The organism is Lentilactobacillus buchneri (genome assembly GCF_018314255.1).
In the GTDB taxonomy this organism is placed as follows: Bacteria; Bacillota; Bacilli; order Lactobacillales; family Lactobacillaceae; genus Lentilactobacillus; species Lentilactobacillus buchneri.
Genome location: NZ_CP073066.1, coordinates 692,056 through 749,726, shown reverse-complemented (window position 1 = coordinate 749,726; position 57,671 = coordinate 692,056). Strand labels below are relative to the sequence as shown.

Genomic DNA, 57,671 nt, shown 5'->3' with positions numbered 1-57,671 from the left:
CGCTTTCCGGCAACTGCTGCAAACGGCTGGATGGATTAACGATCGATAACCCATTAGTTTGGGCATGAATCAATTTCCCAGTGGTTTCGTAGGGATGACCCAGTAAGCGTGTCGCCTCTTGAATATTGCCGTCGCGGACCAAATGGCGAATTCGCGTCGAACTGATTTTTAGTTGGTCACTGGCCAATTCGTTGACGGTGACCGTTTTGACCTTACCGCCACTGATTTTGGCCAGTGAATCGATGGTCGTTGTCCCACCACGGCCAAATGTGTAGTCAAAGCCGGCGACAACGACTTTGGCATTTAACCCAATCACGTATTGGTCTACAAAGTGCTTTGGTGATAAGGCCGCGAATTGTTTGGTGAAGTCGATGACGTACAGAATATCCGCGTGGGTGGCCCGCACCAGTTCAATTTTCTGTTTCAGGGTGGTTAGATATCTGAAACTGGCGGTTTGACTATGATTAAACACTCTGGAGGCATGTCGATTGAAGGTCATGACCGCTAGTTGATAACCCTTTTGGCTGGCAATTTTTCGCGCAGTTGCGATGACTTTCTGGTGACCTTTGTGTACGCCGTCAAAAAAGCCTAGCGCCAAGACAATTGGGGTGGGGGAGCTGGACATATTTGATTGAGAATGTTGATTCAAGTAAACGACTTTCATCGCTGGCACTCCTTACTACCTACTTTTCTATGTAGTGCAAAGGCCGGAAACAAAAGCGCTTGTTTCCGGCCTTTGATCTTCTTTCACAACGATTATCAGTTGGTTTGAAGCTGATGGTTCTCGGCTTCTTTCAAGAAGTAGCTCAATGGTTTCAAATCTTGTGCCTGGTACTTCTTGACGTATTCGGCAACTTTGTCCTTATCCTGCCATGAAGTGTCCAGGAACATGTGCTGAGTTGTCAATGGCATCTCGTGGGTTAATTTAACGTCAATGACCACTGGTTTATCAGTGTTTTCAGCATCTTTGAGGGCTTTTTGCATATCTTCCTTGGTGTGAACGGTGTAACTGACGGCGCCCATTCCCTTGGTGACTTCAGCCCAATTAGTGTCAGGCAAATCAACACCGGATAATGGCTGATGAGTATCGTCAGTCTGCTCCGCTTCGATAAAGCCAAGCGTTTCGTTGGTGAAGATGATGTTGACGATGTGCAGGCCATATTTGACTTGGGTCATGACTTCTTCCATCAGCATTGCAAAGCCGCCATCACCGCTGAGGCTGTAGACGTCACGGTCTGGATACTCAAGCTTGGCAGCGATTGATGCTGGCAGGGCAAAGCCCATGGTTGCGTAAATGCCTGAGGTTGCCCATTTCTGGTCGTCGTGCATGTTGATCAGCCGGTCGAAGTTGATGTCAACGTTGCCGACATCAACAGCGAAGACTGCTTTGTTGGAGGCAGTTTGATTCAAGACATCGAAGATTGGTTCTGGACGGACCGGCATTTGATCGGAATCTTTGAAGCTGTCCAACCAGCTGTTCCAGTTTTCTTTATCGGCAAGGCAAGCCTGATAGAATGCTGAAGGCTGACGGGTTTCGCCGGCTTCAAGAATGGCATCCAAGGCAACTTTTGAATCGGCCAACATTGAAACATCGTTGTGCCGACGCTCACCGAGTTTTTCACTTTGAATATCAATTTGAATGACTTTAGCGTGTTTGTTGAACAAGAAGATGCTGAATGGGACGTTGTTGCCGACCCACAGAATCAAGTCGGTGCTGAATCCGGCCTCTGAACCGGCCTTTGGCGCAACCCGGCCGGTTGATCCAAGATAGGCTGGATAGTCGTCTGGGAGAATTCCTTTGGCTAAGAATGATGAAACCAATGGCATCTTGAATTTTTCGGAAGCTTCCTTCAATTCGTCGGCAGCATCCTTGGCACCAATCCCGAAGTAAATCATTGGTGATTTAGCTTCTTTAATTAATTTAACGGCTTCTTCAACGTCTTCTGGACGAGGGCTTGGATAGACAGGTGTTTGATGCGACTTGACGTTTGGTTGATACGTATCGTTAATTTGAGCCCAGCCAAGGTCCTTTGGAATCGTTAAGACTGCAACACCGTGTTTCATGTAGGCTTGACGGATGGCTTCGTCAGTCATTCGCGGCAATGCATCTGCAGTCATGGCAGTGCGGTTCCAAACAGCAACATCATCAAAAATCGGCTCTTCATCCATTGCTTGGAAGAAGTCCATGTTCATGCTGCCGGTTGGTACTTGCGCAACTAAAGCAACAACGGGAACGCCGTCACTTTTTGCGTCATACAGGCCGTTGAGCAGATGAACAGCGCCTGGACCAGCTGATCCGAAACAAACGCCGACTTTGCCAGTCAACTTGGCAGTTGCGGCAGCAGCGATTGCGCCAGCTTCTTCATGACGAACCTGTACATAATTAATCTGTTTCTTTTGGTTGTGAATCGCATTCATGGTCGAGTCAAATGAGCCACCTGGCAGGCCGTAGATGTTCTTAACACCCCATTGTTCGAGCACCTTAAGAACAGCATCTGAACCACTAATTGTTTCAACCATAAATAAATAACCCCCTTAAAAATTTTTGATTCATATTTTTTCCTCACTTACTCGAGTATAGTGCGTCCTTAATCAAATGTAAACGCTTTAAATTGAACTTTATAATTATTTCATTTTAGAGAATAAATGCGGATAGAACGCGATTCTTATTTGAAAGAAAGCGGATACAGAACTATAATCGAAAATGTGAGGAGATGCACAATATGGATGCAATTAGATATTATTCACGAACGGGGAATACTGAAAAACTTGCGAACATGTTAGGCAATCAATTGAAGATCGAGGCGAAATCGATTGATACACCGCTGACCGGAACGGTTGACCGACTGTATTTAGGTGGGGGAATTTATAACCTGAACGTCGATGAACGCTTGAAACAATTTGCCCGCAATCTGGATCCAAAGCAGGTCAAAGAGGTCTTTTTGTTTGGCACATCTGGCAGTCTATTCACAGTGGGCAAGCAATTGACCAAGATTTTGGATCAAAAGCACATCAAAGTTGCCAAGGATCATTTGTACCTTCATGGCTTGATGCCGAAGATGGGCAATATTAATCAGCATCAGCAGGCTGAGATCAAGGGATTTGCCAAAGAAACGGTTACTGAATAAGGCTATGGACTGGCAACTTCGAATCCTTCCGCGGACAGTTGCCCGCCAGTTACCAGGACTACCTCAGACTGGCGGTGACGGTTGGTAGGCCAAAGCGATATTAATTGTTGTCAGCCTACTCAATGGATTAGTTGGAATTGGCAAATTTATCCAACGTAAGCTCAAAAATTAAATCAAATGAATCAATAAAGGCGATTCCCACAGCTAGTTAGCTGTTGAGAACCGCCTTTCTCATTTGGATGTCAAAATGTCGTTAATAATACAAATCAATTTATTCACCCGGTACGTAGTCCTGGTCAATCACCATGACCGGTTTGATAACCGAGCCGTCATTTGAAGCTTGGTTGGCTTCGTTGACTTGATCAAAGGTGTAGAATTTTTCCAGCTTATCAAATGGGAATTCGCCTGCCTGCCAGAAATCGATTAAAGTCTGAATCCCGATTTGTGGAATCGCATCGCCCATCAGCACGCCGTCAACGTGTTTTTGCAGCGCAGTGATTTCATTCCATGGCATGAATTCCAATGTCTTGGCAGTAACGGCGATTGGAGCCAGATGACCGCCGGATGCCAAAGCAGTGATGGCTTGGTGCATAATAGCTGAAATTCCAGTGGTATCAATTGCAAAGTCAACACCTTCACCATTGGTGATTTCATGCACTTTATCAACCCAGTCTTCGTTCAGACTGTTGATTGTATCGGTAGCGCCAAGTTCTTTAGCCATTTCCAAACGTGAATCGTGGATATCGACACAGATGATCTTTGAGCAGCCCTTAATCTTGGCAGCCATCAAAGCAGCGGAACCCACAGCACCGGTTCCGACAATCGCAATCGTTGTGCCTTCTTTAGGGTTTAAGCCGTTAAATACGGTCCCAGATCCGGTTACAAAGCCACAGCCGAGAGGGCCCACTTTACGTAAGTCAATATCTTTATCGATCACCGTAATGTTTCGTTCTTGAACCAATGTTTCGGTGGTAAATGAGGATTGGTTAAAGAAATTATGAATTGGTGAACCATCTTCACGGGTAAAGGCGACTGATCCATCGGGACGAACGCCCGCAAAATTCAGCTTCCCCCAGTTAATACATGAAGATGGGTGACCGGTTAAGCAGTGACGACAAGTCCCATCGTAATCGTATGAGAGAATGACGTGGTCGCCTTCTTTAACGGTGGTAACTGACGAACCAACTTTTTCGACAATTCCGGCACCTTCATGACCCACAACCCCAGGGTATGCGTAGTCGCCGGCAGACCCATTACGAACCGCTTCATCAGAGTGACAAATCCCACTTGCAACAATATGCACCAATACTTCATGTGCTTTTGGCTGATCGTCGACTTCAAGTGTTTCCAACTTGAACGGTGCATTTAATTCTTCGATCACCGCACCAGTAATTTGTCGTGACATAACAAAAACTCCTTTCGAAAATAACTCGACCGTCTCTAATCAATTCGTGTAAGCCCTTCCATACGCGAAGAATACTACGAATTTTATGCGCGTACAAGGAAGATAACTTATTATTTTATGCACAAGCCAAGTTGATAATCAAAGAATCATACATTGTGACTTTAATCACCCTGTTGGGAAGGAGTCATCATGCGAACGACGGCATTAACATTGTTATTAGCGGCAGTCTTTGTGGCAGCCTTCTCAATCTCAGTCGCTTTTCCTTTGCCGTTATCCGAGAGCTGAATGGCAATCAGGGAAATCGTGTGATTGGCTTTGTCTTGAACTTGGCCAACAAAAATATTGCTGATTTGTTTGGGATATTTTTTGACGATGTCATTTTGGACATTGGTCAATGAGGCATTGTCGGCTGAATTGGTGTTGGTTTGAATTGTGTCATTAGTGTCTGATTGCTTCATATAATCTTGAAATTCTTTGGGTGTGATGTAATTTCCTTTGGTGAGCTGTGTCAACGATAACTGGTAATCACCGAGATGATACTGCTTCAGTGACTGCTGTAGTTGCTCGACTTGGCTGGCAGACAAGCGTTGGCCGATGACCGAGATTTGAATATTTTTGCCGTCAACGTTTTGTTTGGCAATGTATTGATTGCTGAGCTTCTCGTTGATAAATTGTGATAATTGCGTGTCGACAAATGAATTGTGGACGATCGTGTAAGCTGAGATTGAGCTGGGAATGACAATGATAATCGAAATGATGACGATCAGAACTTGTTGGCGCAATGATACATTCAGCCGTTCACCGCTACGGATGCGGAAAAAGATGGTCCCGGCTGCCGTTGCCAGGGCGATGAAAAAGGCGTTAATCAAAAATAAGTAGCCCGCTCCCAAAATAAATGAAGCGTTGAGATGACTAATCCCATACCCAACCGTACATAGCGGCGGCATTAAGGCCGTGGCAATGGCAACCCCGGGGACGACGTTGCCACCATCTTTTTTAGCAGAACTGATGACGCCGGCAAAACCGCCAAAAAAAGCAATTAAAACGTCCCAGAGAGTGGGTTCGGTTCGGGCGAGCAGTTGGGCACTGGCGGTATTTAATGGCAAAATGAAAAAGTAAATGGTTGCACCGATGATCCCGATGGTTACCTGGATCAAAAAGAGTCTCGCCGCTTTTGATAATAGCTTTGGATTGCTATTTCCCAAGCCGTAGCCGATCCCGACAATTGGCGCCATTAATGGCGAGATCAGCATCGCTCCGATGACGACGGGCGCGGAATCAACGTTGAGGCCGATACAGGCAATGATGATGGCACAGAAAAGGATTGCTTGCGTTGACCAGGTAAAATTCAAATCTTTTTGGACATTCATATTTAAAGTTTTTGTGGAAATTTGCTGCATAATCATCACCCATTTCTATTAGTATTCCTTTTTTAGAATAGCATAAGCAAACGCTTCTCTCATGGATTTTGTCGCCGGTTGTTAACTTCGATCCCCGGATGGTTGAAGACATGGGGCTGATTTTTTCGTATACTATAGTATGTGACTAATTCGAAAAGAGGACTGAACAGGTTGACGCCCGAAAAACTATTAAAAACTAAATTTGGCTATGACAGCTTTCGCCCTGGACAGCAGACCGTCATTAACGACATTTTGGCCCATCAAAACGTCTTGACCATCATGCCGACCGGCGGCGGGAAATCGCTGTGTTATCAGATTCCGGCAATGTTAGAAGATGGCCTGACCCTCGTGGTTTCGCCACTGATTGCCTTGATGAAAGACCAAGTAGACGCGCTGAACGAAACGGGCATTCCGGCAACGTTTATTAACAGTAGCCTGGATTTTGACGAAATCGACGAGCGCTTTCAGCAGGCTCGAGACGGTGAGGTTAAGCTGCTGTATGTTTCTCCTGAACGCTTGGATTCCGGGGCGTTTAACCGCTTGGCCAACCTGCCGATTGATTTGGTAGCGGTCGACGAAGCCCACTGTATTTCTCAATGGGGGCACGACTTTCGGCCAAGTTATTTGGCATTGACCGAACGGCTTCATGACTTGCCAACCAAGCCGACGATCGTTGCGCTGACGGCGACGGCAACACCGCAAGTTGCCGACGACATTAAGCAGCGTCTGCACATTAAAGAAGAAGTCAAGACGGGTTTTGCCCGAGACAACTTGGCTTTTAAAGTGATTCAGAACCAAGACAGCGACAAATATATGCTGGATTATTTGAAATTAAACGCCGCTGAATCCGGCATCATCTATGCCAGCACCAGAAAAGAAGTTGAGCGGGTCACGAAGCTTTTGTCCAAGCACAAATTCTCGGTGACTATGTATCACGGCGGCATGACCAAGGAGCAACGCCGAAAAAATCAGGACGATTTTCTTTATGATCGCGCCTTGGTGATGGTCGCTACCAACGCCTTTGGAATGGGGATTGACAAGAGCAACGTTCGGTTCGTAATTCATGATTCGGTTCCTGGTAGTTTGGAAGAATATTACCAGGAAGCTGGTCGGGCTGGTCGAGACGGATTGCCCAGTGAAGCGATTTTGCTGTTCAAATTAAAAGACGTTCAGACTCAGCATTTCTTTATTGATCAATCTGAACGTGACGAGCAAAGTAAGCATCAAGCCTACAAAAAACTTCAGATTATGACGCAGTATGCCAATACTCAGCAATGCCTGCAGCAGTTTATTTTGAACTATTTTGGTGAGAAGGACGGCCAACCCTGCGGCCGCTGCAGCAACTGTCTTGATACCCGCGAATCCCAGGATATTACCGTGGACACCCAGAAGGTTTTATCGTGTGTTCTTCGGATGAAGGAACGGTTCGGTAAAAGCCTAGTGGCTCAAGTACTGACCGGCTCCAAAGTGCAAAAGGTGAAAGCTTTTCATTTCAATCAGCTCTCCACGTACGGCATTATGAAGGGTGATTCGCAGAAAAATGTGGTTTCATTAATCGACTACCTGACCGCCGGGGGTTACCTGGTGGCTTCCGGTGGCCAATTCCCCGTGTTAAAGGTGACTGCCAAAGGTGCCGCCGTGCTCCAAGGTGAGACGAAGGTCACTCGAAAAATCTCGGTTAAGGCCACTAAGAGTGTCGCTGAAAATGACGATTTATTTGAAGCCTTGAGACAACTCCGCCGTGAATTGGCTGAGAAGCAGGGAGTACCACCATTTGTCATCTTCTCTGATAAGACGCTTCATGAAATGAGTGCCGTGATGCCGACGACTGACTCACAGATGCTGGATGTTAAGGGTGTTGGCGAGAGCAAGCTGGAGAAATACGGTGAGCAGTTTATGGACGTGATTTTGAATTATCAAGCTGAACCGAAAGTTGGGACCGAAGTTTGATGGTACCCGCAGATGATTGATATCAGCTAAATCATTAAATTTTATAAGAAATGGGCCTTCACCTGAATTTTGAAATTCGGATGAAGGCCCATTTTTAATTAGTCAATTAGCACCTGTTTTACCCAAGGACCCCACTTTCTATGAGCACATAAACCCCAATCGCGATGAAAATTATCGGGATCAGGATTTGCTTTGAGTGCTCCAATTTATCCTTGATGATCGGCAGGTTAGCGATTTGATAGCCGATATAACACCAAAGGCCTGTCATCAGCGAGAAGACCAAAACGGTGATTCCCAACTCGGCCACGGTATATTCCGTGAAGAGGGGAATATAGACGGTTAGGTTCCCGGCACCGTTGGAGATTGTTATTAATGAAACGGCTAAAATCTCTGGCTTGAATAGTTTTCGCAACCCAGATTTGTGCCGTTCAACTTTCAGCTCTTGGTTGAGCTTGGTTTTAACGTGAGCTGTCTCATGAGTTTCGATCAATTGATGTCGATACTGAAGCCATTTGCGGATCCCTAAAACAATTGGGACCACTCCGAGCCAGCCGACTTGTTCTGTTGGCAGAAAACTGAGCCCATATGCCGCCAACACGCTGACCAGCACTAAAATTTCAAATCCAATGAATTGGCCGATAACGATATCTCGGCGCCTCAAAGAAGCATCAACTTGTGAAAACCAGACTGCCAGGACAAAGGTATCGTCGATGTTGGTCCCAATAAATGAGAGGATGCTGGTCATAATCGTTGTGAGCATGGGTTCACCTCCGAATGACTGCTGTTAGTATCAGTATAACTGATTCATTGAGGTGAAAGTGATAATGGGTGTTTTTAATGACCCCAGTGACACGTTGAATGCAATTGTTTTGAACTCTCCGATCCTCAACAAAAAAAGTCGTCAGAGCCAAAATTTTTCCTGCATAGTGTTATAAATGATACTGAAAGCTAGAGGAGGGGTATTATGGCTGATAACACGACAAGCAGGGGAAAGAATTATTCAATTATTGCGGTGTTGGGGATGTTCTCATTTCTAACGGCCTTGTCCGGCTCCAGTACGAACCTGGCGATCCCTAAAATTGCGATTGACATGGACATTTCCAGTAGTATGGCGACGTGGATCGTTCAAATCGGTTTGATTACGACAGCCATTCTGTTGGTGATGTTTGGCCACATCGGCGACATCTTATCAAAAAATGTGGTCTTTTTAGCTGGGGGGATTGGCTTCTTGATCGGGTCGGCGATTACCGGCTTTGCGCCGAACTTTCCGATTATTTTATTTGGCCGGGTGATTCAAGCGATTGGATCGGCGATGATTATGGCCAACTCAATGGGGATTGTCACTCAGTATTTTCCTGATAAACGGCGGGCAGAAGCTTTAGCCGTCATTTCGATGTTCATTTCGGTTGGCTCAATTTCCGGGCCCGGGATTGGCGGCCTGATTATTTCAGCTTCCAGCTGGCGGTGGATCTATTGGATTAACGTTCCTTTGGGGATTGTCATTCTATGGCTTGGTTTCAAGTTTTTGCCGATTCCCAAAGAATCTTGGGCGCATGTTCGCCGGGTCACTCAGGGCGCCAACTGGACCGGGCAGAATTTATTTACCCTTGGAATCATTATCTTCTTCTTGAGCGGTTCATTCTTTCAAGCCGGCCGTTCCAAACTATTGACGGGGATTATCTTCTTCGCCGTTGGCGGGGTTATTGCACTGTATGCGTTTATTCAAGATGATAAGGCCAACCTGCCGTGGATTGCGCCGGAAGTCATTCATAACCGGGGCTTCATGACGTCGATTACAGCATTGGCGCTGGTTATGCTGGTTAATTCAGTTTCAAACATTTTACTGCCATTTTATTTTCAAAGTTATAACGGCATGAGTGCCTTTTACAGCGGGCTGATTATCATGTTGCAGTCGGTGACGATGCTTTGCACGACGCCATTTGCCGGCTATCTTGCCGACCGGATCAACCGGGAGTTAATGACCGTTGTCGGGTTGTTGATTTTGATGATTTCTCAAGTCGGTTACGCATTCTTCCCGAATAACTTGGATATGTGGAAAATTATCCCACCGATCATCTTAAACGGGATTGGCATGGCTATCTTCCTGTCGCCCAACAACGCTTTAACGATGGGATTGGTTGACAAATCACTCTCCGGGATTGCCGGATCATTGAATTCGTTTGCCCGAACCTTGGGGATGACAATTGGGATTAGCTTTGGGTCATCTTTGCTGTTCTTCCAGCTGCCAGGGGTTAAACGAGTCACGGCCAGTGTCGGCTTACCATTTATTCATGCATTTGCCAACGTCTTTTGGACAGCAACCGTCATTTCCGCGGTGGCATTAGTGATCGTTTTGGTTCGTTACCTCGGATCGCGCAGAAAACCGGCAGCTGCTAAGGAATCTGCTTAGAAGGGGAGGCTGTCACATGGCACGTTCAAAGATCAAACCACTGAGTTTTTTGAGCGTCTTTTTACTGGGTGTTGACGGAATTGTCGGCTCAGGGATCTTTTTGATGCCCAGCCGGGTGTACGCCAAAGTCGGTGACTTAAGCGCCGGATTGATGATGCTGGCAGGCATCTCGGTGCTCATGATTGCGCTGTGTTTCGCCAACCTGGCCAGCAAAATTCCTGGGGATGGTGGTGCTTGGCTGTACACTTACACGGCCTTTGGTCGCTTTGCCGGATTTGAAATTGGTATTTTTACGTGGCTATTGGGTGTTATTACCATGGCCACTGAAATCTCAGCATTTGTAACCAGCCTGCGCAGTGTGTTTCCCAGCCTCAACCAGCATGGCAATTATCTGATGGCGGCACTGGGAATTTTGGCAGTCTTGACGATTCTTAACTTGTTTGGACCCAGTTTGATGGATTGGGTCGATAATATCTCGACGGTCGCCAAGATTGGTGTTTTGGTCCTTTTTGTCGGGATGGGGCTGTTCTTTATTCATCCGGCAAATTACGCCAATGTGAGTGCTGGGATGTCAAACGGTTCGTCATTATTCGGTCGAATTAATACCGGCTTTGGAATGGTCTTTTATATGTTCACTGGTTTTTCATTTTTGCCGATCGCTGCTTCCAAGATGGATCATCCCGAAAAGACACTTCCTAAAGCGCTGATCAGCGTGCTGTTGACGTCGGCAACTTTGTACATGATTGTCCAGTTGACGGCGATTGGCGTGTCTGGCAGTAGTTTAGCCAACGACAACGTGCCGATTGCCGCATCTTTTTACCGCTTGGCCGGCACAGTTGGGTATGATTTGGCACTGGTCGGAATGCTGATTTCCATTCTGGGTGTTGCCTTGTCGGTCTCATTTTCGACGCCGACGATTGCCAGTTCACTGGCGTCGGAACACCAATTGCTGCCGCGAGTGCTGGGCAGGCAGAATAAACGCGGTGTGCCAATCGTGTCCTTGTTGCTGTCCTGCGGGCTTTGTGCATTGATGCTATTTTCAGGAAATTATTTGTTCTTAGCCTCAGCTATCGTATTTACGTCATTTGTGCAGTATGTCCCAACCATTTTAGCGGCGATTAAATTGCGCAACCACACCAAACTGCCGCTGGGGTTCCGACTGCGAGGTGGCAACTTGATTCCGATTATCGCCTTGTTGGTTACTGCTTATTTGATTTTCAGTTTCTCACTGGAGTTGATCATTGCCGGTGTCCTGGTCTTTTTACTGAGTGCCGTGTGGTACTTTTATGATGACCGAGATCGCCAGGCAAAGGGGTTGCGAAGGGATATTGCGGAAGTGGATAAAGTATTTTAGTGTGGAAAAATCAGCGTTTAGCTTCCAGAATATAAAGGGGAGTAGCCAAGCATCCAGGTCTTGGATGCTTGGCTACTCCCCCTTATATGGCCGGAAGCTGCTGATTTTTCCACGATTCGGCAAGGGTAATCTCCAGAAACCAAAAAGGGCCCCTGAGCAAAACATCAAATTTTGCCAAGCACCCTTAATTTCTCATTCAATCCGCCGAACGGTCCCATTGGCTTCATTCCGCCACCCCGGGGCATTCAAGGTTGAAATCCCCACGCCACCAGTATCTGATTGCCCGTGGTCGTGTAAGAATAGATGGTCCCCAAGGTAAATGGCAACGTGCGAGTTGACCTGACCACGTGAATTGGTGAAGAAGAACAGATCACCGCGTTTCATATTTTGAAATTTAACCGGACGCCCCATTGTGACCAAGGTGTATGTCGTGACGCTATCCAGATTGCCAAGGGTGACGCCAGCCTTACTGAAGCAGTAGCGGACAAATGATGAACAATCGAACTTGTGATTTTTGATGTCACTCAAGTTGCGACCGCCACCGTAATCGTATTTGGATTTGCCGACAAGTTTGAGTCCGGCATCGATCGCGGCCTCAATTTTGGGGTTGTTGCCTTTCAGTTTGTTGAGGTTCCGAAACACCACGCTTTGTGCGCTCACCCAGTAAGTATGTCCATTTTGGGCGAAAGAAATATAACCTTCAGCGCGCCGGTGATTCAGATCGGCCCGTTTTTGACCAACAATTCTCCGAGTCAGATGATTGGATGTGACGGTTCCTAGATATTTTGATCCTTTAGTGCCGGCTGGCGCCGAGTATAGTTTGGCGTTTGAGTGGATAATCCGCAGGTCATAAGGATATTTGTATGATTCAAAAATCTGATTAGGAAAGACTTCTTCCTTAACAGCAGTGACGGCGGTTGGCGTCTTATCTGGACTAAGGGTGGCTTTGATAAAAATCACCCCGACAATTGCGATCACGGCTAATAGACTAATAGTTATCAATAATTTGCGATGACGATGTAGCATAATTTCCCCCCGATGATTGTTAATAATTTTATTATGGGCATATTGAAATGTCCATGGGCCAATCAGTCGATAGTTTATGGGTTTCTTAACCGTTTTGAGCACAACTTGGCCAGAAAATGAGTAGGCGCTTTCTTGACATTTTAGCTGAAACTTGTACAATAAGTGCCAAGTCGAGTTAAAAGTATCTTTTACTTTTACTTAAAAGTAGAAGATACTTTTATGATAATCAAAATCAAAGGAGAAGATTATGAAAACAGAACCGATTCATCGTACCAGTATGTGGAAATTTAAGTTAAGTGCTGCCACCATGACTTTGATTCCCGCTGCTGTGGGGATTAACTATGTTGCCAAAGCATTGGCTGAGGGGTTAAAGCTGCCTGTCTGGCTGGGGTCTTTGGGAACTTTTCTTGCCAGCATGTTGGCTGGGCCGGTTGCCGGTGCCATCAGTGGTTTCATCAACAACGTGATCTATGGGTTGACCTTATCGCCAATTTCAACCGTGTATGCGATTACCAGCATCGGAATTGGGATTGCTGTCGGAGTTTTGCACGCCAATGGGTGGTTCTCGTCAGCACGCCGGGTATTTGTTTCTGCTATTATTATTGCCATTGTTTCAGCTGTCATTTCAACGCCACTCAATGTCATCTTTTGGGGTGGTCAGACCGGGATCGCTTGGGGTGACTCATTATTTGCGGTAATGGTCGCCAATCATGCACCAGTGTGGTTGGCCTCATTTACCGATGAGTTTGTCTTGGATATTTTGGACAAAGTCTGCGTGGCTTACCTGGCATTCTTTATCTATCGTCAGCTGCCGCAGCGGATGGTGAACTTTTTTAGGGATGATAAATGATGACTGATCAAACATTGATTTCTGGAGCACCACGGGTCAAGCTCAAGTGGTACCAGGTGATCGATCCGATTACTAAGCTCTTGTTCATCTTGGACATGACGTTGTTGAGTTTTGCCAGTACGAATTTATTGCTTCAGGCCGGACTGATTCTTGTCGCAACACTGCTATTGTTATTTTCCAAATTGAGTTCGACCACATTTAAGGCACTGGGATTCAGCCTGTTTTTGATTGGTACCATGCTGATCATCCAAGGGTTGTTTTACAGTCGGAATCAAACGGTGCTGTTTTCTGTGCTTGGGGTGTCCTTTTACAAAGAAGGCTTAATTTACGCTACCACTCTCGGTTGTCGAGTATTGGTGATTATTTTGACCAGTGGCTTTTTCATGTTGACCACGAGTATTTCAGAAAACGCTGCCTATTTGGAGCTGTCTGGATTGTCTTATAAAACCGTCTACGTTTTGATGTCGGTGTGTTATATTTTGCCGGAAATGATGCGCAATATGCGGAAAATCCAGCAGGCTCAAAAAGTTCGCGGAACCAATCCGCAAAAAACGTTGATTCAGAAATTAAAGTCAGTCCTGCCGGTGCTGATTCCATTGGTGATTAAGACCTTGGATCAATCGATGGCACGGTCGATTTCCCTCCAGCTCAGAGGTTTTGATAATCCCAACCGGACTGTCAGAACCTCCCAGCGCGTGTATCGCCTGTCACGGACGTTCCACATTGTTTTGACTGGATTGGCAATTTTATTGATTGGGTGGAAGATATGGACGAAGATAAACGGATTGTAATTGAAAATTTGACCACCCGTTATCCGGGTACTGAGCAACCACAACTGCGTCAGATTAACGCGCAGGTTCGGTCGGGCCAGGTGGTTGGGATTATTGGGAACAGCCACTCCGGCAAATCGACTTTGTGCCGTGTGCTGGCAGGGGTCATTCCCAAGATTGTTTCGGCCGATATTGAGGGCGACTGGCACATGTTTGGCCAGCGAGTGTCTGATAATTGGCCCGCATATAATGCCATGACTGGAGTTGTGCTGCAAAATCCAGCTGGCCAACTAAGTGGGTTGGCAGACACGGTTGCCGATGAAATCGCCTTTGACTTGATTAATCAGGGAATGGCTGAAGGACTGATTCAAAAACGGGTTGAAGAAGTTGCCACGCAAATGGGGCTGATTGAACAGTTGAATTTATCTCCCGAGAGCCTTTCCGGCGGTCAGATCCAGCGGTTGGCGATTGCCACGGCGATTGCCGCTAATCCGGCTGTTTTGATTATGGATGATCCGACCAGTGAGATGGATCCCTTTGGCCGCCGGCAATTTTTCCAATGGCTGGGCCAAGTCAAAGACACGACTGTCTTCATTGTCACCAGTGAAATTGACGACCTGTGCGAAGTTGCCGACGTTGTGTGGGTGTTGAACGAGGGTCAACTGGTAGCTCAGGGCAGGCCGGGTGAGGTGTTTAATCATTTGGCAGCTGACTGGCAGATTCCAGCTCCGACAATTCAGCAACTTGCTCAAAAAATGGATTGGCACTTGGCTGACGGCCGGTATCCGGTAAATGACGCTGAGCTAAAGGAGGCCCGATATGTCCACAATTGAACTGAATCACCTGACGTTCACCTATCCGGAACGGTCCTTTAGCTTGGATGTTGAAGACGAGCACTTCGCCGATCCGATGGTGGCAATTGTCGGCCAAAATGGTGCCGGCAAATCAACGCTCTTCAAATTGTTGACGGGATTACTGACACCACAAACCGGTGTGATTAAGATCGATGGAGAAGACTTTAACGATCTCAAACCAGTCGAAAAGTTACAAAAGGTTGGGATTACTTTTCAGAATCCTGACGATCAGCTTTTCAACCCGACGGTTCAACGAGAGGTGGAGTGGAGTGTCGCGCAGGTCATGGATGACCACGACACGATTACGAGGCGGGCTTTAGAAGCTCTGAAAAGAGTTGGCTTGGATGATCAAACAGCTGAAAATTCATATGATCTGTCGTTGTCTGAACGCAAGCTGTTGAGCGTTGCGACAGTTTTGGCAGTGGATCCGGCGATCTATTTATTTGATGAGCCGATGATGTCACTTGACTGGGAAAGCCGGCGCAAGTTGACCGCAATTTTCCATCAGTTGGCTAATTCGGGCCACCAAGTTGTGACCATCACCCATGACATGGATTGGGTCGCCGCCGAGTTTGAGTCGGTGTATGTCATGGAGCACGGGAAGTTTGGCTTCGCCGGCAGTCCACGGGAATTGTTCAGCGATCACGAACTTGTCCAGCGAGTGGGATTACTACCACCGCGCATTATGGCCGTAGCGGAGTCGCTGGGTGATTCACGGCCATATTTATCCGTTAATGATTATTGGCAGAAAAATCGAGATATATAGAAAAAGTCACCTCTGTGGGGTTTCCAAGGTTGAAGGATGAACTTCAGCTCATGGCAAGAACTCACATGGGTGACTTTTGTGTCTAATAACGTTTCATGATCATCGGGTGCTTCCTCAGATCACTAGGTTTGATTTTACTTTGTTTCATGGTCATAATCATATACCATTTCTTTTGGATCTTTTGTTTGACTAATACAAAATAGGTCTTCGAATTTTTAGCGCCCATTCCGGTGCCAAAAACGACGCCGGATTCTTGGGTGTCTTTCTTCCAAGTGACGGGCTTCCAGTAAACACCGTCGTTTTTGACTTGGAGCATGACCTCGTTTCGACGAATGCCAACGTAAACATCTTTGCCATTAACTGCCTGCCAGTTGCCCAAGTACCAATGTGGAATCGACCCGGCCGCGTCAACCCGTGGATTTTCAGTCAATAGTAACAAGCATGCACAACTGGCAAATGCCAGTAATAACCATTTCATTGTTTTCATGATATGTATCCCCCTCATATATATTTATACCACAATCGGAATTATTCCAAGCATGTAAATTTAAATTAATTTATTGCTTATAGTTTTCAGCATCTTACTTGGATTTGGCGTTTTATAATCAGTCATTTAGCAGTAAACTGGGAATTATTATAAGAAAAGAGATGAGGGGATGCTCAGCGAATTTTTAGTTGTTTGTCCGTTGGTTTTTCTGGCTGGCTTTGTGGACGCGATTGGTGGTGGCGGCGGTCTGATTTCATTACCAGCTTATCTGATGGTTGGGATTCCGGCTCATTTTGCGGTTGGAACCAACAAGTTATCATCAGCCATGGGGACGACAGTCGCTACCTTGGAATTTATGCGGAGCGGGTATATCCGCGTCAAACTGGCTTTCTTCTCTGTGTTAGCTGCGATGGTGGGTTCTTCGTTTGGGGCCAACATGGCTTTACATATTTCTGATTATTATTTTCGGCTGATTTTATTGTTTGTTTTGCCGATAACGGCGTTGTATCTATTATTGAATCGACACTCGCTGAACTCGCGACTGGCTGAGTCCAAGCCATTGACTTGGTCACAGTTTGTCGCAACGATTCTGATTTCCATATCCCTTGGTGTCTGGGATGGCTTTTACGGTCCGGGGACCGGAACCTTTTTGATTTTGACGTTGGTCGGCATTGCCCACTTGCCAATCAACCTGGCTGCTGGTAACACCATGGTGATCAACCTGACGACAAATGTTTGTGCCTTAGCAGTCTTTTTGATGAATGGTAAGGTGTTGGTTTGGTTAGGGCTTACTGCCGGGGCCTTTAGTATTTTGGGTAATTTCCTTGGCGCCTCATATTACAAAAGGTATGGCAGTGCGATTGCCAGACCGATTATTATTATTGTGCTAGTTATCTTTTTTGCCAAAACGGTTTGGCAGTTTTTGAATTAACTTCGCCAATCAATATGATTTGGGGTATGATGGAATTACCTTGGCAGGGGCACTTGATGCTCAAAAAGCGGCTCTACAATATCTGTTGTTGGTAATAGATTTTTATCTATTACTGATGACAGATTTTTTGTTTTTCATTAGAATAAAAAAAGCGGACATTTCCTGTCCGTTCATCAAAACCAACAACCACGAAGATTTTAGAGAAAGAAGGAAATGCCCTATGTCAAATGATACTACGAAAATGTTGTTAGGAATAGATGATGAACACTTAAAAATTGAGAATGGCAAAATAGGTGATGATGGGGTAATCAGATTAAATGGATCACTGAACTATTCTCCCAAGGCCTGCCGCAATTGTGGGGTTATTAATGATCACCAGATCATTGGCTATGGTTGGCGGAAGACCACCATTAGATTCGCTAAAACATTGGGCAGCACGGTTATCCTATGCCTCAATCGGCGAAACTTTCACTGTAAGGCTTGTCATACCAACTTCCTGGCGCAGACGAGTGCAGTGCCGAAGCACTGCACGATTTCAAATACAACCCGGAAACAATGTTTAGAGAAGTTAACGGAACCAGTGAGCCTCAAACACATTGCCAATGAATTGTCCACTTCGGATTCATTCGTTGGTCGGCAGCTCTTGCGCGCTGAACACGACTTTCAAACCAACTGGCACTACTTACCCAAAGTTCTCCTCATGGACGAAGTTAAAAGTACTAAGAGCGCCACCGACGCGATGAGCTTTGAATTTATGGACGCGGAAACCCACGAATTGATTGACCTGTTGCCCTTTAGAACCATCTATCAGCTTCAAAAGTACTTCCAACATTATGACCAAGCCGCGCGAGAAAATGTGAAAATTATCGTTACCGATATGAACTATACCTATCCCAAATTGGTTGGGCAGATCTTCCCGAACGCCATCGTTGTCATCGATCCCTTCCACCTGGTTAACGCTTTAAACCGGGCTTTTAATAAGACGCGAGTGCGTCTCATGAAAACCCTGGCCACTTCCTCACGCCAGTATCACGCCTTGAAACGCTATTGGAAACTATTATTAACGCCGGCCAATCACCTTAACTACGAGGCTTTCCGTAAGTGGACAAACTTCCCTTATCCGGCAACTGCCACGGATGTGGTTGATGCTTTACTGGACATTGATCCCGAGCTCAAGCAAACTTACGACGTGATGAATCGGTTACGTGAAACCATCAAAAACCGCGACTGGCCCAACTATAATCAAGCCTTTCACCACCTGCAGGGGTGCTCGGAAGAGATGTTGGCAGCCCTCCAAACCTTGGCGGCTCATCATGATGAAATTGGCAACACTTTCACCCACCACTACACCAACGGGCCATTAGAAGGTTCAAACAACAAGATTAAAGTCATTAAGCGCACTGGATTTGGTTACCGAAACTTCTTCAGATTCCGGCTAAGAGTGCTGTTCGCTTTTCGAGTTCATACAAAAAGAGCCCTAATCACCAAGTGATTAGAACTCCAATATTTTGTTCACCAACAACAGTTGACGAAGAACCCAATATTTTGTTCACCAACAACAGTTGACGAAGAACCCAAAAAGCCGGCAGCTGCAGTTCATGCAGTTGTCGGCTTTTTTATGATGTATCAGATGTTAATCGTCATCCAATTTGACGGTGTCGTTGAGTTCCTTGGCTTGGTAAAAGTCTGGGAAGACGTGCGCCGTTTTGATGCCCCAATAATAGAACACAAGTGAGGCTAGGGCGATGACAACGAAGTCCCAAGGGTAGTGAATCCAATTAATTCCGTTGAACTGTTCACTACCAATGTAGGACATAATCGAGATGAATATCAGATAGATAATCATCCACATGCTTGAGTAGAAAGCTTTCCTGGTGTCGACATAGCCGGCCCGGTGTTCGTAATAGAAATAAAACGGCAGCCCAACCAAAATGACCAAGATGACCTCGACGGTCGTTGGCCACATTGCCCAGTAGATGGCTAGAGAGGCCAGAACAAAGGACAATGGTGCCATCCAACCAAGGTTCTTCAATTTAATCGGACGTTTAAAATTAGGGGCCAATTTACGGAAGGCAACGGCTGTCACCGGCCCAGTCAGATAAGCGATCAGGGTCGAAGTCGAAATGACGGTTGCCAATGTGGACCAAGATCTAAACACCGAGACCATCAACATGCTTAATACCAAGTTGACGATCATGGCTGCTCGTGGGATGCCATACTTTTGGTTGATTTTACCAATGAAGCTTGGGATATGTTGGTTACTTTCCATTGCATAAAGCGCACGCCCGGTTGACGCGGCAAAGGAAACGCCGGTGCCGACAGGTGAGACGAAAGCATCCATGTAGAGTAGAACAGATAACCAGCGGATGCCAAGCATGATTGCTAAATCAGCAAATGGTGAGTTGAAGTCAAACCCACTCCAGCCGGTTGCGGCTAGGGTTGAGGGCTTCATGGCAGTAATGTAGGTGCTTTGGAGCAAAATATAGATCACACCACTAATTAGCAGTGAAATGAAAATTCCACGTCCAATATTTTTCCGGGACTTTTTAATTTCGCTTCCCATGTTGATAACCGTTTGGAATGCGTTGAAAGAGAAAATAATTCCTGCGGCTGAGGTGGCAGCGAAGATCGGTGCCGAGCCGTATGGCATAAATTCGTGAATTGAATGGCCATAATTTTGTGGGTAAAATCCTGAGATTGTCAGCATGATAATTGTGAGGGCAGGGACCCCAATTTTCAAAATTGAAATTAAACTGGTGAAACTGGTCAATAGTTTTACTGACCAGAAATTTAACAGTGTGAACACTAGGATGAACATGAATACGACCATCAAGCCTGAGGTAGTAATCGTGCCATCCTTTAAGAAAGAATGCGTCCAGTTCGCCCAAGCCCAAGGCCAGGAACTCATGTACTGAACAGCAGCAACTGCTTCAATGGGAATCAAAGTGATTAGGGAAATCCAATTTGCCCATGAAGCAATGAATCCTAGCAGCGGGCCGTGAGAATATTGGGCGTACCGACTCATTCCGCCAGCTTCGGGAAACATTGCGCCAATTTCGACGTAGTTATATGCGATCGCAGCAATCACAATTCCTCCAATAACCCAGGAAATGATTGCGGCCGGACCGGCGATTTTGGTGGCTTCCCAAGAACCGAAAAGCCAGCCAGAACCGATTAGTGATCCCAGTGTCAGCATTACAAGTTGAAAAAGTCCAATCTTTGTTGTGTTTTTTGAATCCATGTATACCTCCTGTTAACGATGACAACTAGTTTACCAAAGATAAAAATGATTGCAAATGAATGAAAGCTTGCAGTGGCGAGTGGTAGTTGTCATAACAGGGGGTTGGGGGAATTTGATGGATTTAGAAGATGGCTTAGTTTTATGTTGGTGATTAGTTGTTGGGGTGTATGTAAAGGGAGCGGTTATGCTCCCAAATTTGTTACTTGGCTGAACTGGATGCAGCTGGCGTCTGTGTAACAGTTTTAGCTGGTGTCTTTGGTGTGGTTGGATTCAATTCCGCTTGGGTTAGATCACCAATTGAAACTTGGTTACGGTCAACGTATCCGGAAACTTTACCATCTAAGGTACGAACTAAGAGTTGTGAAGTTGGATTTTCATCGCCCAATGCAATTTTTACAGGCGCTCCAACAGCGATAGTTGACGAAACGTTACTTTCAACGAGTTTGCCATCCTGCCAAACCTTTTCATAAACGACTGCTCCTTGTGGGAGTTTTGAAAGTTTGGATGTTTTTTTATCGGACTTGACTGGTAAAGCCACAATGTGACCGGTTGTATAACTACCGAACAGGTCTGTTGCTGGAGTGACGGTTGATTGTGAGCTTGAATCCGTTGGGTAATGGTTAACGGAAGAGGCGGATGGGTAATTATTAACAGAAGCTGAGGTACTTTGACCATTCTTAGCTGGATTTTGATTATTTGTCGTATCTCCATAGTGAACGGAATTTGGAACGGATCCAGTTGGTTGTGCCGGAGTAACTGTGGATGTACCAGAAGGTTGATTCTCAGCCTTTGGAGAGCTGTTCTTAACAAGCTTCAAACTACTTTTGTTAATCCAGCCACTAATCTTACCGGCCTTAACAAAGTAGTAAATACTTCCATTCTTAACCTTCATATGGCGAAGAGTGGTCATCACAAGACCTTTCTTGTGTGACAAACGATAAGTAATTTTAGAATTTTTGGCAGTTCTATATGGTTTGTTCCAAATAATGCCCTTACCATTCTTCAAAGCGACTTTTTGATGTGCCATGGTCTTGTTCCAAAGGATTCGTTGATAATGGGTGTGATTTGCTGAAGCATTGAGACTGGCTCCTCCTAATACACCAAATGAAACAAGTGATGCCAATGCGATTCTTGAAATGTTCATGAAATAATTCCCTCCAAAAAATATGTTTGCAAACAATTATGCAACAGGGTAAGTTTATAGAGTGAATATGAAAATTAGGGGTAAAAATAATAACAATCTGATTAGCTTGGAATAAAATAAATATAATAATCCCTCTTTAAATAAAATATGTACCAAATAAATAACCATTGTGATAAAATAAAAAAAGCGGGAAAATTCCCACTTTTACTTGGATGAATTGTTACTTTTGCCATCTTCTTCAGTTATCTTGTTGGACATTCGTTCAACTTGATTGACGATAGTAATGAAAGAACTAACTTTCTTATTGTATTCTGAGTCAATACTGGTCAGATGTTCTTGATAATCATTTCGCAATTTTTTCAAGCGATCAAAATCCGCATTCAATTGATTTAATCGATTTCGCAGCATTTTCAGATTTGCGACGGTTGGTGCCAGATAATCCGGATTGTCACCTTTCGAATTCAAATAATCAACATAATCAAATGTGTCCAGGTCAAGATCTGGTTCAGAAATAATGGTGGTTCCACCATCTAATAGCGCCTTGTTACCGCTGAGGTTAGTCAAGACGAGCGATTTTCCCGTGTCCATATTGACAACTTTGACATAGCCGTATGAACTTTCGTTGACGTCCGGACTAACTGTATATCCTAAGTTAAATATTAAATGCAGCGCATCGTTTTGAGGTGCCGTAAATTGGTTCCTCATAAAGTTTTGTTGATAAATCTTCAAGACTTTTTTAACGGCTGCATTTGGTCTTAGTTTGCGTGGCATGTCATCACACTCCCATCTACATATATTATACGTTGATGCTCCAGAAAAAGGGGGCTAAATGAACATTTTGTCCAAAAAATCCCCTTTTATTGATTCATTATTCTTCAATCATAGTTGCATTAATGCCTTTTCCAGCTAAGACACGGGTGGCGTTGTATGGGCCGAGACCCTTTCGGAAGGTAATATAAACTTTTTTATCCTTAGGAACCTCGTCAATCCGCTCTCGGAGTTCTGAAAGTGGAATATTCAAAGTTGGTTTGATCGATCCAGTTACTGGTTTTCCAGCTTCCCTGATGTCCAGGAACACGGCGTTTTTAAGATCATCGTCAGGAATGTCGTTAATCTTGATCGTGGCTGATTGGTTGGTTAACTGGTTAATGGCCACATAACCTGCGATATTCAGTACATCACGGGTTGAAGAATATGGTGGCGAATAGGGAATTTCCAGAGATGGAAGGTCAAACGCAGTCAAGTTACCGGTAATTGCGACCGACAATTCTGCGATCCGTTTATCAATGCCGTTTCGGCCAACTGCTTGGCCGCCGAGGATTTTACCGGTCTGATCTTCATAAATCAATTTGAAGTTGACTCGGTCGGCATTGGGGTAGAAGTAAGCCCGATCAAATGGCGTGATGAATACGGTTCGATAGTTAGTGATCCCCATTTGTTGAAGCGTTTGCTCGGTAAAACCGACGAAACTGGCAGTCAAGTCAAAGAATTTGGAAACACCTGCGCTAATGAATCCTTTATATTCCAACGGACTGCCGTTTAGCATGTCCGCCAGCAAGTGGCCTTGGCGATTAGCAGCGCTTGAGAGCAGGCTTGGAATTGGCTTGCCAGTGATTAAACTGGTCGTTTCAATCACGTCACCAATTGCATAAATGTCTGAAATGTTTGTCTGCAGATGATTATCGACGATAATATGGTGATCATCAGAAAGTGAAATTCCGGCTGCACCGGCGATCTCACTATTCGGTTTGACTCCGGTACCTAAAAATAACATATCGGTTTGATGGACTGAGCCATCGTCTAAGATTAAGGTATGCCCATGATCCTGAATCTCTTTGACACTTTCATTGAGAATAACGTGGACCCCTTGCTTCTTGAGTTCGTCGGCAACGATATCGGTAATCTCAGGATCAAATGGTGCAGCAACGTGGCCGGTTTGTTCAATAATCGTGACGTCCATTTGATTGTCAACAAAGGCTTCTGAGACTTCAATGCCAATTGAACCGGCTCCAAGGACTGTTACCGTCTTGGGATGTTTTTCATCAATAAATGATTTGATCTTATCTGCATCTGTGACCGCTCTTAATACGAAAGCATTATTGGCATCATGGATTCCGGAAATTTCTGGAACCGTGGGACTGGCACCGGTTGCGATGACTAACTTGTCGTAATCCTCGGTATAAGTGTCACCGGTTTGCAGATTTTTAACTGCCACCGTCTTGTCATCGGGATTAATCTGGGTGACTTCATTAAATAACCGTACGTCAATGTTATTTTTCTGCTTTAATATCTCCGGCGTCCGTTCAATGACTGCCGAGCGGTCCTTAATTAAGCCTCCCAGGTAATAGGGCAGGGCACAACTGGCAACAGAGATTGCCGCGCCACGTTCAAAGATGATAATTTCAGCATCCTCATTGATTCGTCGAAGTCGGGTTGCAAACGAGGGTCCGCCGGCAATTCCGCCAATTACAAGAACTTTCATAGTTGATTCTCCTCTCGAAGTACAGCGCTTACATTCGTTAATTTAATCATACCGTGTTGACTGGCAACGTCAACGAAAGGGTCTTTTTAAGAACAAAAAAAGCATTCATTGCTGAATGCTTTCATTTGTTTAGTCTTTTGGGAATGGTATATAAGGTTTGTTTTCGGTATTGGTCCGAATAACCATGACATCACACTTGGCGTTGCGGTCAACAAATGAAGAAACTGATCCTTCGAGGACTCGCTGCAGGCGACTCATACCGGTAGCACCGATGATAATTAAATCTGATTTGTGGTCTCGTGGGAATTCCATTGAAATAACGGTCTTAGGATTACCAAAACGAATATGGATTGAAATATCATCAAGGCCAGATTCCTTCTTAATCCGATCGACCAGTTTGTTCAGATAATCAGTGGTATCTTCAACAAGGTTGTTAATAACGTCCCCATCGACCATTCCACCATAGTTATAACCGTATTGTTGTGTGCTCAAAACGTGAAGAACATCGAGATGGGCATCATTATTTTTTGCAAATTGTGCACCTTTCGCCAATGCATCTTCTGATTGATTGGATCCATCGACTGGCACTAAGATGGTTTTATAATTGGATTCCATGAAGAAACCTCCCACAAATTAATTTAAGTTCATTATATCACTAATTATTCCACCGAATGGCGCTTAAAAACTGAAATACAGAATCATTTTCAGAAAATTACGGTTTACTTGGAACAATGAATTCGGCAGTTTCAAGGATATGACCGCGCATGGCGTCCTGTAATTCATTTAACCAGAAGCCGTCTTTCAAAGGCAACTGGGTGTCTAGTGCAAAGACTGATAAATGATAGTTGTGAACTTTGTCGGGTGGGTTGGGACCATTATAGTGCCAGGCAGTCGTCTGATTGGTGTTGCCAATTAGCCCGCCGGCAGTGCTGTTGCGTCCTTGAATCATTGGAACCCTTAATTGCTGACTGTTATTTTCAGGGATTTCCGTGACGTCAGGGGCAATGTTGGCAGCAATCCAGTGAATCCATGGAAACCCGCTAACCGGAACCGCGTCCCAGTCCAATAAAGTGAGTGCTAATGATTGCGCGCCCTTTGGAACGTTGCTAATTTGAATTGGAAATGAAACGATCGGCTTACCGTCAAGCATGTCGTTTTTGGCGGCATACTTACTGTACTTATCTGCTAAGAGACCCTTTGTTAAAGGAACTTGTATATCCATATCGATCCCTCCTCCATCTCAATGATATGTCTTTTAATCGTAGAATAAAATAATATGAATCCAACTATTTGATAAACCGTAAGACATAGTATCCCTGTCCGTTCGATGTAATCGTGTAGTTGACGTAACCAGCCTTCAGCCATTGCTGCTTGGTGGCATTTGCCCAGTTCTTGGCATCCTGAACAGAGGCAAATGTGTGGGTGCTTGAGAATTGGTCAGGAGCTTTCTGTGGCTTAGCCGGTTTATCACTTTTGACGCCGTTCAAGAGGTTTTGCTCCTGGGACTTGACGGATTGGTTCTGCTCTTCGTTGATGGTTTGCTGGAATTGCTGACGTTCTTTTGGATTGAGTCCATTTTGCTGAGCATCCTTGAGCTTACTGCTAAACGCATTCACCCGATTCTTCTCAACTTGGGTAGTCAGCGATCCCTTCTTAGAATTGCCGGACAATTCTTTCTCGGACTTTTTGATGGTCTTGCTGATCGAATTGGTTGAACTTCCTTGTCGATGGTTGCCAGATGTCACAAACCAATTGATTGAAAGCGCCAAGACAATCCCAATAATCAAAATCAGCAGAGCAAACCACCAGCCGCTGTATTGTTTGCGACGTTGTCGACGTCGATTTTCTTCAGAATTGAAGTCATACTTTTTATATTGTGGTTCATCGTCATGCCTATTCAAATTAATACCTCATTTAGATTCTCTTATTGCATGTTGATCTAGTTGAATATATTATAACAGATAGCGAAAAACTTGTATTTTTAAACCTTAAAGGATGGCAAATATGGACAGAAATGAAGTTAAAACATTTCCTGAATTGACCACTCAAGAATTATTTCAGATCTACAAATTAAGAGTGGCGGTTTTTGTGGTTGAACAAAAATGCTACTACCAAGAAGTCGATGATGACGATTTGACCGCTTATCATTTGATGTTTAAGGACGACCAAAACAACATCACCGCCTATGCGCGGATTATTCCTGAGGAAAACGCCACGGTTGCCCGGATTGGCAGGGTCGTGGTTGACCCCAATCATCGCGGCGACGGTCTGGGACGCGAGTTGGTGCAAACTGCTCTTGATCGAATTCCGACATTGATGCCCAAGACTGGAAAAATTGTCTTAGCTGGACAGGAGTACCTCAACGGATTTTACAAATCGTTTGGTTTTAAGAACGTTAGTGATGTCTATCTGGAAGACGGCATCCCCCATATTGATATGGAAATGCAGTTGCAAGATTAGATTGACAAGCAACCACGGTATATTATAATTATCACAACGAATGAATCTTTAACTCTGGTCCCGTGAGGCTGGTAAGAGGACGATATTGAACGAGCAATTGCTCGACTTGGTGTCTGCCTTGCCTAACGCGGGGTGGACACCTTTTTGTTGCATGACTTTCCAAGTGAGAGCCTGTCACAATTCATCAAGGGGTCACCCTGAAGCGGAGTTGAAAGATTCAAATACTTTTGAGGGTGGCAAATATTTATGGCAGACAAGAATGAATTTCATGATGATCGTGCGATTCTCGACATCCATGACATGCCCAAATTTTTCCCGTGGGTTGGATTATCATTGCAGCACATGTTTTCCATGTTTGGGTCAACGGTCATTGTTCCACTGTTGGTTGGATTGAGCCCAAGCATCGCGTTGTTCGCATCCGGTGTCGGGACACTGTTACACATCATGATTACCCAACGCAAAATTCCTGCATACATGGGATCAAGTTTTGCGTTTATCACGCCAATGCTGGCGCTCATGAAGACCACTGGGTATCCCGGAATCGCTCAAGGGGTCATTGGTGTCGGAATTGTGTATATGATCGTGGCAGCCATTATCTGGGCGGTTGGCTCGGACTGGGTTGACCATATTTTACCGCCGATTGTGGTGGGGCCGATCGTGATGGTGATTGGACTGTCACTGGCTGGTAGCGCCGCTCAAGACGCGATGATGAAAAATGGCAAGTACAGCCTGTTGTACTTTGTGATTGCCTTGGCAACTTTATTCTTAGCTATTATTTTTAACATGTTATTCAAAGGCTTCATCGGCCTGATTCCAGTTTTGTTAGCAATTGTTTGTGGTTATCTCATCTCAGTCTTCTGTGGCATCGTTGATTTAAATGCGATTGCCAGTGCCCCGTGGTTTAAAATTCCGGCCTTTGATATTCCTGGAATTGATTACAAATTTCACATTGATTGGGCTGCCATCTTAGCGATTACGCCAATTGCCTTCGTGACGATGACCGAGCATATGGGCCACATTATGGTCTTGGATGAATTGACCGGCCGGGACTTCTTCAAGGATCCCGGCTTGAACCGGACGTTGGCCGGAGATGGTGCTGCTTCGCTGTTTGCTGGATTAGTTGGTGCACCTGCCATGACCAGTTATGGTGAAAACATCGGTGTTATGGCGATTACCAAGATCCACAGTGTTTATGTGCTGATGGGTGCCGCCATGTTTGCGATTCTGTTTGCCTTCGTGAACAAATTGAATGTTTTGATTATGCAGATGCCGATGCCGGTCATCGGAGGAATTAGCTTCCTGTTGTTTGGAACGATCGCAACTGCCGGGATTCAAGTGATGGTTGAAAATAAAGTTGATATGGGCCTGAAGCGCAACTTGATGATTGCGTCCACGGTCATGGTTATCGGTGTTGGTAATGCTTATCTCCAACTCGGTAAGTTCCAGTTTACCGGCTTGGCATTTGCCACGATTATCGGAATTGTTCTCAATTTGGTTTTGCCGCAAAAAGCTGCCAGTGAACGGGAACATGAACAGCAGTTGGCCGATAAAGCTGCCGAAGAAGAAAAGCAGCGCTTGCTTCACCAGCGCCATTTGCATAAATAACTCAAATTTTGTACACTACTCCTAATTGTCAGGAGGGATGGTTACATGGAACAAGCTCAACCAGCACAACTGAAGTATAAGCATGCCAGTACGGCGGCAGACTTTAACGCCGCCAAGCAGATTTTTCTTGAGTATTCCAAGTCACTCGGATTCGACCTGGGATTCCAAGACTTCAATGATGAATTAAATGAATTAGCGACCCGGTATAACCAGCCCAAAGGAGATCTCATCTTAGCATATGTGAATGATCAATTAGCTGGTGTGGTCGCTGTTCATGAATTTGAACCGGGGATTGCTGAAATGAAGCGGCTTTACGTTCGTGACGACTTCCGAAAACTCGGGATTGGTCAGGAACTGGTCGCCAGAATTTTAGCCAGTGCCGAGCGTTTGGGCTATCAGGCGATTCGTTTGGACACCTTGAAATCAATGACCGGGGCTTTAAAAATTTATCACGCCGCCGGTTTTAAACCAATCGACCCGTACCGCTTTAACCCCTTGGATGGCGCGGAGTATTTAGAGTTGGATTTTAAATAATTGAATATGGGATCATGATGTTGATTCCAGAACCAAGAAAGAAGAGGCTGAGATCTAACAATTTGTTAGTAATCTCAGCCTTTTTTGAGTGTCACTGTTATTTGGATCAAACGTGTGAAAGAGGACAGCAAGCGAGGTTTAAGCGCCACCAGCCGAAAACCTGACTCGGTTTCCTGGTGTTTTACTGTTATTTGGATCAAACGTGTGAAAGCGGACAGCAAGGGAAATTTAAGCACCACCACTCGAAAACCTGACTCGGTTTCCGCCTGGCGGTGCTTAAATTTCCCTTGCTAAACGTCCGCTTTCACACTCTCTTTTATTATCCTTGTAAATAAATACTATTCCTTCGAACAACCGGCTGCTTGAGCAGTGCCAGCAGCATTGGGATAACCAACGCAATCATCACTTTGACGGCCACGTTTTCAATACCAGCCTGTTCTGCGATGTCCAGCAGGGTGCCGTGTAAATACATAATAATCATGGTGTGCTTACCAATGGTTGACAGCAACAAGCCAATCGACAGCTTGCTGGTAAGTGCCGATAGCCCCATCACACCAAATGAAAAAATCAGTGGGATGGTGGCCAGCATCAAGATTTTCGGCTCTGATGATTGAATCAGATGAGATTTCATCGAAAATTCAAAGCTGAATTTCTGATTAAGATACAAGCCAATGATTGCCAAGGAAGCACCAACCAGTAATCCAATCGGCAATGGCTTTTCAATCCAGTGCCAATTTGTGTGGAAAAACAGATAACCGACGTAGGTAAAGAATGCAGCAATCAAGACGATATCCAAGTTCCAGGGCATTGTTTGATAATTGTACAAGTTCACCCAATCAATTTTGTCATAGCAGGTAGAGATAAATAATCCCAACCCGACAATTGTGAGCTGACCAATTCTGGATTTAACGGTCGAAATCAACAGGGTCACCGCCGTAATTGACAGCAGGTAGACGTTCACAAACCAGAACGTTGACGTGTACAGGTTCAATGTCCGGCCCCCGACCAACAGTCTTGAGAGGTGGTTAATCAAGTAATCCCAATTTTTGTCATACAAGATGCTATACAACAGGATCAAGCCGATCCCCGCGATAAAGTAGATCAGCAGATCCCGGTAAATGCGTTTATTAAAGAACTTTTTCCAATGAGTTAATTTAGTTGTGTCAATCGGCTTCAAGAAGAATCCGCCGACAATGAAGAACAGGGGCATGTGCCACCAATAAATAATGTTGGTGGTTGTGCCGCTGGCTAACGCGTGGCCAAACACCACCGCAATAATACCGTATGCTTTGGCGATATCAATCCATTCAATTCTCTTTTTCAACATAGCTGTTTTGCAGTCACCGTCCTTAGTAAAAATAATCTAGTTTACTTATACATTATTGACCTTAAAACAGACTTAAATCAAAACTGGGGTCTGGCATTTTGCACCAATTAAATAAGAGCAAAGGCAAATGCCTGAGCTCTTTTGAGTGGGATGATTAGTCAACACTGGTAATGAAATGTTGAAAGATTCGATTTTTAGTAATTTTGCCGACGACTTTGGTTGGCTGGTCCTTATCCACCACTGGCAGAGAATCGACTTTGCGATCCAATAAGAGCTGCCCGGTTTGGAGGACCGACATATCTGGGGTAACGGTGAAAATATTGGGCATTCGCGTCATGACTGTACTGGCAAGTGTCAGTGAAGCATTGGTATTATTCAGGGTTGCCCGTAACAAATCCTTGCGGGAAATTAAGCCGACCAGTTCTTGACGATCGCCAATGACGTAAAGGGAACCGACATCCTCGATAAACAGGGTGTTGACCGCCTCGGTCAATGTGGCATCCTCACGAATCTCAGTTGGTTTCTGCAGAATATTAGCGATCGGTTCCGCATAAAGCTTGTGATAGCTTAAAGGCTTGGCTTGAGAATCATTGTAGGTGTAACCAACTTTGGGCTTGGCTTCCAGAATGTTGAATGCCGTCAGGAGTCTGAGGTCGGATCGAATGGTCGGCATACTCAACCCCAACTCTGCAGCAATTTGGCGGCTGGTGATGGGGTCTTTCTGTTTAACAATGTCGACGATTTGGTTTTGCCGGTCGGATAGTTTCAAGTTAATCGCTCCCACTTTCGATAGTCGTTGGTCCGTACCACTAGTCCAATTCTATCATATCTGATCAAATATGTATCCAATAAAACGTCTTATTTAAGAAAACGGATTGGTAGTAAAATTCTTTTTCAACGTGCCAACCCTTTTAAGAGCAACATTTCATTACCGTTAAATAAAACGTTCTTTAAAATTTAATTTGCATTATTAAAACGTATCATATATGATAAATGCATCCAATGTAACACTCTAATTAGTTCAGAAAGGACGTTATGATATGAAATACATTTATCGCTTTGAAGAAGGTAACAAGGATATGCGTCGTTTACTTGGGGGCAAAGGGGCTAATTTGGCACAAATGACCTCACTGGGGTTCCCGGTTCCAAGTGGATTTACAATTAGTACCGAGGCCTGCCAGGCATTCTATGACAACGGTAATCAGTTGAATGACGACACGCTCGAACAAATTGATCAGGCACTCGACCAATTAAGCACTAAAGTGGGGAAACGATTCAACAGCCCGGATAATCCGTTGCTGGTTTCCGTTCGTTCCGGAGCGGCAATTTCAATGCCCGGGATGATGGACACCATCTTGAACATTGGTCTAAATGACCAGACTGTTAAAACTTTAGCGGCGATTACCGATAATGAACGGTTTGCCTACGATAGTTACCGCCGTCTCTTAGCGATGTTTGGCAACGTGGTGTACGAAATCCCCGAGGACATTTTTGACCAGATTCTCGAAGATATTAAAATCACCAATCATTATGACTCCGACCTGGACTTGACGGTGGCAGATTTGCACACAATTGTCGGTAAGTTTAAAGAACTCTACATAGCCGAAGCCGGCAAAGAGTTCCCGCAGGATCCCAAAGTTCAACTGCTTGCTGCAGTGAATGCGGTTTTTGAATCATGGAACAATCATCGCGCCCAGGTCTATCGCCGGGAAAACCATATTGCCAGTGATTTGGGAACCGCCGTTAACGTTCAAATGATGGTCTTTGGCAATGCTGGCGAAGACTCGGGGACTGGGGTTGCGTTTACCCGTAATCCAGCAACCGGGGAGAACAAATTATTCGGGGAGTACCTCTTAAACGCCCAAGGGGAAGATGTTGTGGCGGGGATTCGAACACCCCAGCCGATCAGTACATTAGCCGACACAATGCCCGATCTTTACAACGAGTTTGTGGCCACTGCCAAGAAACTGGAAATTCATTACCGCGACATGCAGGATTTGGAATTTACCATTGAACACGGAACACTGTACATGCTGCAAGCCAGAAACGGCAAACGTACGCCGACCGCGGCAGTTAAAATTGCGGTTGATTTAGTCGAAGAAGGCTTGATCTCTCGGACGGAAGCGTTGCTGAGAATTAATCCGGATTCAATTGGCGCGATTCTCTACCCAGAATTCGACGAGGAAGCCCTGCAGCAGAGCCAGCCGGCTGCCAGTGGTCTGCCGGCTTCACCAGGAGCTGCTTCCGGCCAGATCTATTTCACCGCTGAGTCTGCCAAAGCTGCCCATGATGATTTGGAACAGCAGGTTATCCTGGTTCGGCAGGATACGTCACCAGAGGACATTGAAGGGATGGTCATTAGTGAAGCGATTGTCACTTCCCGTGGTGGGATGACTTCCCACGCGGCGGTTGTGGCGCGTGGCATGGGAACCCCGGCGACGGTTGGGGTGAATGATCTGCAGGTTGACTATCAAAACGGGGTCGCCACCATTGCCGGAACTGAGCTGCACGAAGGAGACTGGCTGTCAGTTGACGGCACTAACGGTAACCTTTATTTCGGGCAGATTCAGACCAATGATTCAAGGGTCAATGACGACCTGTCGACAATTTTGGATTGGTCCAAGCAGGAAGGAGACCTGGGCGTGTATGCCAACGCCGACACGCCTGCCGATTTTGCCCAAGCACTGAAATTCGGTGCTGACGGAATTGGCCTGACTCGAACGGAGCACATGTTCTTCAAACCGGAGCGACTGCTGGAAATGAGACGGTTGATCATCGCTGAAGACGCCGAAGAACGAAAAGCCCCCCTGGCCGAGTTACTGCAGATGCAGCAGGGAGACTTTTACGAATTGTTCCGTTTATCGGAAGGCCGTTCGGTCACGATTCGTTTGCTGGATCCACCATTACACGAATTTTTACCGCACGACGCCAAAGAAATTGCTCAAGTTTCCGATCAGTTGGGAATTGACCCGGAATACCTGGTTCGTCGAGTGGATGCCCTCAAAGAAATCAACCCGATGCTCGGTCATCGTGGCGATCGATTGGCTGTAACCTTCCCAGACATTTATGAGATGCAGGTACGGGCAATCATTGGAGCTGCTTTGGAGCTGCACACCCAAGGACTGGAAATTCAGCCACACATTATGATTCCACTCACCGGTTCCAAGGCTGAGATGAGCTGGGTTCGAGACATCGTTGTGAACCAGGTCGAAAGCTTGTTTAACGAGCAAGGAACCAGGTTGAAATACACGGTTGGAACGATGATGGAAATTCCGCGGGCCTGCTTAACTGCTGATAAAGTTGCCGAAGTATCCGACTTCTTCAGCTTTGGCACCAACGATTTAACCCAGCTGACCTATGGCTTCTCCCGGGATGATGTGGGTTCGTTCATGCCAGAATACATTGAGAAGGGGCTTCTCAAAGCAGATCCGTTCCAAACGGTTGATGTAGACGGCGTCGGTGAATTAATGAAGATGGCTGTTGAGAAAGGCCGGTTTACCAAACCCAACCTGCCAATCGGCGTTTGCGGAGAAGTTGGTGGGGATCCCAAATCAATCGAGTTCTTCGAGTCGATCAATGTTTCCTATGTTTCCTGCTCACCTTACCGGGTACCGGTGGCTCGCTTAGCAGCTGCTCAGGCGAAAATTAAGATGAGTAAGAAACAGGATGTGATTGCTAATTTTGTGAAGAGTTAGAATGTGAAAAGTTAGAGTATTATATGTATGCAAAAAGGCTGCCAAATCGGCAGCCTTTCTGTGATGAAACAACTTAATCTCTTGGCGCGAATCCCATTGGTCCATGACCGCGAGGATCGCCGTGGGGACCACCAAAGCCGTGATGGCCATGAGGGCCGCCGCCAAATCCGCGGTGAGGGAAACGGTGTCCCCAACCTGGTTCGTCGTCGTGGTCAGGGAGTTTCTCTTTGAGTGACGTGTTCAATTTACTCAACAGTTCGTTTAATTGAGCCAATTCTTCATCAGAGAGCCCCGCAAAAATTTGGTCGAGCATGTCATCAGTGGAATCATCGTCTTCGATGGCTTTCTTGCCTTCGTCGGTGATGGCCACATTGGTAACTCGTTTGTCGTTTTCGTCAGGAGTCCGGGTGATCAAGCCGCGCTCTTCCAACTTGGACAACAATTCAGTCATTGATGATGGTCGGATGTCCATGATTTCAGCCAACTGACTTTGAATCAGTGTGCCTTCCTTGGACAGGATAACCAGGACTCTGTTTTGGCCCCGCAAATGGTAAGGCCGTTCTTGGTGACGGGCAAATCGTTGGGTTCCATGAAGGAAGCCGAAGAACTTGCCTAATAGTTCTCTTTTATTAATATCTGCCATATTCATTCTCCTTTAAATTGTTATACTTAGGTACCTAACAATAAGAAGTATACACTGAATTTTTTTGAACACAAGCAAAGTGTTTCGGTACCTAACTATTATAACGAATTACAAATTAGCTTTAAATCTGATTGGTTATCAACTGAATATTAGTAAGTCAAAAATGTAATTTCTTGAATTTTAGCCTCAACGTTTTTATACTGAAGGATAGTACAAATTGAGTATCTAAAGGGGGAGTATGAATACTGAACTGTTTTAATGTATTTTTGTTTCAAATGAAAGGGATTACAAGATTTGATTGATTCAGAAATGATCCCCTAAGGAGGGATAATCGTGAAAGCACGTCATTTAAGTACGTTCTTTATTTTCTTCTTTGGTGCATTAGGTGGCCTTCTATTTGGATTTGATACTGGTATTATTTCAGGTGCCTCACCATTGATTGAAAGCAATTTTAATTTAGGAACTGAACAGACTGGGTTCATTGTCTCGTCTGTTTTGATTGGTTCATCTGTTGGTGCGTTGTCGATTGGTTCACTTTCGGACCGGTTTGGTCGAAAGCGCCTGTTGGTTTTAGCCTCGATCCTATTCTTAATTGGATCAGGACTGTCAATGTTTGCCCAAGGATTTGTATCAATGGTCATTGCCCGAATCATCTTAGGCTTTGCTGTCGGATCTGCGTCAGCTTTAACGCCAGCCTATTTGGCAGAGTTGGCTGATGCACCGCACCGTGGCTCACTTGGTACGATGTTTCAGTTGATGATTACTTTAGGAATCCTGTTAGCATACGTTTCCAACTTAGGATTCTTACATCACAATCTGCTGGGATTACGTGACTGGCGTTGGATGCTTGGATCCGCTTTGATTCCAGCTTTGATGCTGTTTGTCGGTTCAATCATTCTCCCCGAATCACCACGTTATTTGGTTGAAAAGGGTCGGATTGACGAGGCTCGGGACGTTCTTCATGAACTCCGGGCAAAGACAGATGAGGATCCTGACAAGGAATTGGCTGGGATTCAAGAAGTTGCCAACCAACCCAAGGGCGGTCTCAAAGAGCTGTTTACCTTTGCTCGCCCAGCAGTGATTGTTGCGATTTTGCTGATGCTGCTTCAACAGTTAGTTGGAATTAATTCAGTGATTTATTTCCTGCCGCAAGTCTTCATTAAAGGCTTTGGTTTCCCTGAGAGTAACGCTATTTGGATTTCTGTTGGGATTGGGATTGTCAACTTCCTCTGCACGATCTTGGCATACAATATCATGGATCGATTCAACCGAAGAACCATTCTGCTATTTGGTTCAATCGTCATGGCATTGTCAATTGGAATTCTCTCAATCTTGAACTTCACTTTAAAAGTTCAAGACGCTGCTGTTCCAACCATGATCCTGATTGGAATTTATATCTTTGGTTTCGCCGTTTCATGGGGCCCAATTTGCTGGTTGATGATCGGTGAAATCTTCCCATTGAATGTCCGTGGAGTCGGAACTTCAATTGGTTCCGCTGCCAACTGGATTGGAAACTTTATCGTTTCACAATTCTTCTTGGAATTACTTCACATGTTTAACAACAATGTTGGTGGACCATTTGCCGTCTTTACCTTCTTTGCGATCGTTTCAATCTTCTTCGTCATCTACATGGTGCCAGAAACCCGTGGCAAGACGCTTGAACAAATTGAAATGGATATGCGAAAGAATGCCGCATTGAAGTCGGCTGCTCAAAACAAATAGACTCGCTTAGATTAATAGAGACACAAAAATGCTCGAGAACGATTGGTTCCCGAGCATTTTTTATATTTCATGAACGTCACGGTTAGTCTGTGCAGAGACGTTTAATTGCTTCAGCGTAAATATCCATTGCCTTGTACATACTCTTAAGCTCCCAATTTTCATTGACCTGATGCATAAAATCAGGGGTTCCTGGCAGCATGGCACCATAAGCCACGCAGTTGTTCATGGTTCGGGCAAATGTGGCACCGCCGGAAATTTGCGGTTGGGTGTCATCGCCGGTCAAATCCTTGTAGGTTGACATTAACGTCTTGACTAAATCACTGTCAGTTGGCACATACAGTGGGGCAACATAGTCAAATGCCTCGTAGTGCAGGTCATATGGTTCGGCCGCCTCCTTGAGCTTTTCAATCAATTCGTCATGATTAACGGTGACGGGAATCCGCATGTCGACTTGCATGCGAGTTTCTTTTTGATCAATTTTGAGACTGGAAATATTCATGGTCAAATGACCAGACGCCTCATCTTCGACATCGCCAAGCAGATTGGTACCGGTAGCGTCCTCCTGGAATTTCTTGCCAAAGAAGTCGAGTACGGGGCTGTCAAAGACGTTGTCCAAGGCAATTGCCAAACGCAAGACTGCATTGGTACCTTGAGGGGCATTCATGGCATGAACCGCTTTACCAACGACGGTGATGCCATCAGTGCCATGGTCTTCGTATTTGAAGCCGTGTTTGTCCAGGGATGCCTTGACTTCATCCAGCTTTGGCCCGTTGTAAGGGGCTTTGGCAGGGACGGCGTTAAAAGCATTTTCCAAATCGAGGGACAGATCATCCATCCCGGGACCAACCAGGTAGGACTGTTCCAGCCCTTTTTCTGCGTAAATCAGTGGGAATTCGGCATCGGGTGCGATTCCAAAATCAGTTGGGGATTCCTTTTGGTTATACACAGCAATCCCACGCCAAAGGGTCTCTTCGTCGGTGCCGAAGATAAATCGAATGCGGCAGTTGAACTTGTACCCACGATCAACTAGGGCTTTGACGGCGAACATGGCTGCCATCGAAGGACCTTTGTCGTCTTGGGTGCCACGGCCGTAAATGTAGCCATCTTTGATGGTTGCGGTAAATGGATCGGAATCCCAATCATTTGGATCACCGGCCGGGACAACGTCCATGTGGCCAATAATGCCAAAGATCTTATCGCCGGAGCCAATTTCAGCATAGCCATAATGGCCTTCAGGATCTTTAAACGTCTTGAAGCCATTTTCTTCAGCGATCTGTAAGACTTCGGTTAATGCGTCGTCGATTCCTTGACCAAATGGCGTCGTTTTGGAAACGGTGGCTGGATCATTGACTGAAGGTTTGCTGACTAAGCGTTTTAAGCCTTCAACAGCTTCGTTTTGTTCTGTTTCTGTGACTAATTTTTCAGACATTTTTGTTGGTGCCTCCTAGGTTGAGTTTTTTGGTTTTTGGTTGTTGTTAGTGGTTTTGGTTGGTGGCTTTTGTTTGAGGTTGATGGGTGTTTGTGGGTTCTTTTTACCGAGTGGAAAGGCGCTCCGACGGCCCTGACCCCTACTGTGTAAGCCAAAAACTTTAATGATGGACCAAAAACGTCCATCATCAAAGCTTTCGGCTTACACTCCGGGGTCACCCGGGCCTCGTCGCGCTCTGATTGAAATGCGCTCCGACGGCCCAGATGCTAACTTCTAAGGGTACTGTGATTAAAGCCCCAAAACCAGGGGCTTTAATCACAGTACCCTTAGAAACCGCATCACCCGGGCCTCGTCGCGCTCTACAGCAGTGCCATTACCCCCAGGAAAATCGCAGTCGCTAAGAACAAGTAAACCATCAATTTGAACATGAATTTCCACCAAGTCGTGATGTTGACGTGGGCAATTGTCAAGGCTCCCATCACAACGCCCGATGTTGGTGTGATTAGGTTAACCCAGCCGGATGCACTCTGGTAAGCTGTTACAACCAAGCTTGGGTCAACACCGGCGAACTTACCCATTGGGCCGATGATGCCCATCGTAGCGGCTGCCAGGCCTGACGTTGATGGAATCAAGAAGGACATTGGGATGTAGAAGATGTATGCCAAGATGATGAAGACAACCGACCCGAGGTTGGACAAGCCCATTTCACCCCAGTGGAGAACGGTTGCGGTGATGTTTCCATCATTCATGACAACTTGAATTCCACGGGCAACAGCAACAACAATTGCTACACCCATGAAGTCACTCATTCCGGCTAAGAATGATTCGATAAATGTGGATTCCTTCATATGGAAGACGAACATCACCACGATTGCCATCAAGAAGAAGAGGGTCGTAATTTCAGTGAAGTACCAGGAACCAAATGGTACCAGGTTGGAACCAACCAGACTACCTAAGAATGGCACATCTTGAACCCATTTGGTGAAACTGGTAAAGAAGGTCCAGTTCTTGTTGATTTGGTCCCATGGAATCAAGCCCATGATCATGACTAGGAATGTCAAACCAAACATCCAGAGAACGGCTTTTTGTCGGCCGGTCATCTTAGTGCCGGGTTGGTCTTCATGGTTCAACGCAAATCGTTTCAAATCTTCTTCACGCTGTTCAAAGACGTAAGACCTTGAAGGATCATTTTCAATTTTGGCAGCGTATCGGTAAACAAACAGGATACTGATTGCCACCACGATGACAAACAGGACCGCCCGGGAAATAATCCCATCTCCGGGTGAAATGTGCAGCGTTTGTGAGGCAACCCCGGTCGCAAATGGGTTAACCGTGGATGCCAAACATCCGACCTGCGAACCAACCAAGACAATTGCGACGGCCACTAGTGAATCGAAGCCGACCCCAATCATGACTGGAATTAGCAGTGGGTAAAAGGCAATGGTTTCTTCGGCCATGCCGTAAGTTGACCCACCAAGTGCAAACAAAATCATCAGCAGGGGAATCAAAACTTTTTCCTTGCCTTTGTATTTTGACACAACAGTCGCAATTCCATCATCAAGCGCCTTAGTTTGATTGACGACTCCCAAGAAGCCCCCAATCACCAGGATGAACAGTGAAACGGAGATCGCGCCTTCCGTCGTATCATTTCCGACCATTCCATAAATCGGGGCGGAGAAGACGTCCCAGATTCCCTGCGGATTAGAAGCCACCGCTTTGTAAGTGTGGGCAATGATATTGCCGGCTTTGTCGGTGCTATACTGTCCGGCAGGGATGATCCAAGTTAAAATAGCAACAAAAATAATGATCAGAAATAAGATGGTGTAGGCTGAAGGCATCTTAAATCGACGTTTCTTTGGAGTTGATTGTTGATTTTGCATAATGTTCACTTCCTTTTCCTTTACTGACTATAGTTTACAAAAAATCTATAAAGATTCTGTGAAGAAAAATCGAATTATTTACATAAGTTAAAATTATATAGAAAATTCACAATCACAAATGATTATAGACACTTTGTACGCCCTCATTATAAATAGGAAGATATAGAATATACAAAGAAAGCGCTTTAAAATTTCTCATAAACCGAATGGTAGGTCTCATTTTACTCAGATTTTAAAGGATTTGAACCTTCTCTCAAAAATGGAAGCAAGAAAAAAGGCCGGTACATGCGGATTCGCATGCACCGACCAAGTTGACATTTTAATTATAAAAGCAATCGTGCGTTACTCTTCAATATCATTAAAGAAACTCAGCAACTCTTCCTTGGTGAGATTATCCTTCTCGTCACCGGCGATATCGTAAGTGATTCGACCGTTATCCAAGACAATTAAGCGATTTCCGTATTTCAGGGCATCATCCAAATGGTGGGTGATCATCAAACAGGTTAAATGGTTGCGGGTAATTTGATCGTTCGTGGCAGTCATCAATTCTTGCGAAGTTTGCGGATCAAGGGCTGCGGTGTGCTCATCCAATAACAGGATGTCGGGGCGCTTGATGGTGGCCATCAAGAAACTCAAGGCCTGTCGCTGGCCACCGGAAAGCTTGCCAGTTGCCGTGTTCAGCCGATGTTCCAAACCGTTATTCATCACTGAGGTGATTTGCTTGAATTTATCCATGTGCGTCTTGAGATGCCGCGGTGCAAAGCCGCGACGTTGGCCACGCTTTTCGGACAGCAGCAGATTTTCTGCCACCGTCATCCGTGGCGCAGTTCCCATTTTGGGATCCTGGAATACTCGGCTTAAGAACCGGGTCCGCTTCTCAACCGACATGCTGGTGATGTCCTTGCCGTTCAGGAGAATTTGGCCGCTGGTCACAGGGAGATTGCCGCCAATGACGTTGAACAAGGTCGATTTACCGGCCCCGTTAGAACCGAGAATCGTAATGAAGTCGCCAGGGAAGACAGATAAATTCACGTGATCCATGATGTTAATCTGCTCAGGTGTGCCGTGGTTGACGGTGACCACAATGTCATTTAATTCGAAGATTGGTTCAGTCATGTTTGGTCATCCCCTTTGCTAAAGTATGGCGGATTCGGAAGCGTTTTTCCAAAACCGGGAACATCATGAATAATGCCAAGACGATAGCTGAAATTAGGTTCAAATCGTTGGCGTTGAAGCCGAGCTTGAGAACCAGCAAAATAACAAATCGGTACAAGATACTCCCGATGGTCACTGCGATCAGCCGCTGGTTCATCGTCAAATCGCCAAAGACGACTTCACCAATAATGATGGAAGCCAGGGCAACCACGATGACACCGATTCCCATATTGACGTCGGCAAAACCATTATTTTGAGCAACCAAGGCGCCACCAAGGCCAATTAAACCGTTAGAAACACCCAAGCCCATAATCTGCATGGCATCTGTGCTGATGCCAAGTGAGCGGGCCATGTTGGGATTATCACCGGTGGCAATAAATGCTTGGCCGAGGTTGGTCTGGAGAAAGTAAACAATAAGTGCTGTGACGATGGCAACCACGACGATCCCAAGAAGGACACTGTCAAAATAGGGTGGTAAGGATTCCAAAAAGTGGTTCTTTAACATGGTGGGTTTGTCGAAGAGCGATAAATTGGCTCTGCCCATGATTCTCAGGTTGACTGAGTAAGCAGCGGTCATCACCAGAATTCCGGCAAGTAATACCGGAATTTTACCTTTGGTATACAGCAAACCAGTCACCAAACCAGCCAGCATGCCTGCCACAAAGGCAATCAAAGTTGCGACTAGTGGTGAGGCCCCTGAATAAATGGCGGCGACACAGGCAGCTGCGCCCATGGGGAAGGTTCCTTCAACGGTCATGTCGGGGAAATCCAGAATTCTAAAAGTCAGGAATAAGCCGATACCGACAATTCCCCAGGTCAATCCTTGGCCGATGGCTGAGACGATAATACTCATTTGATCAATTCTCCTTTTTGTTGGGCTTCTTTTAAGAGGTTGGCAGGAATCTTGATTCCCAACTTGTTAGCCTGCTTTTCATTGATAATTAATTTTCCGTGACGGAAGAATTTAATTGGGGTGGTTGACGGCTTCTTCTTACCCTTCAATATTTGGGCACTCATCTTACCGGTCGCAACTCCTAATTGATACTGGTCGATGCCGTAAGTTGCTACGCCGCCTTGCTTGACCATCGTATCAACAGCTGGGAAAACAGGGACTTTGGCGTTATTGGCAGCGCCAACCAGTGTCTGCATGGCCCCAGCAATCGTGTTGTCGGTTGGGACATAAATGGCATCCACTGAGCGAACCGCTTGTTCAGCAACCTGGGTCAAATCGTTGGTGTTGGCGATTGAGTATGCTTTGAGACGGACGTTTTCCTGTTTGCATAATTTGACAAACATCTTGTATTGGGCAACAGCGGAGTCATCACTGGAAGTGTAGATAATTCCCAAGGTTTTCATTTTTGGCATGAATTGCTTGATCAAATTCAGCTGCTCTTTTAAAGGTGCCTGATCGGAAACACCGGTGATGTTGCCGCCGGGTTTTTCATTGTTCTTTACCAAACCAGCGCCTTTAGGATCAGTGATGGCCCCCAAGATGACGGGCTTGTGGGTAATGGTGTTGGCCAATGCCTGAGCAGATGGGGTGGCGATCCCAATTGAAAGATCGGCGTCCTCGTTGGCAAACTTGGTGCTCATGGTCTTCAAATTACTTTGATCATTTTGGGCATTTTGAAAGTCAATTTTGATGTTCTTACCAGGTTTATAGCCCTCTTCTTCAAGACCGTGGATAATTCCTTTATGGATGGCATCCAAAGCTGGATGGGACATCAACTGGAGAATCCCCACGGTTGGCTTGGCCTGGGGCTTTTGCTTCTGTTGTCCTTGGAAAAATGCAACCCCCAAGATTACGACAAAAATTAACACGACACCTGAAATTAAATATTTTTTCTTCATAATAGCTGTCTCCCTCAATTTGAATAAATATGTAACGCCATCAGTTATGCGAACAAAAAACGAGCATTCCGGTCTGACCGAAATACTCGTGATAAGTCGGCCTGCCGAAATCATCTGGCCAGACCGTTCGTTTTCCGAAAGATTGCCGGCACAGATGCGTTCATGATCGCATGCTTAAGATCAAGTCGCATCTGTGTCGATGTGACTTGTTACCGGCTTTGCCAACTGCGATTAACAAGTGAACTCATAGCAATCTTCCTTTCGTGATAGAATACCTATAATTTTAAATGATTGTCTACCTTTCGTCAACACACCAATCTGAATCCATCATGAAAATGAATACATTATTTAACACAGTGGTAACTTAATCATGATATTCTGTTATTGAAAGAGGGGGTTCATTCATGAAAAAACTCGTTAAGCTTGTCGGTGTGATGCTGGCCTTTGTCGTATTTGCTGTGGTGGCCAGCCCACAGCCCGCACAGGCAGCCCACAATAATTATCGGGTGAAAACGCTGAAGACTTATCAAAATTACAGCAACTATACTGAAGATGTTGCCTTTCACGCGAAGGCCAAAACCAAGGCGTCCGTGTGGAATAACCAGGAATTTGACAAAAATATCAAGTCGAATGTCTTCTACAAAAAGGGTTACAAACTCGCCAATCACAAAACAACCACGTGGTTTGTCGAGAAAAAGGTTCGCATCTATCACAAATTGAAGAGTGCGACTTACTATTACGTTGCCAACCGGACTGGCAACATGCAGGGGTATGTTCGAACAAATGCTTTGACTCCCGGATTTAGCCCATATGGGTATCAAATTATCAGCACAAAGTGGTATAACAAGTACGATTATTTCCACGTAAAGGATTCGTACAAAGCAAAAAATGTTTACGTATGGAATTATACCCATACTAAGAAACGGGCGAACCTGAAGGATTATCCTGGTGCTGTGTTCCAGAAAACCCATACAGTTGTCATGCAGCACAATGGGAAAGATACCAAGTACGTCTACCTGTCCGGGACTTTAAACGGTACCACCAAGAGTACCAGGGGGTACGTTGCAGAATCTGCGATCACGGGTGGGCTTAATCCCGATCATACCGGAATGAATTATGTTGATATTGGTTATTTTGTGAATAATACCGATTTTAACCAGTATCTTCAAACCGGTAAGAATCAAAAACTCGCCAGAGAAATTATTAAGTTATTCCCTAACTCTCAGCCGGATTTGGGGTTATCAAAGATCGCTGCCTATAATTATGACAGCTTTGATAATGATATTGATGGTGATCCGAGTCCGATCAGTACAACCGGCTACACCGATATCAAGACGTTCCCGGCAATTCAAAAGTGGCTTTACACCAACCACAATGCGTCCAACGCAACCAAAATTGCCGGTGTTAAGAAATTGCTGAATGCGGAAGGCTACACCGACAGTAAGCGGGCGTCCTTATCTGGATACAAACTCGGCATTCAAATTGTCAATAACATTGTCATGCCAAGTGGTGAATCTGGTGATTTGGCAAGTCGATATGGCTATGTGTTTATCCTCGGTAAAGTTGATAATTAAATCATGGTCGACTAAAGGCATTAACCTCAGTGACGTTTTGTGACGTGGGTTAATGCCTTTTTTGATGGTGCATTCACTTCAACAGGTCAAATTTGTCCATGCTCTGAAGCGTATCCAGAATTGTTTTCTCAATACTGCCGACTGGCTGCCACCCCAGCAGGTCGCGGGCTTTTTGATTACTGACATTCCGATTCACGTCCAGTAACAGTTGACCTTCTTTTGCCTGTTGGTTGAATAGGGAACCGACCCTCACCACCCAGTTTGGTAAAATTTTATCGGCAACTTCGCTTTTCAGTTGGGGGTAATGCTGTCGGATAATTGTTGCCATTTCCGGCATGGTAATCTGGCCGTCGGCGGTGGCGATAAAACGTTCCCCGGCGGCATTTGGATTTTCCATGGCGCGAATGTGCAAATCGGCAACGTCTCTGACGTCAACAATGTTGAGCGGAATGTTGGGAATGTGTTTCATGCTGCCATTCATCAAGTTTTCCAAAATACCGAAACTCCCTGATATATGCCCGTTCATTGCCGGTCCGAGAATGGCAACTGGATTGATAGTTGTCAACGCCATTGAATTGTCAGACTCATTCACCAGCTTCCAAGCTTCTTTTTCAGCGAGTAATTTTGATTTCTCATATAGGGAAAGGCCCTTTTGATCCGGATTGGTCCAGTCATTTTCATCGGTGATACTATTTTTGTCCAGATTGCTGAAACCAACGCCGCCAAAATTCGCGGTCATGACAAGTCGCTTTACTCCCGCATTCTGTGCAGCTTGGACGTTTCGGGTGATGCCGTCGATTGCTGGTCGCATTGCCGCATTTTTATCTTTGGTGTTACCGAAGAATACGGGGGATGCGACACTCATGACATCTGTGATGCCGTTCATTGCTTCCTGCCAGCCATCGTCTTTTGATAAATCAGCTCGAACAAATTCCAGCTGGTCGAGATTTGCAATGTTGTTGGCGGCTAACGTATCCAATACCAGTGATTGCTTGTCGAGAGAACGCAGCGTGGTTCTGACGTCATAACCTTTAGCCAACAATTGCGAAATAATTCGGAGGCCCAGAAAGCCGTTCCCGCCAGTTACTAATACTTTTTTAATCATTTATATTCTCCTCGTTAATTTAATATCTTTATCCTAAAGGCTAGAGTACACTCTAGTGCAAGACATTAAACTTAAAAGGGATGATGAGATGACTTATTCAATTAAAGAGGTCGCCGAAAAGACCGGCCTTTCCATTTACACGCTGCGGTATTACGACAAGCAGGGGCTCTTGCCGTTTGTTTCCCGAAACGAGGCCGGATATCGTGAGTTTACCGATTCTGACTTGAATTTTATTCACACCATTTGCTGTTTGAAGAACACTGATATGAAGATTAAGGACATTAAGAAATACATTGGTTACTGTATGCAGGGAGCCGCTTCGATTGATGACCGCAAACAGCTGTTGTTAAAGCATCGCCAAGAGGTTTTGGCAAAACAGCGGCTGTTGGCAGACAATCTGAAAGAAATTGATTACAAGCTGAACGTGTATACTGATCCAAATTCTCAGGCAATTATTGATCGGGAAGTTGCCTATGTGCAAGATGAGAAGGCTAAGAATCATTTGGCGGATCCCTTTGCTGTGAAATAGCCACAGCCTTGTGAGTGCATTCTTTTTTGTGGTGGAAATAACGCCGTGGATTTTAGAAGAAAATGCATCTTCAGTGGTTACTAAACGCCAGTGGTTGGCCGTTTCTCCCTCAACCTCGGACAAAGTGTATATTGATTAACATTCATTAAAGTGCATTGTCTCGTTTCTATTGGGGTTGTATGCTATAGATACTTATTTTCCTATAACAAAATTGCTTGGTAAAAGCACGTAAAATAGCAGGAGGACAGTCGTAAATGAACGCTGATAAGCTTAAGCGAGTTAAGAAAAGATATAAACAGTCAGGGCATCATAAACTCCAAACTAGAATTTTCAAAACAAATGACCCCCGCCTTCGCCTCTTTGATTTTGACTATGGGGTAGTTATGGGCCTCACTTCGAATACGGAAGGCATGTCAGATGTTGAAATGAGTGATGCGATCGGCTACAATTCTTCTCAACTCGGTTATGATGTTTATCGAATGCCCGATGGTCAATTCTTAATCGATGGTGTTGAAAAGGACCAAGTATTTTCCCAACATGATGGCTGCCCAGTTTTGTTACTGGTTCCACCAACGTTGCCTGAAAAAAGCCGAATTGCTCTGGAGAACAAAATATTTGAGCACAGAAACGAAGGGCCACATCCATTTTATTAGAGGCAGGTTGTAATGAAGAAATGGATGGATAAAATGAATTCCTTTTGAGCGGACCAGCTCACCTGCTGGTCCGCTCAAAAGGAGTTTTTTTGTGAGCTTAAGGAGGATCGATGGTTCTAAAAATGCGGCATTCTACATTGAAGATCTTTATAAGACCTTAACTGGATGCAAGATCAATAAATGGATCGAAAAATTCCCAACCAATCTATGCCAAAAGGGTTTCGGATAATTGCCGGTTAATGCATAATAGATGATGTGCCAAGGCGATTTACAGGGCAACAATATTCCAAGGAGTTTACGAGCATGAAAGTTAATAATTATCATATAGGTCTCGATATTGGGACCTCATCAATTGGTTGGGTTGCAATCGGCGAAGATGGAAAACCATTGCGGATCAAAGGTAAGACTGCAATCGGTGCCCGGTTGTTTCAGGAAGGCAACCCCGCTGCTGACCGCAGGATGTTTCGAACCACTCGACGGCGTCTGAGTCGACGGAAGTGGCGATTGAAGTTATTAGAAGAAATATTTGACCCATATATTACACCTGTCGATTCCACGTTTTTCGCCAGGTTGAAGCAATCCAATTTGTCGCCAAAAGATTCACGCAAAGAGTTCAAGGGTTCCATGCTTTTCCCGGATTTAACCGACATGCAGTACCACAAGGATTATCCGACCATTTATCATTTACGTCATGCATTAATGACGCAAGATGAAAAATTTGATATTCGGATGGTTTACTTGGCCATTCACCACATTGTGAAATATCGTGGCAACTTCTTAAACTCAACACCAGTAGATTCCTTTAAGGCGTCCAAAGTTAATTTTGTTGACCAATTTAAAAAGTTAAATGAGTTGTATACCGCAATTAATCCTGAAGAGTCGTTTCAAATTAATCTCGCAAATAGCGAAGATATTGGCCATCAGTTCCTCGATCCCTCAATTCGTAAATTTGACAAGAAAAAGCAAATTCCAAAGATTGTTCCTGTCTCTGTGGATGATAAAGCTACAGATAAGATTAATGGAAAAATTGCGTCAGAAATTATTAATGCCATTTTAGGTTACAAATCAAAACTCGACGTTGTCGTACAGTGTACGCCAGTAGATTCCAAGTCATGGGCACTCAAATTCGATGAGGAAGATATTGATGCTAAACTGCAAAAGATTTTACCTGAAATGGACGAAAACCAACAATCAATTATTGCTATCCTACAGAACTTATATTCTCAAGTAACTTTGAATCAAATTGTTCCTAATGGCATGTCATTATCAGAATCAATGATCGAAAAGTACAATGATCATCATGACCACTTGAAGTTGTATAAAAAGATAATTGATCAACTCGCTGATCCGAAGAAGAAAGCCGCCTTAAAGAAGGCATATAGTCAATACGTGGGTGACGATGGTAAAGTCATCGAACAAGCTGACTTCTGGTCGAGCGTCAAGAAAAATTTGGATGATTCAGATCTTTCAAAGCAAATTATGGATCTGATTGATGCAGAAAAATTTATGCCAAAGCAACGAACATCACAAAATGGTGTGATTCCTCATCAACTGCATCAAAGAGAACTTGATGAAATCATTGAACATCAAAGCAAATATTACCCATGGCTTGCCGAGATCAATCCAAACAAGCATGATCTTCACCTTGCAAAATACAAGATTGAAGAATTGGTTGCCTTTAGGGTCCCATATTATGTTGGGCCAATGATAACGCCGGACGACCAGGCCAAATCAGCAGAGACTGTTTTTTCTTGGATGGAGCGTAAGGGTAAGGAAGCTGGGCAGATTACCCCTTGGAATTTTGATGAAAAGGTTGACCGGAACGCATCCGCGAACAGATTCATCAAACGAATGACCACCAAAGATACTTACTTAATCGGTGAAGATGTTCTTCCGGACGAAAGTTTACTTTACGAGAAGTTTAAAGTCCTCAATGAGTTGAACATGGTCCGGGTTAACGGCAAATTATTGAAAGTTGCTGATAAACAGGCCATATTCCAGGATCTCTTCGAAAACTACAAGCATATCTCAGTCAAGAAGCTGCAAAACTACATTAAGTCTAAGACTGGATTACCCAGTGATCCGGAGATTTCAGGTTTATCAGACCCAGAGTATTTCAACAATTCTTTGGGGACCTACAATGATTTCAAGAAATTATTTGGTAATAAGGTTGACGAACCAGATCTTCAAGATGATTTCGAGAAGATTGTTGAATGGTCAACTGTATTTGAGGACAAAAGAATCCTCCGGGAAAAGCTTAACGAAATTACGTGGTTATCTGATCAGCAAAAAGATGTTTTAGAATCCAGTCGTTACCAAGGTTGGGGCCGGCTTTCCAAGAAACTGTTAACTGGAATTGTCAATGACCAAGGCGAACGAATCATTGACGAACTTTGGAATACCAATAAAAATTTCATGCAAATTCAGTCTGACAATGATTTTGCCAAACGGATTCACGAAGCGAATGCTGACCAAATGAAGGCAGTCGACGTGGAAGATGTGTTGGCAGATGCATACACTTCTCCACAAAATAAGAAGGCCATCCGCCAAGTGGTTAAAGTCGTTGATGATATCCAAAAGGCCATGGGCGGAGTTGCGCCTAAGTATATTTCCATCGAGTTTACCCGTTCAGAGGACCGTAATCCACGTCGGACAATTTCACGACAACGGCAACTTGAAAATACCTTAAAAGATACTGCTAAATCTTTGGCTAAATCAATCAATCCCGAGTTACTTTCTGAACTGGACAATGCAGCAAAGTCTAAGAAGGGCCTGATTGATCGGTTGTACTTGTACTTCACGCAACTTGGGAAGGATATCTACACAGGAAAGCCAATCAACATCGATGAAATTAGTACTTATGATATTGATCATATTTTGCCACAGGCGTTCGTCAAAGATGATTCACTCAACAACCGTGTATTGGTATCGAAGGCGATTAACAATGGCAAATCTGATAATGTACCTGTTCAATTGTTTGGTGCCAAGATGGGGCACTTCTGGAAACAGCTTGCTGAAGCAGGCTTGATTAGTAAGCGCAAACTCAAGAACCTTCAAACAGATCCCGATACCATTAGTAAGTATGCGATGCATGGATTCATTCGTCGACAGTTGGTTGAAACCAGCCAAGTTATCAAACTGGTCGCGAACATTTTGGGAGACAAGTATCGCAATGATGATACCAAGATTATTGAAATTACTGCCCGGATGAACCATCAGATGAGAGATGAGTTTGGGTTTATCAAGAATCGTGAGATCAATGACTATCATCATGCGTTTGACGCCTACTTAACAGCCTTTTTAGGTAGATATTTGTACCATCGATACATCAAGCTACGTCCATACTTCGTCTATGGTGATTTCAAGAAGTTTAAAGAAGATAAAGTCACCATGCGGAATTTTAATTTCCTCCATGATCTGACTGATGACACTCAAGAAAAGATCGCTGATGCCGAGACTGGTGAAGTAATATGGGACCGCGAAAATTCAATTCAGCAGTTAAAGGATGTTTACCATTATAAATTCATGCTGATTTCACACGAAGTTTATACGCTTCGCGGTGCAATGTTCAATCAAACCGTTTATCCCGCATCAGATGCTGGCAAACGAAAATTGATTCCGATAAAAGCTGATCGACCGATTAATGTCTATGGTGGATATAGCGGCAGTGCGGATGCGTATATGGCAATTGTCAGAATTCATAATAAGAAGGGCGATAAATATAGGGTTGTCGGTGTGCCAATGCGGGCACGGGATCGTTTAGACGCCGCGAAAAAAGTCAGTGATGCGGACTATGACCGGGCTCTCAAAGATGTATTGACACCACAACTCACGAAGACTAAGAAGAGTCGGAAAACGGGAGAGATCACCCAAGTCGTTGAAGACTTTGAGATTGTTTTAGGAAAAGTAATGTACCGACAATTGATGATTGATGGTGATAAGAAGTTCATGCTTGGAAGCTCGACCTATCAATATAACGCCAAGCAGTTGGTACTCTCCGATCAATCTGTCAAGACACTTGCAAGCAAAGGAAGATTAGATCCCCTGCAAGAAAGTATGGATTACAATAACGTCTACACTGAGATTTTAGACAAGGTTAATCAGTACTTTTCTTTATATGATATGAATAAATTTCGTCACAAGTTGAATCTTGGTTTCAGCAAATTCATCTCATTTCCTAATCATAATGTCTTTGATGGGAATACTAAGGCGTCTTCTGGAAAACGGGAGATCTTGGAAGAAGTATTGAATGGATTACATGCAAATCCAACATTTGGAAATTTAAAGGATATCGGCATCACCACGCCGTTTGGTCAATTACAACAGCCTAATGGAATTCTGCTGTCAGATGAGGCAAAGATTCGTTATCAGTCACCAACAGGTTTATTCGAAAGAACCGTCAGTCTGAAGGACTTGTAACAAAAAAGGAACCATTCTCCAACTGAAGAATGGTTCCTTTCGCTTATGTAATGCCCATATAATGGGTCAAAAGTTGAAACTCCGCGCAAAGCGCTTTGCTTGATTTTAACACAGGATGTTAAATCAATAAGGTCAAACATGTTGGGAGCTACCCAACAAAAATAATGATACCCCAATTCAGTAATTGAGGCAAGGGAGATTTTATTATGGGATGGCGATCAGTTGTCATATCGCAGCACGCAAAGATGTCATATTCATCACGAAATATGATTGTCCAAACGATGGACGGCATCAATCAAGTGCCAATTGAAGATATTGATTTATTGTTGGTATCAACTACTCAGGCAGTCATTACCACTGCTTTGATTAGTGAGCTGGTGAAAAGTCAGGTCAAAATCATTTTTACCGATAATGCCAATGAGCCGGTTTGTGAAACGGTTGGGTATTATCCAAATAGTCGGGACGTTGATTTAATCAAGAAACAGTTTTGTTGGGATGAGAAACGCCAGCAGTTTCTTTGGACGAGGATTGTTGCAAGCAAAATCGTCAATCAGGTTAATGTTTTATCGATTTATGGCGTTGAAAACAGTGATTTGATTGCGGAACTTGATAAATTGGAAATTGATGACGTCACCAATCGGGAGGCGGTAGTTGTACGGAAATATTTCCCGCTGTTGTTTGATAATAAGTTTAGCCGGCGTGATTTTTCGCCGGTGAATGCTGCCTTAAATTATGGCTATTCAATTTTGTTATCCAACGTTAATCGGGAGATCGTTTCCAATGGTTACCTCACATACTTAGGAATCCATCATCACAGCAATGATAATCAATTCAATTTAGGATCTGACCTGATGGAGCCCTTTCGGCCCGTTATCGATTACTGGCTGGCAAATCAAAATTTCAAAGAATTGACGCCAGATGTCAAATTTGGCTTGGTGGACCTGTTAAATCTTGAGATGAAATTTAATGGCAAAGAAATGTTATTTCGAAATATTATTTCCGAACACGTCCGGAATTGTTTGAAATATTTAAGTGGTGAGACTGACGAAATTCAAATTGAGGTGGAATTGAAAAATGAGGTACCGAATAATGCGATTAATGGTAATGTTTGATTTGCCGGTTGAAACCAGTGAGAATCGTCGGAATTATCGGAAGTTTCGCAAGGCTTTGATCAATGAAGGCTTCTTGATGATCCAGTTTTCTGTTTATGTAAGAGTCTGCGTTAACAAGAAGTCCGCTGATTTTATGGAGAAGCGGATTGCAGCCATTGCCCCTCCTGAAGGGTTGATTCAATCGTTAATTATGACTGAGAAGCAATATAACGACATGCATTTTATTGCCGGCAAACCCAAGGAAGATGTTCGAAATTCTTCTGAAAGGACGATCATTCTATGAAAATTTCGTATGCCGGCCATCAAGAAATTGAGCTGAATTCAAAGAATCCCACGGTTATTGCCACTAACAATCCAACCGTCTATCATGATCTAGTTGTTGGACTGAGTTCTTTTAGTGACAAGGTAAAAGTGTTTGATGACAATTTTGAGTTAGTGGAAGTTAAAGATGTAATTGATTGGCAGGGAGATGTCGGACTCAGCGATGGTGTCAGTGACAAGTATAATTCTGGCATTTTTAAGCAATTAGAGGCTGTGTTGACTGATGATCAGCGTAAATCGATAACTGATATTAATAATCAATTGTATACGGTCGTCCAGCAGTGTTTGTTTATGATCGATTTACCTCTGGAAGTCACCTATGATTGGGATTTAAAGAGGCTGTTTAAATACTGTAAAATTCACTTTAACACCGATGCCATGCAGAACCCTTATGCTATAATTGAATCAATTATCAAAATTCATTTAGAGTGCGGATTGAAGTCGGCTGTTGGTTTAACTAATGTCGCTCATTATCTTAATCAGCAGCAATTCATTGATCTATCCAACCTCGCAAGTTCCACGGGAATCTCGACATTATTAGTAGAATTCACAGATATGAAGTCACAGGAGCTTTATACCAATTGCGACTTTTACTACATCGACGAGGACTTTGTTGATTGGCATTTATAATGCATTAAAATTCGGTTATAAAAAATCGGTTTTAGAAGGATGTTAAATCAATAAGGTTAAACCCTGATGTTAAACTAAAAGAATCGAGGATTATGTTTTAGAAGGATGTTAAATCAATAAGGTTAAACCCCACTAATCTCGATTGAAACGTCTCCAAACTGTTTTAGAAGGATGTTAAATCAATAAGGTTAAACCCCAGCTACAAACGTGATACCAAAAATCATATGTTTTAGAAGGATGTTAAATCAATAAGGTTAAACCCGGAAACTCAGCAAGCTATTGCCGACGGAAAGTTTTAGAAGGATGTTAAATCAATAAGGTTAAACCCAGTACTTTATTGATAATGCCGACTTATTTGGTTTTAGAAGGATGTTAAATCAATAAGGTTAAACCCCTTCACTTCTAAACTGCAGTCCAAAAGCAAGTTTTAGAAGGATGTTAAATCAATAAGGTTAAACCCAATTTCTTCTTTGGTTTGGCCCAAGTCGTTGTTTTAGAAGGATGTTAAATCAATAAGGTTAAACCCTCGGCGGGCTGGATGATTCTCAAGTGGACGGTTTTAGAAGGATGTTAAATCAATAAGGTTAAACCCGTTTCTAAACGAATGTCATGCCACGTAATTGTTTTAGAAGGATGTTAAATCAATAAGGTTAGAGATGGTTTCTCAACAGATCATTCATTCTGGATCATCTTCCACCACAAAAAATAAGTTCTCCGCCTAGTATTTGCTAAGCAGGGAACTTATTGTGTTTATTTATTTAACAATCGACTTAGCCAACGCATACCCCAGCTTCTGAGCTGTTTGGGCAGTTGGATGAATCTCATGATCCTTCAAAGTGATGTCCTTGTTGCTGTCGGTGATAATGTTGGGTGCGATCTGTTGGAAGTTGACCACTTTGGCGCCCATTGACTTGTAGAGCCTTGCTTCAGCTGCCCGCAAGTCGTGGTAGGTGTAGCCATACATATCACTCATGTTGTCACGATTCATGCCATTGGCGTCAAACCGTGAAATTGGTAGGATACCGTAAATCTTGGCGGACGGATTCAACTTTTGAATCAGCTTAATGTTGTAGCGCAGGTGGCGCATCACATTCTTCAAACTTCCCGAACCGGAATAGTTGGTGTAATCATTGGTCCCGATATGAACGAAGATGACGTTCATCTTCTTGATGTCATTTCGGTGGGCCTTGATTGCAGCTGACAAATCCTGTGGAACCAAGGTTGTTCCCAGATAAGCATACCGATTGCCAACAATTCGGCCGCTCGGGCAGGCGAAGTTTTCAACGGCGGTGTTGGTGCCGAGATACTTGGCTGTCCAGTCAGGGTAAGAACTGTTCAAATAGAAGTGATAGCCGTCCCAACCTGCAGGAATTGAATCACCAAAGACGCCGATCTTTTCGCCAGCGTATTTATTACCGGCAGAAGCCAATTTGACGTTATATGATTTCGACGTAATATCGGTAACAGCTGAATTCAATACCCAGAATTTGTACTTTTGGTTGGCACTGCTGATCCGATAGACGATCTTGCTCTTGCCGCCACAAATCAATTTGGCAGCTTGACTCCGATACCAGGCCGTCTTCAAAAACTTCTTGGCGCTGACTGATTTAGCCAAATGAACATCCGTGTACAGCTTGGCATTCTTCTTCAGCGCAAAGGCATGCGGATGCGTTTGCGTTGTGTATTCAACTTGAACACTTGCTTTGTCTGCGGTGGGGTGGCTATAAATTCCAAACGAAATTGATGCCACAACGAAGGCCGCAAAGAACAGCTTGATGTGTTTATTAAAGAAATTAATCATTGAATTTTCTCCCCAGAAAATTGATATTTACGAACCATTCGAATTATTATAGGTACCGTTCCCCGTACCTATAATAATATACCTACTATTAACTTTCTAATTATACGACAAAATACTTTTGAAGGTTATAAAAAATTGCAATAAGCAAATAAAATATTCCAATGTGAGGGTCAACCCCACGTGTATCAAGGAAATCACCAATAATAAATTGTTTTTTCAATAGCAATTTTGCCGGTCACCACTTATCATAGAAGAAGAGGTGATTGTATGAATTTTAAACAAGTTGTATTTGATAAAGACAAAGAGATTAAATTAGACATTTACGATGCTGATAGTGACGTTGCACTGCCTGGAATCGTGGTAATCCCCGGTGGTAGTTACAAAACATTTAAAGAACGTGATGCTGCCCGGGTTGCCCTGACCTTTTTAACCAAAGGTTACCAGGCATTCGTTGTGGAGTATCCAGTTAACGAAAAGAAAAATTATCAAGATGCCAAGCAAAGCATCTCCATGGCCTTTGATTATATCACAGACCATGCCAAAGATTTGAATGTCGACACCGACAAATTAGGGGTAATCGGCTTCTCTGCCGGTGGCCAACTTGCCGCAGCATATTCCAATCAGAAGGATACCAAAGCTAAGTTTGCCATCTTGGGCTACCCTGTATTAACACAGGCCCTTGATGAAAAAATTGGGATTCACAGTGAAGATGTTACCAAGCAAGTTACCAAAAACACACCACCAACATTTCTTTTTGGTGCTAGAAGCGATGGCTTGGCACCATACATCGACCACATCTATCCATACACCGAAGCACTGTTTAAGAATAATGTTAACTTTGAAGTCCATGAATTTGCCACTGGCGGTCATGGCTTCAGCCTAGCCAACCAATTTGTCGGCGTCGTTAATCGCGACCGGACCGATGAACACTTTGCCAAGTGGTTCCCATTGTGTCTTGAATGGCTTCAGTCTTTATAATAGATTTTCTACCTTAAGTAGATATTAAACGAGCATCAAACTCAGCGATTGGTTGAGTTTGGTGCTCGTTTTAGTTAGTCCTATTTAATCATCATAACTATTTTCGATCAGAAAGCGCCTTGATAATTCGACCAAGATCGGCGTCATTGGGGTTGAAAGCTCGTTCCAGTTGCGATCGACGAAGGGTTTGAATTTGTTGAGGGCACCTTTGTCCAGCTTTTTCGTGTCAGTTAATAAATGCCTCAACTCTAAAGCAAATTCTTGCAGGGTCAGGCGTTCCGACTGGCTTTTCATTGATTTTCCGACCGACATCAGTTGAGATAAATAACCATCAAATTCGGTACTTTCAGTTTGGGTATCGTCCTTTGGAAAATCAATTGTTTCGGCTTTGTTTTGGGCACGTTTTAATTCCTGAATATAGGCTTTTCCTTTGTCCGTCAACCACTTGGTTGCATGATTATTGAAGAGCTTGACACCATCAATAAAATCAACGTCAAAGGTGACTGTCAGGACTTTTTCGTGAGCATCGTCCATTTGATTGAGCTGAGTTAATAGCATTGGCGCAGTATATTTGTTGTTCTTACCATAATCGATCAGTTTCTGGACTGTCTTTAGATCAACATGGTTAGGCTGCGTGTCTAAAAAGCTTAAGATAAATTCCCGCATTCGATCCTCAAATTCCATTAAATCTCGCCATCCATTCTATATATTATTAACTGTGAAATAGCTTCATTTGAATATCTTGATCATAATTGCCAAATCCTTGACCAAAAATGGTGCAGCCACCTTTGTGCTTCGCACTATCTTTAATCGCAAATCTAACCGTGAACGTTGGCTTCTTCCAATCAATGTCATCAATGGAAATGTCGGTAAAGGGTTGACCGTCCAGATAACTACCATGATCGGTGATGCGAACCACTTTAAGCTGACCATATTGGTTAACGTTGTCGGGAACCCACGCGGGCGTGTACTTACCCCGAATATCGGAAAAGTCACCTGGACTGGTCCACGTACCAATTTCAACATCATTGATGTAAAACGTAATGTCAGAAGGCCAGACATTGTTGGAGAAAGGGAATTCCGACCCGAGTTCCATGGACAAATCCAACATTTCCAGTTTGTCCTTTTCTTCTAAGTAGTTCGGGAACTGGTATTCCACGAAGCCGTTCGTCCACCAAATCATTCCAGCCTTAATCCGCTCAGGGCTCATAAAGTACTTGGGATTGTCGACCTTGCCAATATAGTCATTTTTACCAGCCAGACCGCACGAAGGGGTTACTGAGTAATCAGTGAATTGACCGACAGGGACTTGTGTCTCATATTCTGCAAACGCGGGATAAATGGTCGTCGGAAAGTGGACGTTGATATTATCAACTTTTAAGTAGGAAATTTTACTGTGACCTTCACGTTCAAATCCGATGATTCCGGCATCTTCCAGCTTACTCAGATGCATCAGGATAATGGTGCTGCTTAATTTTAATTTTTTTGACAATTCTTGAACACTCATCCGCTTTGATGAAAGTGTTTGGATAATTTGAATTCGAACTGGACTTGCCAAGGCTTTATATACCTCAAGCGAATCTTGAGAAATATCTAAATCCATCTTTGTGACCTCACTCTCAATCTGACTAAATCAACCAATTAACATTTATTGATTGATTAGCAGTAAAAACGTTTAAATCAATATAAATGTTAATCTTATTTTTGTAACCGGTTACTAATCGTCTTTATATTAGCAAAACCACGGTTTTAAGTCAAAAGTTAATTGAACATTTATGTTATGGCTTGTAACCGCTTTACTGAAGAAATATCATAAAGATGTGCACAAGGGATATCAATACTACGTAGTCAATCAAGAAAAGAGGAGTTTACTTTGACAGTTTATACGAATCCGCTCATTGTTCAGCGGGCTGATCCATACATCTACAAACACACAGACGGATACTATTACTTTACTGCCTCTGTACCGGCATATAACCTAATTGAAATTCGTCGTGCCAAAACATTGGAAGGACTTGCCCATGCAGCTCCGCGGACAATTTGGCGGAAA

At 44.3% G+C, this 57,671-nt stretch carries 50 protein-coding genes and 1 CRISPR repeat array (2 of these 51 only partly in view); of the genes, 24 read left to right on the top strand and 26 right to left on the bottom strand.

The features are described from left to right. Both KE627_RS03735 and spxB read right to left on the bottom strand, forming a co-directional pair. A protein-coding gene (locus tag KE627_RS03735) for an FAD synthetase family protein (RefSeq protein WP_056938975.1) crosses the window boundary here: on the bottom strand, nt 1–664 show its 5' portion. The gene continues 167 nt to the left of window position 1, outside the view; only the first 664 of its 831 coding nucleotides appear in the window; its start codon is at nt 662–664; its stop codon lies beyond the left edge, outside the window. Nucleotides 665–759: 95 nt separating this feature from the next. Then, nucleotides 760–2,520, bottom strand: a complete 1,761-nt coding sequence (spxB, locus tag KE627_RS03730; protein ID WP_056938976.1) for a pyruvate oxidase — start codon at nt 2,518–2,520, stop codon at nt 760–762. 203 nt (nt 2,521–2,723) lie between these two features. Between spxB and KE627_RS03725 the strand changes: the two genes are divergently transcribed. After that, nucleotides 2,724–3,128: a flavodoxin family protein gene (locus KE627_RS03725; protein ID WP_013728689.1), complete on the top strand. Its 405-nt coding sequence runs from the start codon at nt 2,724–2,726 to the stop codon at nt 3,126–3,128. Nucleotides 3,129–3,399: 271 nt separating this feature from the next. On the opposite strand, the gene KE627_RS03720 is transcribed toward KE627_RS03725, so the two are convergent. Together KE627_RS03720 and KE627_RS03715 are read right to left on the bottom strand one after the other, a co-directional pair. Continuing rightward, nucleotides 3,400–4,533 (bottom strand): NAD(P)-dependent alcohol dehydrogenase, encoded by a 1,134-nt coding sequence (locus tag KE627_RS03720; RefSeq protein WP_013728688.1) that lies wholly within the window; start codon nt 4,531–4,533, stop codon nt 3,400–3,402. 161 nt (nt 4,534–4,694) lie between these two features. Further along, the gene (locus tag KE627_RS03715; protein WP_225424199.1) at nt 4,695–5,903 is read right to left on the bottom strand and encodes a DUF389 domain-containing protein; all 1,209 of its coding nucleotides are present in this window, start codon (nt 5,901–5,903) and stop codon (nt 4,695–4,697) included. Nucleotides 5,904–6,104: 201 nt separating this feature from the next. On the opposite strand from KE627_RS03715, the gene recQ reads away from it, so the two are divergent. Beyond that, complete coding sequence (gene recQ, locus KE627_RS03710; protein WP_013728686.1) at nt 6,105–7,883, top strand: DNA helicase RecQ; 1,779 nt, start codon at nt 6,105–6,107, stop codon at nt 7,881–7,883. 118 nt (nt 7,884–8,001) lie between these two features. Here the strand turns inward: recQ and KE627_RS03705 are convergent, their stop codons facing one another. Beyond that, entirely contained in the window at nt 8,002–8,643 is a 642-nt protein-coding gene (locus KE627_RS03705; protein WP_013728685.1) for a cadmium resistance transporter, read from the bottom strand. A gap of 204 nt (nt 8,644–8,847) precedes the next feature. On the opposite strand from KE627_RS03705, the gene KE627_RS03700 reads away from it, so the two are divergent. Both KE627_RS03700 and KE627_RS03695 read left to right on the top strand, forming a co-directional pair. Then, nucleotides 8,848–10,293 carry an MFS transporter gene (locus KE627_RS03700; RefSeq protein WP_013728684.1) on the top strand — a complete coding sequence of 482 codons (1,446 nt, stop codon included), beginning with the start codon at nt 8,848–8,850 and terminating at the stop codon, nt 10,291–10,293. A 16-nt stretch (nt 10,294–10,309) separates the two neighbouring features. Beyond that, entirely contained in the window at nt 10,310–11,647 is a 1,338-nt protein-coding gene (locus KE627_RS03695) for an APC family permease (RefSeq protein WP_056938978.1), read from the top strand. 192 nt (nt 11,648–11,839) lie between these two features. Here the strand turns inward: KE627_RS03695 and KE627_RS03690 are convergent, their stop codons facing one another. Next, on the bottom strand, nt 11,840–12,673 hold the full coding sequence (locus tag KE627_RS03690; RefSeq protein ID WP_013728682.1) for a C40 family peptidase: 834 nt from the start codon (nt 12,671–12,673) through the stop codon (nt 11,840–11,842). 247 nt (nt 12,674–12,920) lie between these two features. On the opposite strand from KE627_RS03690, the gene KE627_RS03685 reads away from it, so the two are divergent. The 4 genes from KE627_RS03685 to KE627_RS03670 are packed head-to-tail and all read left to right on the top strand — an operon-like array spanning nt 12,921 to nt 15,913. Beyond that, nucleotides 12,921–13,523 (top strand): hypothetical protein, encoded by a 603-nt coding sequence (locus tag KE627_RS03685; RefSeq protein ID WP_013728681.1) that lies wholly within the window; start codon nt 12,921–12,923, stop codon nt 13,521–13,523. Continuing rightward, complete coding sequence (locus tag KE627_RS03680; RefSeq protein WP_173667599.1) at nt 13,523–14,314, top strand: energy-coupling factor transporter transmembrane component T; 792 nt, start codon at nt 13,523–13,525, stop codon at nt 14,312–14,314. Before KE627_RS03685 ends, KE627_RS03680 begins: the two co-directional genes overlap by 1 nt. Further along, nucleotides 14,290–15,126, top strand: coding sequence for an ABC transporter ATP-binding protein (locus KE627_RS03675; RefSeq protein ID WP_013728679.1), 837 nt, complete (start codon nt 14,290–14,292; stop codon nt 15,124–15,126). The genes KE627_RS03680 and KE627_RS03675 overlap by 25 nt, the downstream gene beginning before the upstream one ends. Then, the gene (locus tag KE627_RS03670) at nt 15,113–15,913 is read left to right on the top strand and encodes an energy-coupling factor ABC transporter ATP-binding protein (RefSeq protein WP_056938980.1); all 801 of its coding nucleotides are present in this window, start codon (nt 15,113–15,115) and stop codon (nt 15,911–15,913) included. Before KE627_RS03675 ends, KE627_RS03670 begins: the two co-directional genes overlap by 14 nt. An 82-nt stretch (nt 15,914–15,995) precedes the next feature. Here the strand turns inward: KE627_RS03670 and KE627_RS03665 are convergent, their stop codons facing one another. Continuing rightward, nucleotides 15,996–16,400, bottom strand: coding sequence for a hypothetical protein (locus tag KE627_RS03665; protein ID WP_013728677.1), 405 nt, complete (start codon nt 16,398–16,400; stop codon nt 15,996–15,998). Nucleotides 16,401–16,569: 169 nt separating this feature from the next. Between KE627_RS03665 and KE627_RS03660 the strand changes: the two genes are divergently transcribed. Together KE627_RS03660 and KE627_RS03655 are read left to right on the top strand one after the other, a co-directional pair. After that, the gene (locus KE627_RS03660; RefSeq protein ID WP_056938981.1) at nt 16,570–17,331 is read left to right on the top strand and encodes a sulfite exporter TauE/SafE family protein; all 762 of its coding nucleotides are present in this window, start codon (nt 16,570–16,572) and stop codon (nt 17,329–17,331) included. Between the two features lie 220 nt (nt 17,332–17,551). Then, nucleotides 17,552–18,823 carry an ISL3 family transposase gene (locus tag KE627_RS03655; RefSeq protein WP_013727284.1) on the top strand — a complete coding sequence of 424 codons (1,272 nt, stop codon included), beginning with the start codon at nt 17,552–17,554 and terminating at the stop codon, nt 18,821–18,823. A 141-nt stretch (nt 18,824–18,964) separates the two neighbouring features. Here the strand turns inward: KE627_RS03655 and KE627_RS03650 are convergent, their stop codons facing one another. From KE627_RS03650 to KE627_RS03620, 7 genes are all read right to left on the bottom strand, one after another. After that, nucleotides 18,965–20,572, bottom strand: coding sequence for an APC family permease (locus tag KE627_RS03650; protein WP_056939242.1), 1,608 nt, complete (start codon nt 20,570–20,572; stop codon nt 18,965–18,967). A gap of 199 nt (nt 20,573–20,771) precedes the next feature. Then, nucleotides 20,772–21,716 (bottom strand): SH3-like domain-containing protein, encoded by a 945-nt coding sequence (locus KE627_RS03645; RefSeq protein ID WP_056939241.1) that lies wholly within the window; start codon nt 21,714–21,716, stop codon nt 20,772–20,774. 204 nt (nt 21,717–21,920) lie between these two features. Further along, complete coding sequence (locus KE627_RS03640; RefSeq protein WP_013728673.1) at nt 21,921–22,487, bottom strand: hypothetical protein; 567 nt, start codon at nt 22,485–22,487, stop codon at nt 21,921–21,923. Nucleotides 22,488–22,584: 97 nt separating this feature from the next. Beyond that, nucleotides 22,585–24,198, bottom strand: a complete 1,614-nt coding sequence (locus KE627_RS03635) for an FAD-dependent oxidoreductase (protein WP_056939240.1) — start codon at nt 24,196–24,198, stop codon at nt 22,585–22,587. Between the two features lie 129 nt (nt 24,199–24,327). Further along, complete coding sequence (locus KE627_RS03630) at nt 24,328–24,813, bottom strand: universal stress protein (RefSeq protein ID WP_013728671.1); 486 nt, start codon at nt 24,811–24,813, stop codon at nt 24,328–24,330. 97 nt (nt 24,814–24,910) lie between these two features. After that, entirely contained in the window at nt 24,911–25,420 is a 510-nt protein-coding gene (locus tag KE627_RS03625; RefSeq protein ID WP_013728670.1) for a YbhB/YbcL family Raf kinase inhibitor-like protein, read from the bottom strand. Nucleotides 25,421–25,484: 64 nt separating this feature from the next. Beyond that, a complete protein-coding gene (locus tag KE627_RS03620; protein WP_013728669.1) occupies nt 25,485–26,099 on the bottom strand; it encodes a hypothetical protein in 615 nt (204 codons plus the stop codon). 103 nt (nt 26,100–26,202) lie between these two features. Between KE627_RS03620 and KE627_RS03615 the strand changes: the two genes are divergently transcribed. The 3 genes from KE627_RS03615 (at nt 26,203) to KE627_RS03605 (ending at nt 28,797) form a co-directional block, all read left to right on the top strand. Next, nucleotides 26,203–26,658: a GNAT family N-acetyltransferase gene (locus KE627_RS03615; RefSeq protein ID WP_013728668.1), complete on the top strand. Its 456-nt coding sequence runs from the start codon at nt 26,203–26,205 to the stop codon at nt 26,656–26,658. Nucleotides 26,659–26,904: 246 nt separating this feature from the next. Further along, nucleotides 26,905–28,263 carry a uracil-xanthine permease family protein gene (locus KE627_RS03610; RefSeq protein ID WP_013728667.1) on the top strand — a complete coding sequence of 453 codons (1,359 nt, stop codon included), beginning with the start codon at nt 26,905–26,907 and terminating at the stop codon, nt 28,261–28,263. Nucleotides 28,264–28,308: 45 nt separating this feature from the next. Further along, on the top strand, nt 28,309–28,797 hold the full coding sequence (locus KE627_RS03605) for a GNAT family N-acetyltransferase (RefSeq protein ID WP_013728666.1): 489 nt from the start codon (nt 28,309–28,311) through the stop codon (nt 28,795–28,797). A 319-nt stretch (nt 28,798–29,116) separates the two neighbouring features. Here KE627_RS03605 and KE627_RS03600 read toward each other — a convergent pair whose 3' ends face one another. Both KE627_RS03600 and KE627_RS03595 read right to left on the bottom strand, forming a co-directional pair. Then, nucleotides 29,117–30,124, bottom strand: a complete 1,008-nt coding sequence (locus tag KE627_RS03600) for an acyltransferase family protein (protein WP_056939239.1) — start codon at nt 30,122–30,124, stop codon at nt 29,117–29,119. Nucleotides 30,125–30,278: 154 nt separating this feature from the next. Further along, nucleotides 30,279–30,893 (bottom strand): CBS domain-containing protein, encoded by a 615-nt coding sequence (locus KE627_RS03595; RefSeq protein ID WP_013728664.1) that lies wholly within the window; start codon nt 30,891–30,893, stop codon nt 30,279–30,281. Between the two features lie 271 nt (nt 30,894–31,164). Between KE627_RS03595 and ppdK the strand changes: the two genes are divergently transcribed. Further along, the gene (gene ppdK, locus KE627_RS03590) at nt 31,165–33,819 is read left to right on the top strand and encodes a pyruvate, phosphate dikinase (RefSeq protein WP_013728663.1); all 2,655 of its coding nucleotides are present in this window, start codon (nt 31,165–31,167) and stop codon (nt 33,817–33,819) included. Nucleotides 33,820–33,892: 73 nt separating this feature from the next. On the opposite strand, the gene KE627_RS03585 is transcribed toward ppdK, so the two are convergent. Beyond that, entirely contained in the window at nt 33,893–34,462 is a 570-nt protein-coding gene (locus tag KE627_RS03585) for a MarR family winged helix-turn-helix transcriptional regulator (RefSeq protein ID WP_013728662.1), read from the bottom strand. A 333-nt stretch (nt 34,463–34,795) separates the two neighbouring features. On the opposite strand from KE627_RS03585, the gene KE627_RS03580 reads away from it, so the two are divergent. Beyond that, nucleotides 34,796–36,184 (top strand): sugar porter family MFS transporter, encoded by a 1,389-nt coding sequence (locus tag KE627_RS03580; protein WP_013728661.1) that lies wholly within the window; start codon nt 34,796–34,798, stop codon nt 36,182–36,184. Between the two features lie 82 nt (nt 36,185–36,266). Here the strand turns inward: KE627_RS03580 and KE627_RS03575 are convergent, their stop codons facing one another. The 5 genes from KE627_RS03575 to trpX form a co-directional block, all read right to left on the bottom strand. Further along, nucleotides 36,267–37,613 (bottom strand): M20 family metallopeptidase, encoded by a 1,347-nt coding sequence (locus KE627_RS03575; RefSeq protein WP_013728660.1) that lies wholly within the window; start codon nt 37,611–37,613, stop codon nt 36,267–36,269. A 359-nt stretch (nt 37,614–37,972) separates the two neighbouring features. Next, nucleotides 37,973–39,493 carry a YfcC family protein gene (locus KE627_RS03570; protein WP_013728659.1) on the bottom strand — a complete coding sequence of 507 codons (1,521 nt, stop codon included), beginning with the start codon at nt 39,491–39,493 and terminating at the stop codon, nt 37,973–37,975. Between the two features lie 342 nt (nt 39,494–39,835). Continuing rightward, on the bottom strand, nt 39,836–40,609 hold the full coding sequence (locus KE627_RS03565) for an ABC transporter ATP-binding protein (RefSeq protein ID WP_056939202.1): 774 nt from the start codon (nt 40,607–40,609) through the stop codon (nt 39,836–39,838). Beyond that, the gene (locus KE627_RS03560; RefSeq protein WP_056939201.1) at nt 40,602–41,501 is read right to left on the bottom strand and encodes an ABC transporter permease; all 900 of its coding nucleotides are present in this window, start codon (nt 41,499–41,501) and stop codon (nt 40,602–40,604) included. The genes KE627_RS03565 and KE627_RS03560 overlap by 8 nt, the downstream gene beginning before the upstream one ends. Then, entirely contained in the window at nt 41,498–42,499 is a 1,002-nt protein-coding gene (gene trpX, locus KE627_RS03555) for a tryptophan ABC transporter substrate-binding protein (RefSeq protein WP_014940466.1), read from the bottom strand. The genes KE627_RS03560 and trpX overlap by 4 nt, the downstream gene beginning before the upstream one ends. A gap of 404 nt (nt 42,500–42,903) precedes the next feature. Between trpX and KE627_RS03550 the strand changes: the two genes are divergently transcribed. Beyond that, nucleotides 42,904–44,073 (top strand): hypothetical protein, encoded by a 1,170-nt coding sequence (locus KE627_RS03550; RefSeq protein WP_013728655.1) that lies wholly within the window; start codon nt 42,904–42,906, stop codon nt 44,071–44,073. Between the two features lie 73 nt (nt 44,074–44,146). Here the strand turns inward: KE627_RS03550 and KE627_RS03545 are convergent, their stop codons facing one another. Next, nucleotides 44,147–45,178: an SDR family oxidoreductase gene (locus tag KE627_RS03545; RefSeq protein ID WP_013728654.1), complete on the bottom strand. Its 1,032-nt coding sequence runs from the start codon at nt 45,176–45,178 to the stop codon at nt 44,147–44,149. Between the two features lie 88 nt (nt 45,179–45,266). On the opposite strand from KE627_RS03545, the gene KE627_RS03540 reads away from it, so the two are divergent. The 6 genes from KE627_RS03540 (at nt 45,267) to csn2 (ending at nt 52,842) form a co-directional block, all read left to right on the top strand. Further along, on the top strand, nt 45,267–45,707 hold the full coding sequence (locus KE627_RS03540; RefSeq protein WP_013728653.1) for a MerR family transcriptional regulator: 441 nt from the start codon (nt 45,267–45,269) through the stop codon (nt 45,705–45,707). A gap of 254 nt (nt 45,708–45,961) precedes the next feature. Further along, the gene (locus KE627_RS03535; protein ID WP_041805737.1) at nt 45,962–46,360 is read left to right on the top strand and encodes a hypothetical protein; all 399 of its coding nucleotides are present in this window, start codon (nt 45,962–45,964) and stop codon (nt 46,358–46,360) included. Nucleotides 46,361–46,663: 303 nt separating this feature from the next. After that, entirely contained in the window at nt 46,664–50,779 is a 4,116-nt protein-coding gene (gene cas9 / locus KE627_RS03530; protein WP_056939199.1) for a type II CRISPR RNA-guided endonuclease Cas9, read from the top strand. 206 nt (nt 50,780–50,985) lie between these two features. Beyond that, on the top strand, nt 50,986–51,891 hold the full coding sequence (gene cas1, locus KE627_RS03525) for a type II CRISPR-associated endonuclease Cas1 (protein ID WP_056939198.1): 906 nt from the start codon (nt 50,986–50,988) through the stop codon (nt 51,889–51,891). Further along, on the top strand, nt 51,869–52,174 hold the full coding sequence (gene cas2 / locus KE627_RS03520; protein ID WP_013728650.1) for a CRISPR-associated endonuclease Cas2: 306 nt from the start codon (nt 51,869–51,871) through the stop codon (nt 52,172–52,174). The genes cas1 and cas2 overlap by 23 nt, the downstream gene beginning before the upstream one ends. Continuing rightward, on the top strand, nt 52,171–52,842 hold the full coding sequence (gene csn2, locus KE627_RS03515; RefSeq protein WP_013728649.1) for a type II-A CRISPR-associated protein Csn2: 672 nt from the start codon (nt 52,171–52,173) through the stop codon (nt 52,840–52,842). The genes cas2 and csn2 overlap by 4 nt, the downstream gene beginning before the upstream one ends. Nucleotides 52,843–52,870: 28 nt before the next feature. Then, nucleotides 52,871–53,500: a CRISPR direct-repeat array (repeat unit 36 nt; unit sequence GTTTTAGAAGGATGTTAAATCAATAAGGTTAAACCC). A gap of 96 nt (nt 53,501–53,596) precedes the next feature. Here the strand turns inward: csn2 and KE627_RS03510 are convergent. Then, nucleotides 53,597–54,643: an SGNH/GDSL hydrolase family protein gene (locus KE627_RS03510; RefSeq protein ID WP_013728648.1), complete on the bottom strand. Its 1,047-nt coding sequence runs from the start codon at nt 54,641–54,643 to the stop codon at nt 53,597–53,599. 267 nt (nt 54,644–54,910) lie between these two features. On the opposite strand from KE627_RS03510, the gene KE627_RS03505 reads away from it, so the two are divergent. Then, on the top strand, nt 54,911–55,621 hold the full coding sequence (locus tag KE627_RS03505) for an alpha/beta hydrolase (RefSeq protein WP_013728647.1): 711 nt from the start codon (nt 54,911–54,913) through the stop codon (nt 55,619–55,621). An 84-nt stretch (nt 55,622–55,705) separates the two neighbouring features. Here the strand turns inward: KE627_RS03505 and KE627_RS03500 are convergent, their stop codons facing one another. Continuing rightward, on the bottom strand, nt 55,706–56,305 hold the full coding sequence (locus KE627_RS03500; RefSeq protein ID WP_225427177.1) for a hypothetical protein: 600 nt from the start codon (nt 56,303–56,305) through the stop codon (nt 55,706–55,708). Between the two features lie 28 nt (nt 56,306–56,333). Further along, on the bottom strand, nt 56,334–57,224 hold the full coding sequence (locus tag KE627_RS03495; protein ID WP_013728645.1) for an ArsR/SmtB family transcription factor: 891 nt from the start codon (nt 57,222–57,224) through the stop codon (nt 56,334–56,336). Nucleotides 57,225–57,494: 270 nt separating this feature from the next. On the opposite strand from KE627_RS03495, the gene KE627_RS03490 reads away from it, so the two are divergent. Further along, nucleotides 57,495–57,671, top strand: partial view of a glycoside hydrolase family 43 protein gene (locus KE627_RS03490; RefSeq protein ID WP_013728644.1) — the beginning only. It continues 789 nt past the right edge of the window; the window shows 177 of its 966 coding nt (coding positions 1–177); its start codon is at nt 57,495–57,497; its stop codon lies beyond the right edge, outside the window.

Excerpts from the sequence above, each read along its gene's own strand:
- spxB (WP_056938976.1), bottom strand. The coding sequence starts at position 2,520 with ATGGTTGAAACAATTAGTGGTTCAGATGCTGTTCTTAAGGTGCTCGAA.
- KE627_RS03545 (WP_013728654.1), bottom strand. The coding sequence starts at position 45,178 with ATGATTAAAAAAGTATTAGTAACTGGCGGGAACGGCTTTCTGGGCCTC.
- KE627_RS03605 (WP_013728666.1), top strand. The coding sequence starts at position 28,309 with ATGGAACAAGCTCAACCAGCACAACTGAAGTATAAGCATGCCAGTACG.
- KE627_RS03570 (WP_013728659.1), bottom strand. The coding sequence starts at position 39,493 with ATGCAAAATCAACAATCAACTCCAAAGAAACGTCGATTTAAGATGCCT.
- KE627_RS03550 (WP_013728655.1), top strand. The coding sequence starts at position 42,904 with ATGAAAAAACTCGTTAAGCTTGTCGGTGTGATGCTGGCCTTTGTCGTA.
- KE627_RS03495 (WP_013728645.1), bottom strand. The coding sequence starts at position 57,224 with ATGGATTTAGATATTTCTCAAGATTCGCTTGAGGTATATAAAGCCTTG.
- KE627_RS03690 (WP_013728682.1), bottom strand. The coding sequence starts at position 12,673 with ATGCTACATCGTCATCGCAAATTATTGATAACTATTAGTCTATTAGCC.
- KE627_RS03700 (WP_013728684.1), top strand. The coding sequence starts at position 8,848 with ATGGCTGATAACACGACAAGCAGGGGAAAGAATTATTCAATTATTGCG.
- KE627_RS03715 (WP_225424199.1), bottom strand. The coding sequence starts at position 5,903 with ATGAATGTCCAAAAAGATTTGAATTTTACCTGGTCAACGCAAGCAATC.
- KE627_RS03575 (WP_013728660.1), bottom strand. The coding sequence starts at position 37,613 with ATGTCTGAAAAATTAGTCACAGAAACAGAACAAAACGAAGCTGTTGAA.
- KE627_RS03645 (WP_056939241.1), bottom strand. The coding sequence starts at position 21,716 with ATGAACATTTCAAGAATCGCATTGGCATCACTTGTTTCATTTGGTGTA.
- KE627_RS03610 (WP_013728667.1), top strand. The coding sequence starts at position 26,905 with ATGGCAGACAAGAATGAATTTCATGATGATCGTGCGATTCTCGACATC.
- KE627_RS03650 (WP_056939242.1), bottom strand. The coding sequence starts at position 20,572 with ATGGATTCAAAAAACACAACAAAGATTGGACTTTTTCAACTTGTAATG.
- KE627_RS03675 (WP_013728679.1), top strand. The coding sequence starts at position 14,290 with ATGGACGAAGATAAACGGATTGTAATTGAAAATTTGACCACCCGTTAT.
- KE627_RS03680 (WP_173667599.1), top strand. The coding sequence starts at position 13,523 with ATGACTGATCAAACATTGATTTCTGGAGCACCACGGGTCAAGCTCAAG.
- trpX (WP_014940466.1), bottom strand. The coding sequence starts at position 42,499 with ATGAAGAAAAAATATTTAATTTCAGGTGTCGTGTTAATTTTTGTCGTA.
- KE627_RS03510 (WP_013728648.1), bottom strand. The coding sequence starts at position 54,643 with ATGATTAATTTCTTTAATAAACACATCAAGCTGTTCTTTGCGGCCTTC.
- KE627_RS03585 (WP_013728662.1), bottom strand. The coding sequence starts at position 34,462 with ATGGCAGATATTAATAAAAGAGAACTATTAGGCAAGTTCTTCGGCTTC.
- KE627_RS03705 (WP_013728685.1), bottom strand. The coding sequence starts at position 8,643 with ATGCTCACAACGATTATGACCAGCATCCTCTCATTTATTGGGACCAAC.
- cas2 (WP_013728650.1), top strand. The coding sequence starts at position 51,869 with ATGCGATTAATGGTAATGTTTGATTTGCCGGTTGAAACCAGTGAGAAT.
- KE627_RS03670 (WP_056938980.1), top strand. The coding sequence starts at position 15,113 with ATGTCCACAATTGAACTGAATCACCTGACGTTCACCTATCCGGAACGG.
- KE627_RS03720 (WP_013728688.1), bottom strand. The coding sequence starts at position 4,533 with ATGTCACGACAAATTACTGGTGCGGTGATCGAAGAATTAAATGCACCG.
- csn2 (WP_013728649.1), top strand. The coding sequence starts at position 52,171 with ATGAAAATTTCGTATGCCGGCCATCAAGAAATTGAGCTGAATTCAAAG.
- ppdK (WP_013728663.1), top strand. The coding sequence starts at position 31,165 with ATGAAATACATTTATCGCTTTGAAGAAGGTAACAAGGATATGCGTCGT.
- KE627_RS03505 (WP_013728647.1), top strand. The coding sequence starts at position 54,911 with ATGAATTTTAAACAAGTTGTATTTGATAAAGACAAAGAGATTAAATTA.
- KE627_RS03560 (WP_056939201.1), bottom strand. The coding sequence starts at position 41,501 with ATGAGTATTATCGTCTCAGCCATCGGCCAAGGATTGACCTGGGGAATT.
- KE627_RS03625 (WP_013728670.1), bottom strand. The coding sequence starts at position 25,420 with ATGGATATACAAGTTCCTTTAACAAAGGGTCTCTTAGCAGATAAGTAC.
- KE627_RS03660 (WP_056938981.1), top strand. The coding sequence starts at position 16,570 with ATGCTCAGCGAATTTTTAGTTGTTTGTCCGTTGGTTTTTCTGGCTGGC.
- KE627_RS03535 (WP_041805737.1), top strand. The coding sequence starts at position 45,962 with ATGAACGCTGATAAGCTTAAGCGAGTTAAGAAAAGATATAAACAGTCA.
- KE627_RS03685 (WP_013728681.1), top strand. The coding sequence starts at position 12,921 with ATGAAAACAGAACCGATTCATCGTACCAGTATGTGGAAATTTAAGTTA.
- KE627_RS03665 (WP_013728677.1), bottom strand. The coding sequence starts at position 16,400 with ATGAAAACAATGAAATGGTTATTACTGGCATTTGCCAGTTGTGCATGC.
- KE627_RS03635 (WP_056939240.1), bottom strand. The coding sequence starts at position 24,198 with ATGAAAGTTCTTGTAATTGGCGGAATTGCCGGCGGACCCTCGTTTGCA.
- KE627_RS03725 (WP_013728689.1), top strand. The coding sequence starts at position 2,724 with ATGGATGCAATTAGATATTATTCACGAACGGGGAATACTGAAAAACTT.
- KE627_RS03630 (WP_013728671.1), bottom strand. The coding sequence starts at position 24,813 with ATGGAATCCAATTATAAAACCATCTTAGTGCCAGTCGATGGATCCAAT.
- KE627_RS03695 (WP_056938978.1), top strand. The coding sequence starts at position 10,310 with ATGGCACGTTCAAAGATCAAACCACTGAGTTTTTTGAGCGTCTTTTTA.
- KE627_RS03655 (WP_013727284.1), top strand. The coding sequence starts at position 17,552 with ATGTCAAATGATACTACGAAAATGTTGTTAGGAATAGATGATGAACAC.
- KE627_RS03565 (WP_056939202.1), bottom strand. The coding sequence starts at position 40,609 with ATGACTGAACCAATCTTCGAATTAAATGACATTGTGGTCACCGTCAAC.
- KE627_RS03540 (WP_013728653.1), top strand. The coding sequence starts at position 45,267 with ATGACTTATTCAATTAAAGAGGTCGCCGAAAAGACCGGCCTTTCCATT.
- cas9 (WP_056939199.1), top strand. The coding sequence starts at position 46,664 with ATGAAAGTTAATAATTATCATATAGGTCTCGATATTGGGACCTCATCA.
- KE627_RS03640 (WP_013728673.1), bottom strand. The coding sequence starts at position 22,487 with ATGCCACGCAAACTAAGACCAAATGCAGCCGTTAAAAAAGTCTTGAAG.
- cas1 (WP_056939198.1), top strand. The coding sequence starts at position 50,986 with ATGGGATGGCGATCAGTTGTCATATCGCAGCACGCAAAGATGTCATAT.
- KE627_RS03615 (WP_013728668.1), top strand. The coding sequence starts at position 26,203 with ATGGACAGAAATGAAGTTAAAACATTTCCTGAATTGACCACTCAAGAA.
- KE627_RS03500 (WP_225427177.1), bottom strand. The coding sequence starts at position 56,305 with ATGGAATTTGAGGATCGAATGCGGGAATTTATCTTAAGCTTTTTAGAC.
- KE627_RS03600 (WP_056939239.1), bottom strand. The coding sequence starts at position 30,124 with ATGTTGAAAAAGAGAATTGAATGGATTGATATCGCCAAAGCATACGGT.